Raw genomic sequence first — 56,895 nt, forward strand, 5'->3', positions numbered from 1 at the left:
GACTCGAACTTCCACGACCTTGCGGTCACCAGCACCTGAAGCTGGCGTGTCTACCAATTTCACCATCTGGGCAGTATCAGCAGCGTTGTACGCCGTTGATGGAGCGCACTATACGTAGAGCGTTTTGATCTGTAAACCCCTGTTTTGGTTTTAATAAATCAAACGCCTGAAATGCAAAAACCCGCTTTCGCGGGTTTTTGTGGGAGCCTGAAGATTGATGTAATCTCCAGCTCTAAATTGGTGCCCAGAAGAAGACTCGAACTTCCACGACCTTGCGGTCACCAGCACCTGAAGCTGGCGTGTCTACCAATTTCACCATCTGGGCAGTATCGACAACGTCTGCGTCGTCGATGGCGCGCACTATACGGACCACGTTTTTAACTGTAAACCCCTGTTATTAAAAATACTTGGAAAATTTCGCGAGCGGCACTCAGGTGAGCTTTCTATGCTTGGCAAAGAGCTTTTCAAGTGCTGTCGGAGCCTGAAATTTCCCGTTTCAATACGTGTATGCCAAACTAACCCGCATATAGACAAGGTGAAAACTCTCTAATGGCCGATTGGCAGTCCCTCGATCCCGAGGCCGCTCGTGAAGCGGAAAAATATGAAAACCCTATTCCTAGCCGCGAATTGATCCTTCAGCACCTTGCTGATCGAGGTTCGCCGGCTAACCGCGAGCAGTTGGTCGAAGAGTTTGGTCTGACCACAGAAGACCAGCTCGAAGCCCTGCGTCGCCGCCTGCGCGCCATGGAGCGCGATGCTCAGCTGATTTATACCCGCCGCGGCACTTACGCACCGGTGGACAAGCTCGACCTGATCCTCGGTCGCATCAGCGGTCACCGAGACGGTTTTGGCTTCCTGGTCCCGGACGACGGCAGTGACGATCTGTTCATGAGCCCGGCACAAATGCGTCTGGTGTTCGACGGTGACCGTGCGCTGGCCCGGGTTTCCGGTCTGGACCGTCGTGGTCGCCGTGAAGGCATGATCGTCGAAGTGGTTTCCCGTGCCCACGAAAGCATCGTTGGCCGGTACTTCGAAGAAGGCGGCATCGGCTTCGTTGTTGCCGACAACCCGAAGATTCAGCAAGAAGTGCTGGTCACGCCGGGTCGCAATGCCGGCGCCAAAGTCGGTCAGTTCGTCGAAGTGAAGGTCACTCACTGGCCAACGCCACGCTTCCAGCCGCAAGGCGACGTGATCGAGGTAGTGGGCAACTACATGGCGCCGGGCATGGAAATCGACGTCGCGCTGCGTACTTATGACATTCCTCACGTCTGGCCTGAAGCGGTGCTCAAAGAAGCCGCCAAGCTCAAGCCGCAAGTCGAAGAGAAAGACAAAGAGAAGCGCATCGATCTGCGCCATCTGCCGTTCGTCACCATCGACGGCGAAGATGCGCGCGACTTCGATGACGCGGTCTATTGCGAAACCAGGCCTGGCAAGCTGCGCCTGTTCTCCGGTGGCTGGAAGTTGTACGTGGCCATCGCCGACGTTTCCAGCTATGTGAAGATCGGTTCGGCGCTGGATGCCGAGTCGCAGGTACGCGGCAACTCGGTGTACTTCCCCGAGCGCGTTGTACCGATGCTGCCGGAGCAGTTGTCCAACGGCCTGTGCTCGCTGAACCCGAAAGTCGACCGTCTGGCCATGGTGTGCGAGATGACCATCTCGAAAACCGGCGAAATGACCGATTACCAGTTCTACGAAGCGGTGATCCACTCCCAGGCTCGTCTGACCTACAACAAGGTCAGCACGATCCTCGAGCAGCCGAAAACCAGCGAAGCCAAACAGCTGCGTAGCGAATACGCGGATGTCGTGCCGCACCTCAAGCAGTTGTATGCACTGTACAAAGTGTTGCTCGGCGCACGGCATGTCCGTGGAGCGATCGACTTTGAAACCCAGGAGACCCGAATCATCTTCGGCTCCGGGCGTAAAATCGCTGAAATCACTCCGACCACTCGTAACGATGCGCACAAGCTGATCGAGGAGTGCATGCTGGCGGCCAACGTGGCCACCGCTGAGTTCCTGAAAAAGCACGAAATTCCTGCACTGTACCGGGTCCACGATGGTCCGCCGCCGGAGCGTCTGGAAAAGCTTCGCGCGTTTCTGGGTGAGCTTGGCCTGTCGCTGCATAAAGGCAAAGACGGTCCGTCGCCGAAGGATTACCAGGCGTTGCTCGCCGGTATCAAGGATCGTCCGGATTTCCATCTGATCCAGACCGTCATGCTGCGTTCGTTGAGTCAGGCGGTTTATAGCGCCGATAACCAGGGCCACTTCGGTCTGAATTACGAAGCCTATACCCACTTCACTTCGCCGATTCGCCGTTACCCGGATTTGCTCACGCACCGGGCGATTCGCAGTGTCATCCATTCCAAGCAGAACACCCCGCACGTCAAGCGTGCCGGGGCGATGACCATTCCGAAAGCGCGCATCTATCCGTACGACGAAGCGGCGCTGGAGCAGCTCGGTGAGCAATGCTCCATGAGCGAGCGCCGTGCCGACGAAGCGACTCGTGACGTTGTGAACTGGCTCAAGTGCGAGTTCATGAAGGATCGCGTTGGTGAGTCGTTCCCGGGTGTGATTACTGCCGTGACAGGTTTTGGTCTGTTCGTTGAGCTGACCGATATTTATGTCGAGGGTCTGGTTCACGTCACCGCCTTGCCGGGCGATTACTACCACTTCGATCCTGTGCACCATCGCCTGGCCGGTGAGCGTACCGGTCGCAGCTTCCGCTTGGGCGATACCGTCGAAGTGCGGGTCATGCGGGTTGATCTGGACGAGCGCAAAATCGACTTCGAGATGGCCGAAAAAACCATCAGCGCGCCGATCGGTCGCAAGAAACGTACGGCGGGTGTTGATGTGCCTGCGGCGAAACCTGTTCCTGAGCCGGCAGCGGCCAAGACCGGGCGGCGTACCGCGGCGGACAAGAAATCCAGCGAAGCTTACCGTCCAAGCGATGCTGCGGCGAAAAACGCTGAGTTGCGCAAAAGTCGTGAAATGAAGCAGGCGTTGCTGAACGAAGCGAAAAGCGGCGGTAAAGCGGCGTCTGAGGGAAAGTCCGGAAGGTCGGGATCAACCAGCTCGACGGGCAAGCCAGCCAAACCGAGTAAACACCGTAAAGGCCCGCCGAAAGCGGGCTCGGCTCCAGCCAAAAGCGGCGGGGCGCGTAAACCTAAGGCCAAGTCATGAGTCAGTTGGAAAAAATCTACGGCGTGCATGCCGTAGAAGCGTTGCTGCGTCATCACCCTAAACGCGTCAAGCAGATCTGGTTGGCCGAAGGCCGCAGCGATCCGCGCGTTCAGACGCTGATCGAGCTGGCCAATGAAAACCGCGTTGCGGTCGGTCAGGCCGAGCGTCGTGAGCTGGACGCCTGGGTTGAAGGCGTGCACCAGGGCGTGGTGGCGGACGTCAGTCCAAGCCAGGTCTGGGGCGAGGCAATGCTCGACGAGCTGCTCGACCGTACCGAAGGTGCGCCGCTGCTGCTGGTGCTCGATGGCGTGACCGATCCGCACAACCTCGGTGCTTGCCTGCGTTCTGCTGATGCGGCCGGTGCGTTGGCAGTGATCGTTCCGAAGGACAAGTCAGCCACCCTGACCCCGACTGTACGAAAAGTCGCCTGTGGCGCCGCGGAAGTGATTCCGTTGGTGGCGGTGACCAACCTGGCGCGTACTCTGGAGAAACTCCAGCAGCGCGGCCTGTGGGTCGTCGGTACCGCGGGTGAGGCCGAGCAGGACCTGTATCAGCAAGACCTGACGGGCCCGACCATCCTCATCATGGGGGCGGAAGGCAAGGGCATGCGGCGCCTGACCCGTGAACATTGCGACTACCTGGTGCGCCTGCCAATGGCCGGTAGCGTCAGCAGTCTCAACGTTTCCGTGGCCACCGGCGTTTGCCTGTTCGAGGCTCAGCGCCAGCGCAGCGTCAAAGCCGCAGCGGCCGCCAAAAAGTCCTGATCCTGCTGTAGTTTCATTGTGGTTGGCCTGATTTCTATGCCCCACACCACACCCTGTGGGAGCGAGCTTGCTCGCGATAGCGGAGCGTCATTCAACATATTCATTGAATGTCGAGCCGTATTCGCGAGCAAGCTCGCTCCCACAATGGTTTGTGTCAGGGCAAAAATTGATGGTGTGAACGAACTGTTCAAATAATCACCAATTGCCTTGCGCCTCTTACGCCCCTTCTCTACAATTGCGCCCCTTGCTGTGACGGCAGGCACACATGTGTCGACCTCTGGCAAGACACACAAGTGTCATTCACTCCTTGTCTGACCGCTTTTGAGCGGCAGGCTACAACCCGTAAGGAGCATTCATGCGTCATTACGAAATCATCTTTTTGGTCCACCCGGATCAAAGCGAGCAAGTCGGCGGCATGGTTGAGCGTTACACCAAGCTGATCGAAGAAGACGGCGGCAAAATCCACCGTCTGGAAGATTGGGGCCGTCGTCAACTGGCCTACGCAATCAACAATGTTCACAAGGCTCACTACGTGATGCTGAACGTTGAGTGCACTGGCAAGGCCCTGGCCGAGCTGGAAGACAACTTCCGCTACAACGATGCAGTGATCCGTAACCTGGTCATCCGTCGCGAAGAAGCCGTTACCGGCCAATCCGAGATGCTCAAGGCTGAAGAAAACCGCAGTGAGCGCCGTGAGCGTCGCGACCGTCCTGAGCACTCCGACAGCGCCGATGGCGTTGATGGTGATGACAGCGACAACAGCGATAACGCTGACGAGTAATCCACGGACCTTTTGAGGAGCCAATTACATGGCACGTTTCTTCCGTCGTCGTAAATTCTGCCGCTTCACCGCTGAAGACGTGAAAGAGATCGATTACAAAGATCTCAACACTCTGAAAGCTTATGTATCCGAGACCGGCAAAATCGTTCCAAGCCGCATCACCGGTACCAAAGCTCGTTATCAGCGTCAGCTGGCCACCGCTATCAAGCGCGCCCGCTTCCTGGCCCTGCTGGCCTACACCGACAGCCACGGCCGCTGAGACCGGGCAGTCGACACGTAGTAAGGGATTGAATGCATGCGCGCCTTAGCTGAGTTCATCATGCGCGGTCGCATGCAGGCCACTCTGGTAGTGGCTGGATGTGCAGCATTGCCGTTGTTGTATTGGTTGGGTGCTGCCGCGGGAAGTCTTGTGCTCCTGCGGCGCGGAGTCAGGGATGCCGTTGGCGTCCTTGCTCTTGGACTGCTGCCAGCGTTGATCTGGTGGCTTTATTCTGATGATCCACGCGCACTTATGGTGTTGCTCGGGTCGTCGGGCCTTGCGTTGGTTTTGCGCGCAAGTGAGTCCTGGAACCGTGTGCTGCTGGTCAGCATAGCGATGGGACTGGTGTTTTCAGTGGTGTTGGGTGCGGCATTCCGCCCTCAGATCGAAAGCCTGGCGCAGGAGTTGGTAAAAATCCTGCCGCTGGCGCTTGGAGATCTCTACCAGAAGTTTTCGGTAGAAGAGCGAGCGCGTCTGGCATCACTGATTGCACCGGTCCTGACCGGCCTGATAGCAGCCTTGTTGCAAATCGTCAGTGTGCTGAGCCTGATTGTCGGGCGCTACTGGCAGGCGTTGTTGTACAACCCCGGTGGTTTTGGTCGCGAATTTCGCGCCATCCGTATCCCGCTGGGGCCGGCGATGTTGCTGCTGGCGTGCATGCTTCTGGGGCCGAACTTCGGTAACCAGATGGCCATGTTGACGCCGTTGTGCAGCGTACCGCTGGTGTTCGCCGGGCTGGCCCTGATTCATGGGCTGGTGACTAAAAAGCGACTGGCCAGGTTTTGGCTGGTGGGGTTGTACGTAACGCTGTTGCTGTTTATGCAGCTGATCTATCCGTTGCTCGTGGTGTTGGCCATTGTCGACAGCCTGATTGATTTTCGCGGTCGTTTGGCGCCGAAAGACGCCGATAGCGCGAACGGTGAAGGTTAAAAGTTAAGAGGATTTCCACATGCAACTGATCCTTCTGGAAAAAGTCGCCAACCTGGGCAACCTGGGCGACAAAGTGAACGTTAAGGCTGGTTACGGCCGTAACTACCTGCTGCCTTACGGCAAAGCTACCGCTGCGACCGCTGCCAACCTGGCTGCGTTCGAAGAGCGTCGTGCCGAGCTGGAAAAACTGGCTGCAGACAAGAAAGCTTCGGCTGAAAGCCGCGCTGCCCAACTGGCCGAGCTGGAAGTGACCATCACTGCCACCGCCGGTGACGAAGGCAAGCTGTTCGGTTCGATCGGCACCCACGACATCGCTGATGCACTGACCGCCTCTGGCGTTGAAGTTGCAAAAAGCGAAGTTCGTCTGCCGAACGGCACCATCCGCAACGTAGGCGAATTCGACGTAGCCGTGCACCTGCACGCTGAAGTTGAAGCCACCGTACGCGTTGTCGTGGTAGCAGCTTAAGCAGCACTTGATCGGCTGGTACCCTTGGGTGCTTGCCGGTAACATCGGGCACGATCCTGTTTACAGGTCGTGCCCTTTGTCTTTCTGCTGATCCTGATTGTCTCTGGTTATAAAACCTTTCCTGATTCCAAGTGGCCATGAACGATATCTCCTCTCCTGAGCAATACGATCTGCAAACCGCTGCCCTGAAGGTGCCGCCGCATTCCATCGAGGCCGAACAGGCTGTGCTCGGTGGTCTGATGCTGGACAACAACGCCTGGGAACGCGTGCTCGATCAAGTCTCCGACGGTGATTTCTATCGACATGACCACCGCCTGATCTTCCGGGCAATTGCCAAACTGGCGGATCAGAACTCACCAATCGACGTGGTGACCCTGTCCGAACAGCTGGACAAGGAAGGTCAAAGCTCCCAGGTCGGCGGCCTCGGCTACTTGGGCGAGTTGGCGAAGAACACGCCGTCGGTCGCTAACATCAAGGCCTATGCGCAGATCGTCCGGCAGCGGGCCACCTTGCGTCAGCTGATCGCCATCAGCACCGAAATCGCCGACAGCGCCTTCAACCCGGAAGGGCGTACCGCCGAAGAGATTCTTGACGAGGCCGAACGGCAGATCTTCCAGATCGCCGAAGCGCGGCCGAAAACCGGCGGCCCGGTCAGCGTCAACGACCTGTTGACCAAGGCCATCGATCGTATCGATACGCTGTTCAATACCGACAACGCCATCACTGGCCTGTCCACCGGTTATACCGATCTCGACGGGATGACCAGCGGCCTGCAGCCGGCCGACCTGATCATCGTCGCCGGCCGTCCATCCATGGGTAAGACCACCTTCGCCATGAACCTGGTGGAAAACGCCGTACTGCGCAGCGAGAAGGCTGTATTGGTCTACTCGCTGGAGATGCCAGGCGAATCGCTGATCATGCGTATGCTTTCGTCCCTGGGTCGGATTGACCAGACCAAGGTCCGTGCCGGTCGCCTGGAGGACGATGACTGGCCGCGCCTGACCTCGGCAGTCAACCTGCTCAACGATCGCAAGTTGTTCATCGATGACACCGCCGGTATCAGCCCCTCGGAGATGCGTGCGCGTACTCGGCGACTGGTGCGTGAGCATGGCGAGGTTGGCTTGATCATGATCGACTACCTGCAATTGATGCAGATTCCAGGCTCCGGCGGTGACAACCGGACCAACGAGATTTCCGAGATTTCCCGCTCGTTGAAAGCGTTGGCCAAGGAATTCAACTGCCCGGTAGTTGCGCTGTCTCAGCTCAACCGCTCCCTGGAGCAGCGTCCGAACAAGCGCCCGATCAACTCCGACTTGCGGGAATCCGGAGCGATCGAGCAGGATGCCGACGTCATCATGTTCGTCTACCGGGACGAGGTGTATCACCCGGAAACCGAGCACAAAGGCATTGCTGAAATCATCATCGGCAAACAGCGTAACGGCCCGATCGGCACCACTCGCCTGGCGTTCATCGGCAAATACACCCGTTTCGAAAACCTCGCGCCAGGCAGTTACAACTTCGAAGACGAATAATCCGTCGACGCTCGAGTGCCCGCGATAGAAGCACCACCAATTTCCGACCATGGCCGTCGGAATTGGTTAAATTTTGTGCTATATTCCGCGCCCGCGAAATTCTTTGGAAACAAAGAGTCCCATTGAAAGCCAACACCGGTCATCGACATGCAAGCAGCCAAGCCGTTATTTGACTATCCCAAGTACTGGGCCGAATGTTTCGGACCGGCGCCATTCCTGCCAATGAGCAGGGAGGAGATGGATCAGCTCGGCTGGGATTCCTGCGACATCATCATCGTCACCGGTGATGCCTACGTCGACCATCCGTCGTTTGGCATGGCAATCATCGGCCGGCTGCTGGAGTCCCAGGGCTTTCGCGTCGGGATCATTGCCCAGCCAAACTGGCAGTCCAAAGACGACTTCATGAAACTCGGCGAGCCGAACCTGTTCTTCGGTGTCGCGGCCGGCAACATGGACTCGATGATCAACCGCTACACCGCCGACAAGAAAATCCGTTCCGATGACGCCTACACCCCCGGTGGCATGGCTGGCAAACGTCCGGATCGCGCGAGCCTGGTTTACAGCCAGCGCTGCAAGGAAGCCTACAAGAATGTGCCGATCGTGCTCGGTGGCATCGAAGCTTCCCTGCGCCGCATCGCGCACTACGATTACTGGCAGGACCGGGTGCGCAACTCGATCCTGATCGATGCCTGCGCCGACATTCTGCTGTACGGCAACGCCGAGCGAGCGATCGTTGAAGTTGCCCAGCGTCTGTCCTATGGCCACAAGATCGAAGACATCACTGACGTGCGCGGCACCGCGTTCATTCGTCGTGACACGCCGCAAGGCTGGTACGAAGTCGACTCCACGCGCATCGACCGTCCGGGCAAGATCGACAAGATCATCAATCCGTACGTCAACACGCAAGACACCCAGGCCTGCGCCATCGAGCAGGAAAAGGGTCCGGTTGAAGATCCGGAAGAAGCCAAGGTCGTGCAGATCCTGGCGAGCCCGCGGATGACCCGCGACAAAACCGTGATTCGTCTGCCGTCGGTGGAAAAGGTCCGTGGCGATGCCGTTCTTTACGCCCACGCCAACCGCGTGCTGCACCTTGAAACCAACCCGGGCAACGCCCGCGCGCTGGTGCAGAAGCACGGCGAGGTGGACGTCTGGTTCAACCCGCCACCCATCCCGATGACCACCGAAGAAATGGACTACGTGTTCGGCATGCCCTATGCGCGTATTCCGCACCCGGCGTATGGCAAGGAGAAGATCCCGGCCTACGACATGATCCGTTTCTCGGTGAACATCATGCGCGGCTGCTTTGGCGGCTGTACCTTCTGCTCGATCACCGAGCACGAAGGCCGGATCATCCAGAACCGTTCCGAAGAGTCGATCATTCGCGAGATCGAAGAGATCCGCGACAAGGTCCCAGGCTTCACCGGCGTCATTTCCGACCTCGGCGGCCCGACCGCGAACATGTACCGCATCGCCTGCAAGACTCCGGAAATCGAATCCGCGTGCCGCAAGCCGTCGTGCGTGTTCCCCGGCATTTGCCCGAACCTGAACACCGACCACTCGTCGCTGATCCAGTTGTATCGCAGTGCCCGTGCCTTGCCGGGTGTGAAGAAGATCCTGATCGCCTCCGGCCTGCGTTACGACCTCGCGGTCGAGTCGCCGGAATACGTCAAAGAGCTGGTGACCCACCACGTCGGCGGTTACCTGAAGATCGCCCCGGAACACACCGAGGAAGGTCCGCTCAATCAGATGATGAAGCCGGGCATCGGCAGCTATGACAAGTTCAAGCGGATGTTCGAGAAGTACTCCAAGGAAGCCGGGAAAGAGCAGTACCTGATTCCGTATTTCATCGCCGCCCACCCGGGCACCACCGACGAAGACATGATGAACCTGGCCCTGTGGCTCAAGGGCAACGGTTTCCGTGCGGACCAGGTGCAGGCGTTCTACCCGTCGCCGATGGCCACCGCCACGGCCATGTACCATTCGGGCAAGAACCCGCTGCGCAAGGTCACTTACAAGAGCGACGCCGTGACCATCGTCAAGAGCGAAGAGCAGCGTCGCCTGCACAAGGCGTTCTTGCGTTATCACGATCCGAAAGGCTGGCCGATGCTGCGTGAAGCACTGACCCGCATGGGCCGCGCCGACCTGATCGGGCCGGGCAAGAATCAGCTGATTCCACTGCATCAGCCGGCGACCGACAGCTACCAGAGCGCCCGTCGCAAGAACTCGACACCGGCCGGTAGCCATAAAGTGGCCAAGGACACGACCACTAAAATCCTGACCCAGCACACCGGTTTGCCACCGCGTGCCAGTGACGGCGGCAACCCGTGGGACAAGCGTGAGCAGGCGAAGGCGGCGGCGTTTGCCCGCAACAAACAGGCAGCCAAGGAGCGTATGGACGCGGCCAAAGGCAAAGGCAAGAAGCCTGAGCGCAAGCCGGTCGTACCGCGTTAAGCGCAGCCAGCGGTAAAGAAAACGCCAGCCTTCGGGTTGGCGTTTTGCTGATCGTTCCACGCGCCGCAAAGGAATGCCTCTTGGGACGCTCCGCGTCCAGTGACGCGGAGCGTCACGGGCTGCATTCCCACGCAGAGCGTGGGAACGATCAACGCATGAGCGTGGGAATGATCATGGGAGCGCCACAATTATGTGCAAGCGCTCCAATGCAAAATCTCCCCTCGCCCGATTTTGGTGCTGTACTGCCCTGAGCAACCGATGAAAGCGCCCGACTTGTCTGAATGGCATAAGTCTTGCGCGCTTTCATTTATGTCCAGGCTCGCAGGAGGCACGCCGTGTCGATTCATGTCGCATTGCACCATGTCACGCATTACCGATACGACCGCGCGGTCGAACTCGGCCCGCAGATCGTTCGCCTGCGTCCGGCGGCCCACAGCCGCACGCGGATTCTGTCGTATGCGCTGAAGGTTCTACCGGAGCAGCACTTCATCAACTGGCAACAAGATCCCCAGGGTAATTACCTGGCGCGACTGGTGTTCCCGGAGAAAACCAATGAGCTGCGGATCGAGGTCGATCTGTTGGCCGAGATGGCGGTGTTTAATCCGTTCGATTTCTTCCTTGAGCCTTATGCGGAAAAGATTCCTTTTTCCTACGCTGCTGACGAACAGCGTGAGCTGGCACCGTACCTGGAAACGCTGCCGCTGACGCCGAAGTTCAAGGCATATCTGGGCGGCATCGACCGCACGCCGCTGCCCAGCGTCGACTTTCTGGTTGCGCTGAATCAGCGTTTGAGCGAAGACATCGGCTACCTGATTCGCATGGAGCCGGGTGTGCAGACGCCCGAGCAAACCCTTGAGAACGCTTCCGGCTCCTGCCGTGACTCCGCCTGGTTGCTGGTGCAATTGCTGCGCAACCTCGGTCTTGCAGCGCGGTTTGTCTCCGGTTACCTGATTCAACTGACCGCCGACGTCAAAGCCCTCGACGGGCCATCCGGCACTGAAGTGGATTTCACCGACCTGCATGCCTGGTGCGAGGTGTACTTGCCCGGTGCTGGCTGGATCGGCCTGGACGCGACGTCAGGGCTGTTTGCCGGTGAAGGGCATATCCCGTTGGCCTGTAGCCCCGATCCGTCCTCTGCCGCGCCGATCAGTGGCTTGGTCGAGCCGTGCGAGTGCGAATTTACCCACGAAATGTCAGTGGAAAGGATTTGGGAGGCCCCGCGGGTCACCAAGCCCTACACCGAAGACCAGTGGCTGGCGATCCAGGCATTGGGTCGGCAGATCGATGCTGACCTGCTCGAGGGCGATGTACGCCTGACCATGGGCGGCGAGCCGACCTTCGTTTCGATCGACGATCCGGATGGCGCTGAATGGAACACCGCGGCGCTGGGGCCGGATAAGCGCAGGTTGTCCGCCGAGCTGTTCCAGCGGATGCGCAAACACTACGCGCCCAAGGGGCTGGTGCATTTCGGGCAGGGCAAATGGTACCCCGGCGAACAACTGCCGCGCTGGTCGCTCAATTGCTATTGGCGCCGCGATGGCGTGCCGATCTGGCACAATAGCGCGCTGATTGCCGATGAACAGCAAGACTATGGTGCTGATGGTGAGCTGGCCGGGCGTTTCCTGGCGAGTGTGGCCGAGCGCTTGAAACTGCCGACACGCTTCGTGTTTCCGGCCTACGAAGACAATTTCTATTACCTCTGGCGTGAAGGCGCCTTGCCGCTGAATGTGAGCGCCGAAGACTCACGCCTGGGCGACGAGCTCGAACGTGCCCGCCTGCATAAAGTCTTCAGCCAGGGCCTGGATAAGGTTATCGGCCAGGTCCTGCCGCTGGCGCGCACTGCCAAGGGTGATCAATGGCAGAGCGGTCGTTGGTACTTGCGCGAAAACCATTGCCGACTGGTGCCGGGTGATTCGCCGCTGGGCTATCGCTTGCCACTGGCCTCGCAGCCTTGGGTGACGGCAGCGGAATATCCGTTTGTGCATCCCACCGATCCGAATCAGGACTTGCCCCGGCTGCCCGATACCGCGCAGCTGCAGGATCATGGCGATCCGGCGCTGAGCGATGAGCGCATACCAAAAATCGATGAGTCTGCTGACTGGCTGACCCGCACCGCGTTTTGCGCCCAGGCGCGGGAAGGGCGCCTGTATCTGTTCATGCCACCGCTGGAGCGGGTCGAAGACTATCTGGAGCTGGTCAGTGCCATCGAGGCGACCGCCGAGGAGCTGCATTGCCCGGTGTTGCTGGAAGGCTACGAGCCGCCGAGCGATCCGCGTCTGAGCAACTTCCGCATTACGCCGGACCCGGGTGTGATCGAGGTCAACGTGCAGCCCTCAGCCAGTTGGGACGAGTTGGTGGAGCGCACCGAGTTTCTCTATGAAGAGGCGCGGCAGACGCGACTGTCCACCGAGAAGTTCATGATCGACGGCCGCCACACTGGCACCGGCGGCGGTAACCATTTCGTACTCGGTGGCGCGACACCGGCCGACTCACCATTTCTACGTCGCCCGGACTTGCTGCGCAGCCTGATCAGCTACTGGCATAACCACCCGTCGCTGTCCTACCTGTTCTCCGGGTTGTTTATCGGCCCGACGTCCCAGGCGCCGCGTGTGGACGAAGCGCGTAACGATGCGTTGTATGAGCTGGAGATCGCCTTTGCGCAAATGCCCGAGCCGGGTGAAGAATGTCCGCCATGGCTGGTCGACCGCTTGCTACGCAACCTGCTGATCGACGTCACCGGTAACACCCACCGCGCCGAGTTCTGCATCGACAAACTGTATTCACCCGATGGTGCTACTGGCCGCCTTGGGCTACTGGAGTTGCGGGCGTTCGAAATGCCGCCCCATGCGCGCATGAGCCTGGCCCAGCAACTGCTGCTGCGAGCGCTGGTGGCGCGGTTCTGGCGTGAGCCTTATGCGCCTGGCAAGCTGGCCCGTTGGGGCACGGAACTGCATGACCGCTTCCTGTTGCCACACTTTATCGAACAGGATTTCGCCGACGTCATCGTTGATCTGAACGCCGCCGGCTATGCCGTGCGCGCCGAGTGGTTCGCCGCGCATCTGGAGTTTCGTTTTCCGAAGGTCGGCGATTACACCGTCAGCGGCATCCAGCTGGAACTGCGTCAAGCCCTCGAGCCATGGCATGTACTGGGTGAAGAGGGCGCGGCCGGAGGCACGGTGCGTTATGTCGATTCGTCGCTGGAGCGCTTGCAGGTCAAGCTCAACGGCTTGCCGCCGCAGCGCTATGTGCTGACCTGCAACGGCATCCCGGTGCCACTGCAACCGACCGGGCGGGTCGGCGAGTTCGTCGCTGGCGTGCGTTTCCGCGCCTGGCAGCCGGCCAACTGCCTGCAACCGACCATCCCGGTGCATGCGCCGCTGGTGTTCGACCTGCTCGATACCTGGATGCAACGCTCGCTGGGTGGCTGTCAGTACCACGTCGCCCATCCGGGCGGGCGCAACTACGACAGCTTGCCGGTAAACGCTAATGAGGCCGAGAGCCGACGGATGGCGCGTTTCTTCCGCCTTGGCCACAGCCCTGGCACCTTGCCGGTACCGACCCTGACGATCAACGATGAGCTGCCGATGACGCTCGATTTGCGACGTTTCTAAAGCAGACACGACGCCCGGATTTTTCGCATATCCGGGCGTCATCTGTCTGCGCTAATCTGACTTTTCCTTGCTGTCTGCCGAGCTTTCCATGCCTGACCTGCTTGACCGCTACCCGCTGACGGCGGGCACTTATCACGAAATGCTCGACGACAGTGGCGCCGTGCGTGCGCACTGGCGGCGGCTGTTCGACCAATTGCAGCGCAGTACACCTGCGCAACTGGTTCAGCGTCAGGCGCTGCTGGCCCGGCAGATCCAGGAAAATGGCGTCACCTACAACGTCTACGCCGACCCCAAGGGCGCTGATCGCCCGTGGGAGCTGGATTTGCTGCCCAATGTGATTGCCGCCGATGAGTGGCAGCAGCTCGCCGCCGGCATTGCTCAGCGGGCGCGCTTGCTCAATGCAGTGTTGGCGGATCTGTACGGCCCGCAACGATTGATCGCTGAAGGGCTGCTGCCGGCCGAGCTGGTCTTCGGTCACAACAATTTCCTCTGGCCTTGCCAAGGCATTCAACCGCCTGACGGGGCCTTTCTGCATCTGTACGCCGTGGACCTGGCGCGTACTCCCGATGGACGTTGGTGGGTGACGGCTGACCGGACTCAAGCACCGTCGGGTGCCGGTTATGCGCTGGAAAACCGCACCATCGTCTCGCGAGCCTTTCCAGAGCTGTACCGCGATTTGCAGGTGCAGCATCTGGCCGGGTTTTTCCGCACCTTGCAGGAAACCCTGGCTCGCCAGGCACCGAGTGACGATGAAGCGCCGTTGGTGGTGCTGCTGACGCCGGGGCGTTTCAACGAAAGTTATTTCGAGCATCTGTATCTGGCACGCCAGCTCGGTTACCCATTGGTCGAGGGCGGTGATTTGACCGTACGCAACGCCACGGTCTATCTGAAGACGCTGAGCGGTCTGCGTCGGGTGCACGCCATCATGCGTCGGCTCGACGATGACTTCTGCGACCCGCTGGAACTGCGCACCGACTCGGCCCTTGGTGTTCCGGGCCTGCTCGAGGCCGTGCGCCAAGGCCGGGTGCTGGTGGCCAATGCCTTGGGCAGCGGGGTGCTGGAATCGCCGGGATTGCTGGGGTTTCTGCCACGGATCAATCAATTCCTGTTCGGTGAAGAACTGATCCTGCCGTCCATCGCCACCTGGTGGTGCGGTGAGGCGCCCGTGTTGGCTGAGGCGCTGGAGAAGTTGCCGGAGCTGCTGATCAAACCGGCCTTTCCCTCACAAAGTTTTGCTCCGGTGTTCGGTCGCGACCTGAGCGATGAACAGCGCCAGGACTTGGCCGAACGCATGCAGGCTCGGCCGTACGCCTATGTCGCGCAGGAGTTGGCGCAGTTGTCCCAGGCGCCGATCTGGCAGGCCGAAGACGGCCAGTTGCAGCCGCGCGCCATTGGCATGCGGGTGTATGCGGTGGCCAGTGCCGGCGGCTATCGTGTGCTGCCCGGTGGTTTGACCCGGGTGGCGGCCGAGGCAGACGCGGAGGTGGTGTCAATGCAGCGCGGCGGTGCGAGCAAGGACACCTGGGTGTTGGGTGAGCGTGCGCCCAATGGCGAGCATTGGAAGACCCAGCGGACCATCGGCGTGCACGATCTGGTGCGCCGCGATCCGTACTTGCCTTCGCGAGTCGTGGAAAACCTGTTCTGGTTCGGCCGTTATTGCGAGCGTTGCGACGACAGTGCCCGTCTGCTGCGGATCATGCTGGCGCGGTATGTCGACGGTGATGACCCGCAGGCGTTGCAGGCCGCGGTCGATCTCGGCGAGAACCTGATGCTGTTGCCGGACGAAGGCGAGTTGCCTGAGCGGTTGTTGGCGGCGTTGCTCGGTGACGACTGGTCGTTCAGCCTGCGCTCCAACTTGCAGCGCTTACAGTGGGCGGCCTCGCAAGTGCGCGGCAAACTCTCGCGGGAAAACTGGCAAGCGCTGGTGGAACTGCAACGCGAAGCCATGGCGCTGGAAACCGACGAACCGGATTTTGGCGAGTTACTGGATTTTCTCAACCGCTTGGTGATGTCGCTGGCGGCGCTGTCCGGATTTGCCCTGGACGACATGACCCGCGACGAAGGCTGGCGCTTTTTGATGATTGGCCGTCGACTTGAACGACTGCAGTTCCTCAGCAGCAGCCTGGCGGCGTTCCTGCGCGGTACGGCGGCGTTTGATCAGGCCGGTCTGGAATGGCTGCTGGAGCTGGGCAACAGCAGCATCACCTATCGCTCGCGCTACCTGGCGGTGGCGCAGTTGATCCCCGTGCTCGATCTGTTGCTGCTTGATGAACAGAACCCCCACGCAGTGTTGTTCCAGTTGAAGCTGGTGATGCGAACCCTCAAGCGTTTGAACGACGACTTTGGCGTGCCGCGAGAAACCGGGCTCGTTGAACTGGTCGAGCGTTTGGCGCGCGTTGACCTGGGCTGCCTGGAAAACGCCCTGTTCGGCGAGGCCAGTGTGCGCGCCGCCCTTGATGGCCTGGCGGACCTGCTGCAAGAAGTCGCCGATGTCAGCGGGCAAGTGTCCGACCGCCTGGCGTTGCGGCATTTTGCCCACGTCGATGATGTCAGCCAGCAAACGGTGTCCGTCTGATGAGCGCCCATTACCAGATTCTCCACGACACTCACTACCACTACGACAGCCCGGTGTCGCTGGCCCAGCAGCTTGCTCACCTATGGCCGCGACCGTGTGCCTGGCAACGTTGCACCGAACAACAACTGCTGATCAGCCCGGAGCCGAGCTCGCGTCGCGACGAGCAGGATGTGTTCGGTAACCCGTTGACCCGGCTGGCCTTCGAACGGCCCCACGATGAGCTGCAGGTCAATGGCCGGCTCACGGTCGAGGTGCTGGCCAGGCCCGCGCTGGATTTCAACCAGTCACTGGCTTGGGATGCGACCCGTAGTGCGCTGACTTACAGCAGCCAGCCGATTTCCCCAGTGCTGCTGGAAGCCTGCCGTTATCGCTTCGAATCGCCTTACGTGCATTTGAAAAGCAGCTTCGTCGAGTTTTCCGAGAGCTGTTTCCCTCTCGGCCGGCCGTTGTTGCTGGGCGTTCAGGCGCTGATGGAGAAGATTTTCAGCGAGTTCACCTTCGACGCCGAGGCGACCCAGGTCGCAACGCCACTGGTGGAAGTGCTGGAGCGTCGGCGTGGGGTGTGTCAGGACTTTGCGCACTTGATGCTCGCGTGCCTGCGTTCCCGTGGGCTGGCGGCGCGTTATATCAGCGGCTACCTGCTGACCCAGCCACCGCCTGGCCAACCGCGCCTGATCGGGGCGGATGCGTCCCACGCCTGGGTTTCGGTGTTTTGTCCGGTGCTGGGCTGGGTCGACTTTGATCCGACCAACAACGTGCAGCCAGCGCTGGAGCACATCACTCTGGCCTGGGGTCGGGACTTTTCCGATGTATCGCCGCTGCGCGGGGTGATTCTGGGGGGCGGCAGCCATGATCCGGAAGTGCGGGTGACGGTGATGCCGTTGGAGTAACGAAGATCCAATGTGGGAGCGAGCCTGCTCGCGATTGCAGTCAGACAGTCACACAAATGTTGGATGTGCAGCCGCTATCGCGAGCAGGCTCGCTCCCACAAGGGGATAGGCTAGTCGTTTCTGGCTGGGGGATTCAGGATTGGACTGTGAGGGTCAGCAGCGTAACTGCTGACCCTGGACACAGATCCGGAGGGCCTGATCAGATCATCGGGCCTGGAGGGACTCAGGCGTCAGGAGCCTGATCTTTCGGTGCTTCAACATCATCGGCAACCACTTCACCTTCTGCATCCGGGTTCAGGGCGGCTGCTTCTTCTTCAGCTGTAGCTTTCTTGCGTTGAAGCTTTTCCTCTTTCTTCTGCTCTTTGGCCAAGTCTCTCTGACGTTTGGCGAACGAGTAATTAGGTTTAGCCATGGGCGATCCTCTGGGGTCGAAGGTGAGGTTGAGCGGCGCGTATTCTGCCTTTAAACAGGGCTCAAGGGTTAGCTGGGTTTTTGCCCGACCCATTTTGGCGGCACCAAAGGTTTCCACGCATCCAGTACATCCAGCAACTCTTGCGGCGATTCGCTCACTTGCAGCATGGCACGGTGATGGTCGCGAACGAAGCCTTCGCCGACGACATGATCAAGAAAACCGGTGAGTTTCTCGTAAAAACCGTTCACTTCCAGCAGGCCCAGCGGCTTGCCGTGGTAACCCAGTTGGCCCCAGGTCCAGACTTCAAACATTTCTTCCAGGGTGCCCAAGCCGCCGGGCAGCGCGATAAAGGCGTCGCTCAACTCAGCCATACGGGCTTTGCGCGCATGCATGCCGTCGACCACTTCCAGGCGGCTCAGGCCTTCGTGACCGATTTCCGAGTTCTTGAGGCTTTGTGGAATGATCCCTATCACTTCACCGCCGGCTGCCATTGCAGCATCGGCGACGATGCCCATCAAGCCAACGGCACCGCCGCCATAGACCAGGGTCAGCTTGCGTTTGGCCAACTCGCGACCCAAGGCCACGGCTGCTTCACGGTAGGCCGGATTGTTGCCGGTACTGGCACCACAAAATACACAAACAGACACTAAAGACATGCCTTACTCCAAGGTCAGTGACGACCTCAGAGTAATGGCTGGCTGGTGGCTCTCCAAGCTTTAAACCTCGCGTTGCGGCTTTTCATAGGTGCCGCTGGCACCGCAGGCGTAAGCGGCAAGCAAAATGCGAAAAAGGCTACTAAGGTGCATGACAGGCGCTCCGGATGGGGATGACGACCTGATCATAGGGTGCTGCCTGGCGTCTGGCCGGTTGATTGTTTCAATGAGTGTAATAGCCCGAAAGTTGTATACAATTTCTTGATTCAGGTCATAGGAACTTGCGCCAATTTCAGGCAATCTTCACTCCATGCGTCTTTTTTCCTAACCCTGCCTTGGAGATTCACCATGTTTGCCAAACTCGTTGCGGTTTCCCTGCTGACACTGGCTAGCAGCCAATTGATGGCTGCAGAGTGCAAGGTCGATGTCGACTCCACCGATCAGATGTCCTACAACACCAAGGAAATCACCATCGACAAGAGCTGCAAGACCTTCACCGTCAACCTGGCGCATTCCGGCAGCCTGCCGAAGAACGTCATGGGTCATAACTGGGTACTGAGCAAAACTGCAGACATGGCCGGCATCGCCACCGACGGCATGGCCGCCGGTATCGACAAGAACTACCTGAAGGAAGGTGACGAGCGCATCATCGCCCACACCAAAATCATTGGCGCTGGCGAGAAAGATTCGGCGACTTTCGACGTCTCGAAACTGACCGCGGGCGAAAGCTACCAGTTCTTCTGCTCGTTCCCGGGTCATAACTCGATGATGAAAGGCGCTGTTGTCCTGAAGTGATCACATCGCGAGCATAAAAAAGCGTCCCTGAGGGACGTTTTTTTTTGTGCTTGGCAATTGAGGAATCAATGATCGTTCCCACGCTCTGCGTGGGAATGCCTCACTGGACGTTCTGCGTCCGCTTCTGTGACGCGGAGCGTCACGGGCTGCATTCCCACGCAGGAGCGTGGGAACGATCTTGCGGTTTGCGGTTTACGGCGCGAACGGCATCACACGCTTGTGATGGGTTTTGTTGTACGTATCGTAGATGATCTTGAACGCCTCTTCACGCACCGGCTGGCCATGCAGGAAGGCATCGATCTCGGCATAGGTCACGCCGTGGGAGGCCTCGTCCGGTTTGCCGGGCGATAGGTCTTCCAGGTCGGCGGTCGGGATTTTCTCCACCAGTGACTCCGGCGCGCCGAAGTATCGAGCGATGGCCCGAACCTGATTTTTCACCAGCCCGCTCAGTGGTGCGAGATCGCAGGCACCGTCGCCGAACTTGGTGAAGAAGCCCATCACTGCTTCCGCCGCGTGGTCAGTCCCGATTACCAGACCCTGAGCCGCACCGGCGATGGTGTACTGCGCGACCATGCGCATCCGCGCCTTGGTATTGCCCAGGACGAAATCCACCGAGACCGCGTGCTTGCCTTCAAAGGCCGCGACTTCGCTGGCCAGGGCCTTGACTGCCGGGCCGATATTGACCGTGTGGCGCTCGTCCGGTGCGATGAAGTCCACCGACGCCTGGGCGTCGTGCTCGTCGAACTGGATGCCATAGGGCAGGCGCACCGCGATGAAACGGTAGTTATTGTCACCTGTACGTTCGCGCAGCTCGCGCGCCGCGCGCTGGGCCAAAAGACCGGCGGTCAGGGAATCGACGCCGCCACTGATGCCCAGCACCAGGGTCTTGAGCCCGGAATTGAGCAGGCAGTCCTGGATAAAGGTGATCCGCCGGGCGATTTCCGCCTCGAGGGCAGCGTGATCGGTAAAGGGCGGTTGGACCTTGAGCTGTTCAGCAATCTCACGCTGTACGGCTTGCATGATTCACTCCTTGCTTGATTTGCCAAATGGGGCGGCAGGTACTTTGAAAACGTGGCGCAAATAGGCGACAAAATTCGGGTCTTTGCAATGGCTCTTGGCCGCTTCATCGGAGATTTTCGCGACGGGCTCACCATTGCAGGCGGTCATTTTAAGCACGATGCTCATCGGTTCGACACCGGGAATATCGCACGTCAGGTTGGTGCCGATACCGAAGCTGACATTGATCCGGCCACGCAGCGCGCGAAATATCTCCAGGCACCTGGGCAGTGTCAGGCTGTCGGAGAACACCAATGTCTTGCTCATCGGCTCGATACCCAGCTTGTGGTAGTGAGCGATGGCCTTTTCGGCCCAGAGGATCGGGTCGCCGGAATCGTGGCGCAGGCCGTCGAACAGCTTGGCGAAGTACAGATCGAAGTCGCTCAGGAAGGCATCGGTGGTGATGCAATCGGTCAGAGCGATCCCCAGCAGGCCTCGATATTCGCGAACCCAGCAATCGAGCGCAGCGATCTGGCTGTCGATCAGCCGTGGGCCGAGTTGCTGGTGGGCCATGATCCATTCGTGGGCCATGGTGCCCAGCGGCTTCATGTCCAGTTCGCGAGACAGGTGCACGTTACTGGTACCGACGAATCGCCCAGGGAAGTCGTGCTTGAGCACGTTGACCACTTCTTCCTGGACCCGATACGAGAAGCGCCGACGGGTGCCGAAGTCGGCGACTTGCAGGTGTGCCAGTTCATCGGCGCTGGCATTGGCTGTCAGCCAGTCGAACTTGCGGTACAGTTGCTCGCGGGCCTGTTCCAGGACAATTTCGCGGTAGCGATAACGGTTACGTACTTCGCTGACAATCGCCAGCAGTGGCACTTCCAGGAGGATGACATGCAGCCACGGACCGCGCAGGCGGATGAATAACTCACCATTTTCGATGCCGGTGTGGACGTAGCGCAGATTGACGCGGAACAAGCCGAGAAAACGCAGAAAGTCCGGCTTCAGGAAACTGATGTGTTCCAGAAAACTCAATTGATCGGCGCTCAGGCTCAATTCGGTGAGACGCTCGATCTGAAATCGAATCTCCGCCAGATAGGGGCGCAGATCCTCGCTGTTACGGCAGCGAAACTCCCATTCGACTTCAACATTGGGGTAGTTGTGCAGCACCGCCTGCATCATGGTCAGCTTGTAGAAGTCGGTGTCGAGCAGGTTCTGCACGATGCGATCGGCAAACACACTCTCGCTCATAACGGGAATCTCCAGACTGGTCGCCGCTTGCGCCGCGGTATTTCAGCTATTTCAATGAATAGGGCTAGTGGCGCATATCAGCGGCCCGCTTTGCCAGTGTTTTTTAAGACGCCTGCGGACTTTCGATTTGCTCCAGCATCCAGCGCACAAAATCCCGGACCTTGGGCACTTCCGCCGAATGCTCCGGGTAGGCCAGGTAATAGGCGTCCTTGCTGGGCATTGCGTGTTGCCACGGGATGACCAGTTTGCCGTCGGCCAGCTCTTCTTCCACCAGAAACCGCGGCAACAGCGCCACACCGCAGCCGACCTGGGCGGCGCGGATGCACATATAAAAGGTTTCGAAACGCGGGCCGTGATAGCTGTGTTCGGTCTGGTAACCCTGGCTATCGAACCAGTCATGCCAGGCCTGGGGCCGGGAGGCATTTTGCAGTAGCACCAGTTCGCTGAGTTGCGTCGGGTCTGTAAACGGTTTGTCCGGCAGGCTGCCCGGCGCGCACACTGGCACAAGCTCTTCGCCGAACAGCTTCAGGCATTCGGTGCCGGGTCGCGAGCCCTGGCCAAAGTAGAAGGCCAGATCGCTGCGGCCTTGCAGCAGGTCGTCGGCTTCCTGCTCGTTGCACAGGTCCAGATGGATATGCGGATGACGCAGGCGCCAGCCCTTGAGCCGCGGCACCAGCCAGCGTGCGCCGAAGGTCGATGGCGTCGAGACCCGCAGGACTTCGGTTTCACCGCCGTAGGAGCGCAGGTAATGGGTCGACATCTCGACTTGGGTGAGGATTTTGCGTACTTCAACCAGATACAGATCACCGGCCGGCGTCATTTGCAGGCGTCGACGGACGCGCCGAAACAGCAGGTGCTGGAGCAGCTCCTCGAGCTGCGCGACCTGTTTGCTGACCGCACTCTGGGTCAGGTTCAACTCTTCGGCGGCGCGGGTGAAGCTCAGGTGACGGGTGACTGCTTCGAAGCACTGCAATGCGGTGATCGATGGCAGATAGCGTTTATTCAGCATGGGATGGTCCCTTGTTCTTGTCTCAGCGCTGCTATGCCGATGCAGCATGAATAAACGGAATGATATCTCGCCTAAAGGTCGTTTGTTGGCAAGTCTCGGGCCAGCTACAAATACAGGCCTGAGTAGTCGCCTTTACGGGCTACGAAAATTCTGTTTTTCATGTTTAAGGAGTAACCCATGGTTGCCGCATTGCTTGATCGTCTAGGTGTAAACCCGGCCTTGTATCAAACCGGTAAACAGCCCGTTCATACGCCGATCGACGGCAGCCTGATTGCCTCCGTGAACTGGGAAGGCGCCGCCGAAGTCGAGCAGCAGGTCAGTCGCGCAGAGCATGCGTTCGAGCTCTGGCGCAAGGTGCCGGCGCCGCGTCGTGGCGAGCTGGTGCGCCAGTTGGGCGATATTTTGCGTGAGTACAAGGCCGATCTCGGTGAGCTGGTGTCCTGGGAGGCCGGCAAGATCACTCAGGAAGGCCTGGGTGAAGTGCAGGAAATGATCGACATCTGCGACTTCGCCGTAGGTCTGTCTCGCCAACTGTATGGTTTGACCATCGCTTCCGAGCGCCCGGGCCACCACATGCGCGAAACCTGGCATCCGCTGGGGGTGATCGGGGTGATCAGCGCGTTCAACTTTCCGGTCGCGGTCTGGGCCTGGAACACCACGCTGGCGCTGGTCTGCGGCAACGCGGTGATCTGGAAACCGTCGGAGAAGACCCCGCTGACCGCACTGGCTTGTCAGGCTTTGTTCGAGCGCGTGCTGAAGAACTTCAGTGATGCACCGGAGTACCTCAGCCAAGTGATCATCGGCGGTCGCGATGCCGGTGAAGCGTTGGTCGATGATCCGCGTGTGGCCTTGATCAGTGCCACCGGCAGCACCCGTATGGGCCGCGAAGTGGCACCGAAAGTCGCGGCCCGTTTCGCCCGCAGCATTCTTGAGCTGGGCGGTAACAACGCGATGATCCTGGGCCCAAGCGCCGACCTCGACATGGCCGTGCGGGCGATTCTGTTCAGCGCGGTCGGTACTGCCGGTCAGCGTTGCACCACCCTGCGTCGCTTGATCGCACATGAGTCGGTCAAGGACGAGATCGTTACCCGCCTGAAAGCCGCTTACTCCAAAGTGCGCATCGGTCATCCGCTGGAAGGCAACCTGGTCGGTCCGTTGATCGACAAACACAGTTTCGAGAACATGCAGGACGCGCTGGAGCAGGCGTTGAGTGAAGGCGGCCGGGTATTCGGTGGCAAGCGCCAACTGGAAGACAAATTCCCCAACGCCTACTACGTGTCTCCGGCCATCGTCGAAATGCCGGAGCAGAGCGATGTAGTCTGCACTGAAACCTTTGCGCCGATTCTGTACGTGGTGGGTTACAAGGAATTCGCCGATGCGCTGCGCTTGAACAACGCCGTGCCGCAAGGCCTGTCGTCGTGCATCTTCACCACGGACGTGCGTGAGGCCGAGCAGTTCATGTCTGCGGTGGGCAGCGACTGTGGTATCGCCAACGTCAACATCGGCCCGAGCGGCGCGGAAATCGGCGGCGCCTTTGGCGGTGAGAAAGAAACCGGTGGCGGCCGTGAGTCCGGCTCCGATGCATGGCGCGGTTACATGCGCCGCCAGACCAATACCGTCAACTACTCTCTGGAATTGCCGTTGGCCCAAGGCATTACTTTCGACTGAGTCGATTGTTTGATGATGATCGTTTCCACGCTCCCGCGTGGGAATGCAGCCAGTGACGCAGAGCGTGGGAACGATCAACGAGGGTTGGTTAGGTTTCATTTTCGGAGTCTGGCAATGCCGTTACGCGAAGAATGTCTGTGGGAAATACTGACGCCGCAAAGGCCTGACAACGCCGCGCTCAAAGGCGAGGTGACGGTGGATGTCTGTGTGATCGGCGCCGGTTTCACCGGTTTGTCGGCAGCGGTGCATTTGCTTGAACAGGGCAAAAGCGTCTGTGTGCTGGAGGCCCATCGCGCCGGCCATGGCGGCTCGGGACGTAACGTTGGGCTGGTGAATGCCGGGATGTGGATTCCCCCGGACGAGATTGAAGCCGGTTTCGGTGAAGCGATCGGCAGTCAGCTCAACCGTATGCTCGGCGCGGCGCCATCACTGGTGTTCAGCCTGATCGACAAATACAACATCGATTGCCAGTTGCGCCGCGAGGGCACGCTGCACATGGCCCACAACGCCCGCGGCGAAGCGGATCTGCGCAGTCGTGAAGAACAATGGAAGCGTCGCGGTGCCCCGGTGGAGTTGTTGACGGGGGCTGCCTGCGAAGCTGCCACCGGCACAAAGAAAATCGCCGCCGCCTTGCTTGACCGGCGTGCTGGCACGCTCAATCCAATGGCCTATACCAGCGGTCTGGCCAAGGCTGCGGTCGGTCTGGGTGGGCAGCTGTTCGACCATTCGCCGGTCACTCGGCTTGAGCGTCAGGGCCAGCGCTGGTCGGTGCAGACTGCACAGGGTTCGGTGCTGGCCGAGAAAGTCGTCATTGCCTCCAACGCCTACACCGAAGGCGACTGGACCGAGCTGCGGCGTAACTTCTTCCCCGGGTATTACTATCAAGTGGCCTCAAAACCGCTGACCGAGGACGCGGCGCAACAGATTCTGCCCGGCGGCCAGGGCTCCTGGGATACCCGGCAGGTACTGAGCAGCATTCGTCGGGATGCCGACGGGCGCCTGTTGCTGGGCAGTCTGGGGAATGGCAATCAGAAACCGGCCTGGTTCTTGAAATCCTGGGCCGATCGGGTTCAGCAGCATTACTTCCCTTACCTCAAACCGGTGGAATGGGAATACACCTGGACCGGTTGCATCGCCTTTACGCCCGATCATTTGATGCGCTTGTTCGAACCGGCGCCCGGTTTAGTGGCAGTCACCGGCTATAACGGTCGCGGCGTAACCACCGGCAGCGTGGTTGGCAAAGCCTTCGCCGATTACCTGTGTAACGGAAATCCTCAAGCCTTGCCGATTCCCTTCGCGCCCATGCAGCCACTGGCAGGGGTTGGGCTGCGCAGCTGTTTGTACGAGGCGGGCTTCTCCCTGTATCACGCGGGCCAGTGCTTGCGGATCGTTATCTGATTGTCGAAATCCGGTGCTGGATGCGGCGCTTTTCAGCGAAGCGGCTAGCCTGTAGTGGTGCGGGTTGTAGCAGTCTCGCACCGACAGTGTGCACTTCGGTGACGCAGGTTGTTACAGGGTGGTTGCACGTCATTAAGTGTCTTGGTTGCAATGATGGCACTTGTTGGTTGCGCCTTTTAAAAATAAAGGTTTCACCTCTCGCGGTTTAGACGGTTGCACGCCCAATAAAAAAGGGCTCGAAACAGTCGAAATAACAATATAAGAGCGACTTTTTTCAGAATAAAAAACCTATGGCACGGCCCTTGCTCTGCGCTTGTAGCTGAATCAAAGCTTCCGCTGAAGTTGCTGTGCTAACTAAAAAACCTCAGGAGCACCATCACATGTCGCAGACGTTTTACAGGAAAGGTTTTCTGGCACTCGCAGTCGCTACTGCATTGGGTGTTTCTTCGTTTGTTCAGGCGGATGTCAAAATTGGTGTGGCAGGTCCGATGACCGGTGCTAACGCTTCCTTCGGCTTGCAATACATGAAAGGCGCGCAAGCTGCGGCGGATGCAATCAACGCCCAGGGCGGCATCAACGGCGAAAAAATTGTGCTGGTCCAGGGCGATGACGCCTGCGAACCGAAACAGGCCGTAGCTGTCGCGAACAAGATGGTGCAGGACAAGGTTATCGGCGTTGTCGGGCACTTCTGCTCGTCGTCGACCATCCCTGCTTCCGAGGTCTATTCCGACGCAGGCATCATCGCAATCACTCCAGGTTCTACCAACCCGGCGGTCACCGAGCGCGGCCTGCCTGCCATGTTGCGTTTGTGCGGGCGTGATGACCAGCAAGGTATCGTCGCGGGTAACTACATCGTCGACGTCCTGAAAGGCAAGAAAGTTGCCGTCATCAACGACAAGGACACCTACGGTAAAGGCCTTGCGGACGCGACTGCCAAGCAGTTGACCGCGCGTGGCGTGAAACCGGTTCTTGAAGAAGGCTTGACCCGTGGCGAGAAAGACTTCAGCGCCCTGATCACCAAAGTCCGTTCGGTAGGCGCTGATGTCCTTTACTTCGGCGGCCTGCACCCGGAAGCCGGCCCACTGGTTCACCAACTGCGCGAGCAAGGTCTGAAAGACGTCAAGTTCATGTCCGATGACGGCATCGTGACTGACGAAATGGTCACCACTGCCGGTGGTGCTCCGTTCGTCGATGGCGTGTACATGACCTTTGGCGCTGACCCGCGTCTGATTCCAGACAGCAAGGCTGTCGTGGATACCTTCCGCAAGTCCGGTTACGAGCCTGAAGGCTACACCCTGTACGCCTACGCCACGGTGCAAGCCCTGGCTGCCGGCTTCAACGGCGCCAAGTCGAACAAAGGTGAAGAAGCCAGCAAATGGCTGAAAGCGCACCCGGTGGAGACCGTGATGGGCAAGAAGGAATGGGATAGCAAGGGCGACCTGAAAGTCTCCGACTACGTGGTTTACAAGTGGGACGCTGCGGGCAAATACCACCAGCTGGAAACACAGAAGTGAGATAAGCGCATTGCCAGGCCTGGGTCTCTCGATATCAGTCGTGGGGCGCAGGCCCGGCTTTGGTAATGGGTTCTGCAATCGTGCCGACCCGGTATTTTTCTTCTGAGCCACATGAACCCGGCCAGGTGCGCCTCACAAGGGCTCATCGACACCGGGTTCGCGGTGGCCTCTCAAGTTAGTGAGAGTGCATGATGGACGGTATTTTCCTGCAACAAGTTATCAACGGTCTGACTCTCGGGTCGGTCTACGGCCTGATCGCCATCGGCTACACAATGGTCTACGGCATCATCGGTATGATCAACTTCGCCCACGGCGAGGTTTATATGATTTCCGCGTACCTCGCGGCGATCAGCCTGGCTCTACTGTCCTACTTTGGTGTCGAATCCTTTCCGTTGTTGATCCTGGGCACCTTGCTGTTCACTGTCTTTGTGACCGGTGTGTATGGCTGGGTCATCGAACGCATCGCTTACAAACCGCTGCGCAACTCCACCCGACTGGCACCGCTGATCAGTGCTATCGGCGTTTCTCTGATCCTGCAGAACTACGCACAGATCGCTCAGGGCTCACGGCAACAGGGTATTCCTACGCTGTTGAGCGGTGGACTGAGATTCGATATCGGTACTGGTTTTGTGCAGATCACCTACACCAAGATCTTTATTCTGGTTGCAGCGTTTGTCGGGATGGCCCTGCTGACCTACATCATCAAGTACACCAAGTTGGGGCGCATGTGTCGTGCGACTCAACAAGACCGCAAGATGGCCTCGATCCTCGGGATAAACACTGATCGGGTGATCTCCTACGTGTTCATCATCGGTGCCGCCATGGCTGCGCTGGCCGGTGTCCTGATCACGGTGAACTACGGCACCTTCGATTTCTACGCAGGCTTCGTGATCGGCATCAAGGCCTTCACCGCTGCGGTGCTCGGGGGGATTGGTTCGCTGCCTGGCGCCATGCTTGGCGGGATCATTCTCGGCATCTCCGAGTCGCTGTTTTCCGGCGTGATCAACTCTGACTACAAGGACGTCTTCAGCTTCTCGCTGCTGGTACTGATCCTGATTTTCCGTCCTCAAGGCCTGTTGGGTCGCCCACTCGTGGCGAAGGTATAAGTATGTCCGACGCTAATAACAAACCTATCGATATCAAAAAAAGCCTGATCGACACCGTCCTGGCCGGGTTGATTGCCCTGATTGTCTTCGGCCCGATCGTGGGCGTAGTGCTTGAAGGTTATAGCTACAACCTGCAGCCGACGCGTGTGGCCTGGATGGTCGGGGCGGTGATGATCGGGCGTCTTGTCTTGAGCCTGTTCCTGCAGACCGCCAAGGGCGTGAAGGTACAGCAAAGCTTCGAAGTCATCGGCTCAGGCGTGCATGTGCTGCCGCCTGATTACAAGTCGCGGCTGCGTTTGATCATCCCGGGTTTGATCGTGATCGCTATCGTGTTTCCGATCTTTGCCGACAAGTACCTGCTGACGGTGGTGATCCTGGGACTGATCTACGTGTTGCTGGGCCTTGGCCTGAACATCGTGGTCGGTCTGGCAGGCCTGCTCGACTTGGGTTATGTGGCGTTCTATGCCATCGGCGCCTATGGCCTGGCACTGGGTTATCACTACCTTGGCCTGGGCTTCTGGACCATGTTGCCGCTGTCGGCACTTATGGCGGCGCTGGCCGGATGCATACTCGGCTTCCCGGTCTTGCGCATGCACGGCGACTACCTGGCCATCGTGACCCTGGGCTTCGGTGAAATCATTCGCCTGATACTGACCAACTGGCTGTCCTTCACGGGCGGGCCGAACGGTATGCCGGTGCCATCACCGTCGGTTTTCGGTATTGAGTTCGGGCGCGTGGCGAAGGATGGCGGGATACCCTTCCATGAATTCTTCGGGACTGAATACAATCCGAACGTAAAGTTTATGCTCATCTATGGCGTGCTGTTTCTCGTCGTGATGCTGGTGCTGTACATCAAGCATCGCCTGACCCGCATGCCGGTCGGGCGTGCCTGGGAGGCCTTGCGCGAAGATGAAATCGCTTGCCGCGCCATGGGTCTCAACCACGTACTGGTCAAGCTGTCGGCCTTTACCCTGGGGGCTTCCACTGCCGGTCTGGCCGGTGTGTTTTTCGCCAGCTATCAAGGTTTCGTCAACCCGACCTCGTTCTCGTTCTTCGAATCGGCCTTGATCCTCGCCATCGTCGTGCTCGGCGGCATGGGTTCGACCGTCGGTGTGGTGATCGCCGCGTTCGTGCTGACTGTCGCCCCGGAACTGCTGCGCGGCTTCGCGGAGTACCGAGTGTTGCTGTTCGGCATCCTTATGGTGCTGATGATGATCTGGAAACCGCGTGGCCTGATTCGTATCAGCCGTACCGGTGTGACCCCACGTAAAGGAGTGGCGCCATGAACGATGAAGTCATTCTCTCGGTAGACAACCTGATGATGCACTTTGGCGGGATCAAAGCCCTGAGTGATGTCAGCCTGAAGATCAAACGCAACTCGATCTCTGCTCTGATCGGCCCCAACGGCGCGGGCAAGACCACGGTGTTCAACTGCCTGACCGGGTTTTACAAGGCCACGGGCGGGCACATCCAGCTCAACAGCCGGGGCACCAGCACCAATGTGATCAAGCTGCTGGGTGAACCGTTCAAGGCGACCGATTTCGTCTCGCCAAAAACCTTTGGCAGTCGTCTGTTCTACAAAATGTTCGGTGGCACACACCTGATCAATCGCGCGGGTTTGGCGCGCACCTTCCAGAACATTCGTCTGTTCCGGGAAATGTCGGTATTGGAAAACCTGTTGGTGGCCCAGCATATGTGGGTCAATCGCAACCTGGTGGCGGGGATTCTCAATACCAAGGGTTACCGCAAAGCTGAAAGCGACGCGCTGGACCATGCATTCTATTGGCTGGAAGTGGTGGACCTGGTGGATTGTGCCAACCGTTTGGCCGGGGAACTGTCCTACGGCCAACAACGGCGTCTGGAAATCGCCCGGGCCATGTGCACGCGGCCGCAGATCATTTGCCTGGACGAACCGGCTGCCGGTCTCAACCCGCAGGAAACCGAAGCCCTGAGCAAGATGATTCGGTTACTGCGCGACGAACACGACCTGACCGTGGTGCTGATCGAACACGACATGGGCATGGTCATGAGTATTTCCGATTACATCGTGGTACTTGATCACGGCAACGTGATTGCCGAAGGTGGTCCGGACCAGATCCGCAACGATCCGAAAGTGATTGCTGCGTACCTGGGTGCTGATGAAGAGGAGTTGGTATGAACGAACCGATCCTCGAACTGAAAGAGATCGAAGTGTTTTACGGGCCTATCCAGGCCCTGAAAAAAGTATCGTTGCACATTAACGAAGGTGAAACCGTCAGCCTGATCGGCTCCAACGGTGCCGGCAAGTCGACGCTGCTGATGTCGATCTTCGGTCAGCCGCGGGCCAGCAGCGGGCACATCATCTATCGCGGCGTCGACATCACGCACAAGTCATCGCACTACATCGCCTCCAACGGCATTGCGCAGTCGCCGGAAGGGCGGCGGGTGTTCCCCGACATGACCGTCGAGGAAAACCTGTTGATGGGCACCATCCCCATCGGCGACAAGTTCGCAACCGAAGACATGCAGCGCATGTTCGAGATGTTTCCGCGACTCAAGGAGCGTCGCAATCAGCGCGCCATGACCATGTCCGGCGGCGAACAGCAAATGCTGGCTATCGCTCGGGCACTCATGAGTCGACCCAAGTTGCTGCTGCTCGATGAACCGTCGCTGGGGCTGGCGCCAATCATCGTAAAGCAGATCTTCCATACCCTGCGTGAACTGGCGGCCTCCGGGATGACTATCTTCCTGGTGGAACAGAACGCCAACCATGCGCTGAAGTTGTCGGATCGGGCGTACGTGATGGTCAACGGTAAAATTCGCTTGACCGGCACCGGCGAGGAACTGTTGGTCAACGAAGAGGTGCGCAACGCTTATCTAGGCGGTCACTGAGTTCTCCGTTGCAGGACCCAGCCCCGGCGAGCAATCGCCGGGGCTTTTTTCGGTCTGCAAAACGACACCAATCCCTTGTGGGAGCGGGCTTGCTCGCGATAGCGATCTGTCAGTCACCTCAATGCTGAACATGCCGCCGTCATCGCGAGCAAGCCCGCTCCCACAAGGATCGCGGTGCTCTATCGAGAAATTGTGGAAAACAATATTTATAACCTGCTAAAGCGCGACATAAAGCCGCTGCAAATAGTTGTTTTGTCACGGTTTTGACTTGTCCCCGATTGCTGTGGAACTGGCTGTGGGTAACGTGGGAGTAGCTGGCTGTAAGCCTTGATTGGCGTGGCTTGTAGTGATGCGGTTATTTTTTGATCAATGGTTTTTACGTAGCTTTGAATGGGGGATGTCAACCTTTTTATTGTCACAGAAGAGGGCCGAAAAAGCGTGTTGCAGCCTGTGGATAAGTCTGTGGTTAAACTCTGGAAAGACTCGGCAAGGCGGCGTAGTTACTGGCCTGGCACCATCCTTGATGGTTACACCTGGTGCCACGTTTTTGGCGTGCTACATAGGCAGGGGGCACAGGTCAAGCAAAAAACTTCCATATTGGCGCTCAAAGCCTTGTGGATAGAGGCCTGGCGGCTTTTCGACTTGCCCCCAAAGACTGTGGATCGGCCTGTGGATAAGGTGCGTGTATATGGCTGCGAGGCAGAGCTGACAAGGCCTGGAAATAAGTGAGTGTTTTTTGTACAGGGGCTCTGGCCGAACCCTCATGACGACGGTTATCGGTTCAGGTATTCTGCGCGCCTTGGCGCCCCTGCGAATGGGCGCGTGTCGCTTGACGACCTGGAGCAACTGCATGACCGATAGTCCCGCTTCTGTTCCGGTCGAGCCCGCCAGCCCGATGGCCAGGCTACGCGAGCGAATCACCTATAACGTGGCTCTGCTGGACCTCGGCGGGCGCGGGCTGGTGCTGATCGGCGGGCTGATTTTGCTGGCCTGGATCACCTCCGGTATCTACAAGGTTCAGCCGGACGAGCAAGGTATCGTGCTGCGGTTCGGTCGCTGGCAGCAGACCACCGAATCAGGGCTGCATTATCACTTGCCCTATCCCGTTGAAACGGTACTGCTGCCCAAAATTACCCAGGTCAATCAGCTGCAGTTAGGCAGCGGTGGCAGCGCACAGACCTCCGCCAATACTGGCTCGCGCGACAAGCAGATGCTGACTGGCGACGAGAACATCGTCGAGGCTGATTGCACGGTGTTCTGGCGGATCAAGGACGCGCGATTCTATCTGTTCAAAATCAGTGACCCGGAGCGGTCGGTGAAGGTCGCAGCCGAAAGTGCCCTGCGCGAAGTCATCGGGCGTACGCCGATTCAGTCGGTGATGTCCGACAAGCGCGCACAGATTGCCGATGAAACCCGCGAGCTGCTGCAACAGTTGCTGGACCGCGAGCAGGCCGGGATCCTTATCACTCAGGTGCAGTTGCAACGGGTCGACCCGCCGCCGCAGGTGATCGATGCCTTCAACGACGTGCAGCGTGCCCGCGCCGACCAGGAGCGCGCGCGCAACGAAGCCGAAGCCTATGCCAACGACGTGATTCCCCGTGCTCGCGGCGATGCGGCGCGCATCACCCAGGATGCCGAGGCCTACAAGGCCCAGGTCGGCAACCTGGCCGAGGGGGAGGCAAAGCGTTTTCTCTCGGTCTACAACAGCTATGTGCAATCCAAAGATGTCACCGCCTGGCGTCTTTACATGGAGAGCATGGATGAAGTCCTGAAAAAAGCCTCCAGGGTCGTCATCGACTCCTCTGGAAAGGGCATGTCTGGTGTGGTGCCCTACATGCCGCTCAGCGATCAGGGAAAACCTGTGCACAAGGACGCCCGACCATGAACCTCAAGCTCAAATGGCTGGCCGTGGCAATGGGCGCTGCCGTGCTCTGGGCCTTGGCCGCGTCAGTGTATGTGGTCGACGAGTCGCAACAGGCACTGATCATTCGTTTTGGCGCCCCCATGGGGGTGGCCGGGGAGCCGGGGCTGAAGTTCAAAGTGCCGTTCAGCGATTCGCTGGTGTTCTACGACAGCCGCCTGCAAACCCTCGCTTCCCCTGCCGAGCAGGTCATTCTGGGCGATCAGAAGCGCATTGAGGTCGAGACCTACACCCGCTTTCGCATCAACGATCCGCTCAGGTTTTATCAGACAGTGGGGACGCTGGATCAAGCCAATGCACAACTGACGCAAATGGTCAGCTCTTCGCTACGGCGTAAGCTGGGCGAGATATCGCTGCGCTCGTTGTTGTCGCCGGCCCGTCAGCAGGAAGTTGCGACCATCGAAAAGGACGTTGCGGACAAGGCCCGGGCGCTCGGCATCGAGGTGACTGAAGTGCGCCTGCACCGTGCCGACCTGCCACTGGAGGCCAGCCAGGCGATCTACGACCGGATGAAATCCGAGCGTCAACGCGAAGCCAAGGAGCTACGCGCGCAAGGTTTTGAATGGGCGCAGCAGATCCAGGCCAAAGCCGACCGTGATCGCACGGTGCTGTTGTCCGAGGTCCAGCGCCAGTCGGCGATCACCCATGGAGAGGCGGATGCCGATGCCAACCAGATCCTCTCCGCGGCCTTCAGCAAGGACCCTGAATTCTACAAGTTGTACCGCTCGCTGCAGACCTACCGTCAGTCAATGGCCGACAGCCAGCCGATGCTGGTGTTGACGCCGGACGCCGAATTTCTCAAGCAATTTCGCAGCGGGCCGGCAGCGACCAGTGCCAGGTAGCAATAGCCATGAGCGACCTTGCGGCAGATCGCAGATTCCATTCATGTTGCTGTTGTTGTTCTTGCTGGCGCTCGGGCTGTATGCCGGGTGCGCGGTTCGCTGGGACGATGTTCCCATGACGCATTCTCTTGTCGGGAAACCGCTCCATGTTATTTGAAGGTGCGCTGCACGCGCTGGGTATGACTTTTCAGGTGTTCCTGCTGGACCTGATACTGTCCGGCGACAATGCATTGGTGATTGCGCTGGCCTGTCGCGGGCTACCGCCGCATCAGGTGAGACGGGCAGTGATGATCGGCACCAGTGGCGCTATTGTCCTGCGGGTGCTGCTGACCACGCTGGCCGGCTGGTTGCTGTTGGTACCCTGGCTCAAGCTGGTCGGCGCGGTGCTGTTGCTGGTGATTGCGATTCGGCTATTGACCGGAGAGGAGCCGGACGAGGAGGGCAATCTGGCGGATAGCTCTCTGTCGACGCTGAGTGGCGCGGTGGTGACCGTGTTGACTGCGGATCTGGTCATGAGCATGGACAATGTGGTCGGGCTGGCAGCCGTTGCTCAGGGCAGTGTCTTCTATCTGGTGCTGGGATTGCTGTTGAGCGTACCGCTGTTGATGTTCGGCAGCCTGCAGATCACCCGGCTGCTTGAGCGCCAGCCGTTGCTGGTCTCGATCGGCGGTGCATTGCTGGGTTATGTCGCGGGGGATATCGCGGTCTCCGATCCGGTGGTCGTCGGCTGGGTCAATAGCCAATCGCCTGCGCTCAATCAGGTGGTGCCGCTGCTGTGTGCGATCTTCGTCCTGGTCCAGGCGCGCATTATCCGCCGCCAGCGCGCCCGGCTGCCCAAGCCGGCACCCAGGCTGCGGGCCATGCCCTCGCCAGTGCGGCAGGTGGAGTCTGACAGCCCGCTCAGCGAGCCGGTTGCGCTGCCGGAAGTCGCGTGCGAGGTTGCCGTTACTGACGCCCAATCGCAACCCGTCGCACCTGTGCTGGAGGTCTGCACCAACGAGGCAGCCGATCTGGCGCCGCGGCTGCCTGGTCGATTATTCGGCGCCTATAGTGGGGCAGTGACGGTGCTGGCGGGGTTCGGTGGGATTTTCCTGCTCAGCGGACTGCTGTACAGCCTGATTGGTGGTGTGTCCGCGGGGCTGATACCTACGCCGCAAAAGGACAATGTCTACGTCTGCACGGGGGCGAGTACTACTCTTTATTACCGCCCCGGCGGCAGCTCGGTTCGGATGGTCACGGGCGGCGGCGAAGCCACGGGTTACGTGAGTTACAAGAAGATTCTCTGGGAGAACCAGCAAAACGCAATCAAGGAACTGCACCTGACACCGCCCAGCGAGATCGAAAAGACCAGCGCCACTGTCGTCACCCTCAGTGGTGGCAGTTTCTCGCAGATCCAGTGCGCGCGAGCCCAGTGATGCGATCGGATAAGACCCGGTTGCCGCTACGACGCCAGCCGGGCATGCTGCAAGGTGAATTTCTATTCCAATGGCTGCTTGAAGCCAAACAAGGAGAACACGATGACATCCACCCTGTTTATTACCGGCGCGACTTCCGGTTTTGGTGAAGCCTGTGCCCGTCGGTTTGCCGAGGCCGGTTGGTCACTGGTGCTGACAGGTCGTCGTGAGGAGCGTCTGAATGCCTTGTGCGCCGAGCTCTCCAGGCAGACTGAAGTGCATGGCGTGGTGCTCGATGTGCGCGATCGCAAGGCCATGGAGGAGGCGATTGCCAATCTGCCGCCGTCCTTCAGCAAGCTGCGCGGGCTGATCAACAACGCTGGCCTGGCCCTGGGCGTCGACCCGGCACCCAAGTGTGATCTGGACGACTGGGACACCATGGTCGATACCAACATCAAAGGCCTGATGTACAGCACTCGCCTGTTGCTGCCGCGCTTGATCGCCCACGGTCGCGGCGCCGGGATCATCAACCTTGGCTCCATCGCCGGTAACTATCCGTACCCGGGCAGCCACGTCTACGGCGCGAGCAAAGCTTTCGTCAAACAGTTCTCCTTGAACCTGCGCTGCGACCTGCAAGGCACCGGTGTACGGGTGACCAACATTGAGCCTGGCCTGTGCGAGAGCGAGTTCTCACTGGTGCGCTTTGCCGGTGATCAGGCTCGTTATGACGCTACTTACGCCGGCGCCGAAGCGATCCAGCCGCAGGACATCGCCGAAACGATTTTCTGGGTCCTCAACACCCCGGCCCATATCAACATCAACAGCCTTGAGCTGATGCCGGTGAGCCAGACCTGGAGTGGTTTCGCCATTGAGCGCGGGGCAAAGGGGTAACAACGAGTCAGATCATTCCCACGCTCTGCGTGGGAATGCCTCACTGGATGCTCCGCGTCCACTCCAGATTGTGACGCAGAGCGTCACGGGCTGCATTCCCACGCGGGAGCGTGGCAACGATCATGCGTCAGCCAGTCCGCGATAGCAGGTCGCCAGATGATAAGGCGTGGTCGACGGCATATCCCTGCGGCTGACGGTGCCTGTTGCATCCAGGCACTCATACCAGCCATTGGCATGCAGAAAACGCTGTTGCAGCACGACCAGTTGGCGCTGCAGCAGTGCCTGGCTTTCAGGTCGCAACGTCAGCGCCCGCAAGTATTCAGCTTGTGCCCAGATGCGTTGGGTGCCGTCGCGAACGGTCCCGTCGATCTCCAGCATGCCGCTGACGGTGCCGGTTTGCGGGTCGACACCGACCTGTTCGGCGTAGGTGAAAGCGCGCTCCAGCGAGGCGTGCAGCGGCGTGCCTTTGAGCAATGGGGAAGATTCGAGCAGGAAGAACCATTCAAACTGATGTCCCGGTTCGAACCAGTTATCCACAGCCCCCAGCGGTTTCTCCATCATCACCCCGTGCTGACGGTCGATGAAGCGTCTTTGCATGGCATCGCACAGCGTGCCGAGGGCCGCTTGCACAGTGGCGTCCTCGCGAACCGACAGCGTGGCGAGGAAGGCTTCAGCCAGGTGCATCAACGGGTTCTGCAACGGCCCTGACTTGAGCGATGACCAGTCTCGATCGAGACTGGCCTCATACAACCCCTCGTGCGTGGCGAAGCGCTCGGCAACTACTTCCAGAGCAGCGTTGAGCACCGACTCCACCAGCGGCTCGCGAACCCTGGCCCAGTAATGGGCGCAGGCGAAGATGATGAATGCGTGGGTGTAGAGGTCTTTGCGCTTGTCCAGCGGCGCGCCATGGGCGTCGATACTGTAGAACCAGCCACCGTGCTCGGCATCATGGAAATGCCGCTGCAATGAGCGAAACAATGCCGCAGCACGGTCCTGGGCGGCGGGTACGCGGGGCTCGCCGATCAGGCTTGAGAATAGATACAACTGACGCGCGCAAGCCATGGCCCGGTAGCGTTGTGGCGGCAATGGATGATGTTCGGCGTCCAGCGCCTCGTAAGGCAGCGCCAGTTCTGCATTCCAGCCGGGACCTTGCCAGAGCGGCACGATTAGCTCATGGAAGTGCTGCTGCACGGCAGCGAACAGGGCGGTCAATTCAGGCTGGGAGGCGGAGCTGGAAACATCGGGCATCGGCTGGCGTCGTCACGGCAGGGGTGTTTGCGCGACATGGTAGCAGGCGGTTGGGCGAGAGGCACTGATCGTTCCCACGCTCGCGCGTGGGAACGCCTCAATAGACGCTCTGCGTCTGCTTTTGAAGTGACGCAGAGCGTCACGGGCTGCATTCCCACGCAGAGCGTGGGAACGATCGTCACAGGTGATTTGTCGTCCGACGCAAATCCTGTAGGAGCAGCCGGTCGACGCTCGATTGCTCGCGATGAGGCCCGCCCAGACGATAGAACAATCAGCCTGCCAGCAACCAGACCCCAGTCGCCGCCGACGCTGCCCCGGCCAGGCGAACCAATGGCGCAGCCGCTTGCGGCAACGCGCGCACCAGGGCGTAACCGGCGGCATGCAGCGCCGCGGTGGCGGCAACAAACCCAGCGGCATAGGTCCAGGGGCTGGACATGTCCGGCAGCTCCAGGCCATGGGCCACGCCGTGAAACAGTGCAAACAGTGCCGTTGCGCCAATCGCCAGGCTCAACGGGGGCCGTACCGCCAGTGCCACGGCCAGACCCAACGCCAGCACGGAAGCCGCGATCCCGCTTTCCAGCGCCGGCAGGTGCAGCCCCTCAAAGCCGAGCATGCCGCCGATCAGCAGGGTGCCGACAAAAGTGCATGGCAGTGCCCAGCGTGCGGCGCCTAGCTGTTGTGCGGCCCATAGGCCGACGGCGAGCATCGCCAGCAGGTGATCGAGGCCGCCAATCGGGTGGCTGATACCCGCGATCAAGCCGTTGTCGCCATGGCCGGGGTGGGCGAAGGCCAGGGCCGGGGTGAGTAACAGCGCGAGGGCACCGAGAATACGTTTGAGTGTCATGAATTACACTTTCCTTGTTGGTGTTCTTTTTTAATAAGGGCATCAGGCCGCGGTCAGCAGCCCCTGGCGTTCGATAAAGGCAATGATCGCCTCCAGTCCGAGGCCGGTTTTCTGGTTGCTGAAGACGAACGGCTTATCGCCACGCATGCGTTTGGTGTCGCTGTCCATCATCTCCAGCGAAGCGCCCACCAGCGGTGCCAGGTCGATCTTGTTGATTACCAGCAGGTCGGATTTGCAGATCCCCGGACCGCCCTTGCGTGGCAGCTTGTCGCCGGCCGAGACATCGATCACATAGATGGTCAGGTCGGACAGTTCCGGGCTGAAGGTTGCCGACAGGTTGTCGCCACCGGACTCCACCAGAATCAGGTCCAGGCCCGGGAAGCGCCGGTTGAGTTGATCGACCGCCTCCAGGTTGATCGAGGCATCCTCACGAATCGCCGTGTGCGGGCAGCCGCCGGTTTCCACGCCGATGATCCGCTCCGGGGCCAGTGCCTCGTTACGCACCAGAAAGTCAGCATCTTCGCGGGTGTAGATATCGTTGGTAACCACTGCCAGGTTGTAGCGCTCGCGCAGGGCCAGACACAGGGCCAGAGTCAGGGCGGTCTTGCCGGAACCGACCGGGCCACCGATACCAACGCGCAACGGTTGTGCGTTCATGTGTTTCTCCTAGGAACGGAATAGACGGCTGTACTGGCGCTCATGGGCCATGCATGCCAGGGACAGGCCGAAAGCGGCGCTGCCGTATTGATGAGGAGCGATGTTCGACGCGTTTTGCTGGGCCTGTTGCAGCAGCGGCAGCAGTTCGCTGGTCAGGCGTTGGGCGGCTTGCTGGCCGAGCGGCATGGTCTTCATCAGCACTGCCAATTGGTTTTCCAGCCAGCTCCAGAGCCAGGCGGCCAGCGCGTCCTGCGGGCTGATCTGCCAGGCTCTGGCGGCCAGTGCCCAGCCGAGGGCCAGGTGGGGCTCGGGGCGTTGTGCGAGAAAATCCCGGGCAGGGCCGTCCAGTTCCGGCAAGCCATTAAGCAGTTGTTGCAGGGAATAGCCCATCTGCCGACTTTCCTGGTGCAACTCACGGGTCTCGCGACTGGCACGGTGTTGTTCGCACAGTTGCAGCAGTTCTGCCCAGTCTTCATTCGCCGCGGCGTTGCAATGGGCGAGCAGTAGCGGTGCTTCAAAACGCGCCAGATTGAGCAGCAATTGGTCACTGATCCAGCGTCGGGCACTTTGCGGGTCGATCACTCGCGCTTGCTCCACGGCCATTTCCAGGCCTTGGGAGTAGCTGTAGCCGCCAATCGGCAGTTGCGGACTGGCCAGGCGCAGCAAGGCCCAGGCAGGGTTCATGTACGCACGCCGAACTGGTGCAGGCGCGGCGGGTAGTTGAAATCCTCGTCGCCGTGCCGGGAGTGGTGATGGCCGCCGCCATAGGCACCGTGTTCCGGCTGGAAAGGCGCTTCGAGGGTTTCGGTATGGGCGCCAAGCTGTTCGAGCATGACTTTGAGCACGTAGTCGTCGAGCAGGCGCAACCAGCCATCGCCGACTTGCAGGGCGACGTGCCGATTACCCAGGTGATAGGCGGCGCGGGTCAGTTCGAAGGCATTGGCGCAGGTGACATGCAGCAGTTGCTCGGGGCGAGCGCAGACGCGAACGATACGACCGTCCTCGGATTGGAGGAACTCGCCGTCATGCAACGGTGGCTGACCGCGCTCCAAAAACAGCCCGACGTCTTCACCTTCGGCACTGAAACAGCGCAGACGGCTTTTGCTGCGGGCCTCGAAATTCAGGTGCAGTTCGGCGGCCCAGAGGGGTTGAGGGTCGATTCTGCGATGAATCACCAGCATCGGAAGGCTTCCAGCAATGGACAATGCTCAGGTCAGAGCAAGGGGCTTGCCAATCGGGCGAGATGTGGGAAATGTCTGTCGCAGTGTAGTTTGCGCTAGAAAAAGGTGCGCAGGATTTGGGAGGGTGTGGATAACTTTGGTGCGGTCAGGGAGTTTTTGCACCATCTTGAAGCGATGTGATGATCGTTCCCACGCTCCCGCGTGGGAATGCAGCCCGTGACGCTCTGCGTCACATCCAGAGCGGACGCTGAGCGTCCAGTGAGGCATTCCCACGCGGAGCGTGGGAACGATCTAAAAGGATCAACCTACTCTGTACTCCCCAATCCCTGCCAATGCTTGAGGCCAATAAAGATAAAGCGCAGTTGCTGGGTAATCTTGGCCTGTGGCGTGAGGTGTTCGGGCAGGGCTTCGGCGGGTGGGTCGATGATGTCCGGCAGGGTGGCGAACACGCTTTTGACGATCAAATCGGCCATGACCGTCAGGCCGGCGACATCGAGGTGCTGCAATTTGGGCATCAAGCTCAGGTCTGCGGCCAGGTCCGAGCTGATGTTTTCCCGCAGGGCGGCGATCGCTTGGCGCACTGGCAGCGAGCCACCATATTGTTCGCGGGCGAGAAACAGGAATTGCGAGCGATTGGCCGCGACGACATCGAGAAAAATCCGTACCGAAGCATCGATGATGCCACCCATGACGAACTCATTGTGTCGCACCAGGCGGATGGTGGCGCGGAAGGTCTGACCGACTTCGCTTACCAGCACCAGACCCAGCTGATCCATATCGGCAAAGTGTCGGTAGAAACCTGTTGGTACAATCCCGGCGGTTTTTGCCACTTCGCGCAGGCTCAGGCTGCCGAATCCTCGGCCGCACTCCATCAGGTGGCGAGCAGCGTCCATCAGGGCGTTGCGGGTCTGTTGTTTCTGTTCGGCGCGGGGCAGCATCGGGCGGCGGATTTCCGGTCAAGGACAGCGGCGCACTCTAGCAAATCAACTTTGCCGGCGTCGAACTTGAGTCGAAGTAGAGAAGGGGCGAGGCGTGGGAGGTGCTACTTATACACAGTCAAAGCCCGATCCAGGGATCGGGCTTTTTTCCAGGGCAAGCACAGGCTTAGCTCACGGCTTGATGACGTTCGGCCAGGCGATCAGCGCCGCCTTCGGCTACGGTTTGACCTTGATGAGTGCGGTTGTAGCCATCTTCAGCCAGACCTTTTTGCTCCAGACGGTCACGGCCACCTTCAGCAACGGTTTGGCCTTGTGGAGTACGCTCAAAGCCATCGGCGGCGACTTTGTTACGTTCGATCAAACGGTCCGAACCACCTTCAGCGACGGTCTGAGTGAAAACCGAGTGACCGTGACTGTCTTTCACCTGAGGCGTGGCTTGCTCGGCGGCTGGCAGGGCGAACGCATTGGCGGCCAGGACCGAGAGGGTCAGACTAAGCAGTAATTGGCGTTTCATGATGGGTTGCTCCTCGGGAGGGCGATAAAGTGGGTACGGAGGCAATGCTACTCTTGCTAAATCGATATAAAAGTTCATAACGGCAATGGTAATAATCAACAGAATTGATTGTTTAGAGAAAAGGCTCTAGACCGGGCGCCTCAGGCGGAAGCTTTTGCACTGGAGTGGGTATTTTCGACCCGCTTTCGCCTTGCAAAAGTGCAGGTTCAGTAATGAAAAACTGTCTTGATGGTCAGAAATATGCCGATGTTTGCGCTTGAAAAATTGACCTTAGGGTTAAACCTGCGCACCGTTTGCCAGTCGTAGTTTCCACTGCGGGTCGATTCCAGATCTGCCGCTTCACACGTGCGTCGCAATTGGGGCGCTCAGCCGTAATCAGGAGCCCTGTGCAATGACGCGCACTCGTAAAATTCTCGTTTGGACGGTCGCCAGTCTCATTGTTCTGCTGACCATACTGGTTCTGATCATCGGCCTCTTTGACTGGAACCGGATCAAGCCGCCACTCAACAGCAAAGTCTCTGAAGAGCTGCACCGCGCCTTCGCCATCAACGGCAATCTATCGGTGATCTGGCAGCGCGAGCTCGACGAGGGCGGCTGGCGGGCTCTGGTTCCGTGGCCGCATGTGGTGGCTGAAGACCTGACCCTGGGCAACCCGGACTGGTCGAAGACTGCGCAGATGATCAACCTCAAGCGTGTCGAACTGCGTATCTCGCCGCTGGGGTTGCTGACCCGGCGGGTGGTGATCCCGCGCATTGATCTCACGGAGCCCAATGCCACTCTGGAACGCCTGGCCGATGGCCGTGCCAACTGGACCTTCCGGTTCGCCCCGAAAGACCCGAGCGCCGAACCCTCCCGCTGGGTGGTGGAGATTGGCGCCATCGGTTTCGACAAGGGCCACATCACCTTCGACGATCAAAGCCTGAAAACCCGGCTCGACCTGCTGATCGATCCGCTGGGCAAGCCGATCCCGTTCAGTGACATCGTCGGCGATACGGCGGCAAAAAAGGCACTTGAGAAGGGTTCTGCGCCACAGGATTACGCGTTTGCCTTGAAGGTCGAAGGCCAATACCACGACCAAAAACTTGCAGGTACCGGCAAGATCGGTGGTCTGCTGGCGTTGCAGGACGCTGCCAAGCCATTCCCGCTGCAAGCCCGGGTCAGGATCGCAGACACCAGCGTCGAGCTGGCCGGCACCCTGACTGACCCGCTCAATCTCGGCGCGCTGGATTTGCGTCTGAAGCTGGCCGGCAGCAGCCTGGCTAACCTCTATCCCCTGACCGGCGTGACATTGCCGGATTCGTCGGCCTATGCAACCGATGGTCACCTGATCGCCAACCTGCGTGAGGCGGATGGCGCTTCGTTTCGTTATGAGGAATTCAACGGCAAGATCGGCAGCAGCGACATTCACGGCAATCTGGCCTATATCGCCAGTAAACCGCGGCCCAGACTCAGCGGTGCGCTGATCTCCGATCAACTGCGGTTTGCTGACCTCGCACCGCTGATTGGCGCCGATTCGAACGCCAGGCAAAAAACCCGTGGTGGCGAAGGCAAGCAGTCGGCGACCAAGGTGCTGCCGGTCGAAGAATTTCGTACCGAACGCTGGCGCGATATGGATGCGAATGTCGAGTTTACTGGCAAACGCATTGTCCACAGCGCCGGGCTGCCCTTCACTGATCTCTACACTCACCTGATTCTCAATGACGGTCAGCTGAGCCTTGAGCCTCTGCGTTTTGGCGTGGCCGGCGGCAAGCTGGATGCGCAGATTCGTCTTGATGGCCGCACGGAACCGCTGCAAGGGCGGGCGAAACTGACGGCACGTAATTTCAAACTCAAGCAACTGTTCCCGACCTTCGAACCGATGAAAACCAGTTTTGGCGAGCTCAACGGTGATGCTGACATCGCGGGTCGCGGCAACTCGGTGGCGGCGTTGCTGGGGACCGCCAATGGTGATCTGAAAATGCTGATCAACGATGGCGCCATTAGCCGCAGCCTGATGGAAATTGCCGGGCTCAATGTCGGCAATTACGTGGTCGGGAAGATGTTTGGCGACAAGGAAGTGAAGATCAACTGTGCGGCGGCTGACTTCGACATCAAGACCGGGTTGGCCACGACCCGCCTGTTTGTGTTCGATACCGAGAACGCGATCATCTACATCAACGGCACAGCCAACATGGCCAGCGAGCAGCTGGACTTGACGATCACCCCGGATTCCAAGGGCATGCGCCTGTTCTCGCTACGTTCGCCGCTGTATGTGCGCGGTCCCTTCATCAAACCGGATGCCGGTGTGAAAGCGGTGCCCTTGATGTTGCGCGGTGCCGGGATGGTGGCGTTGGGGGTGATTGCCGGGCCTGCTGCGGGGCTGCTGGCCCTGGTGGCGCCAAGCGGTGGAGAGCCGAATCAATGTGCGCCGCTGCTGGCACAGATGAAGGCAGGTACGGCACCGGTGATGGTCAAGTCGAGCAAGTGATTTTCATGGCATCTGCCATGACGCCATCGCAAGTTGCCCGTGAGCATCGCTGACCCGACCTGGACCGCTATCGGGGTGGCCGGGTTGAAATAGCGTCATGGGCTTGTCATCGAGGCTGCCGATGCTGGCTCATTCCCCAGCCATTACGTCTAGGATGGGAGGCTCAGGTCAGGTCAGGAACGTTCGTCCATGCCGCAAGAATCCGCCACGCGTTATCCCTTGGTGTTGGTCCCGGGGATGTTGGGGTTTATCCGCTTGTTGCTCTACCCATACTGGTACGGAATTATTTCGGCCCTGCGCCGTGGCGGGGCGACGGTGATCGCAGTGCAAGTCTCGCCGCTCAACTCCAGTGAGGTGCGCGGTGAGCAGCTGTTGATGCGCATCGAAGCGATTTTGCGCGAGACCGGTGCCGCCAAAGTCAATTTGATCGGCCACAGCCAAGGTTCGTTGACGGCGCGTTACGCCGCAGCCAAACGCCCGGACTGGGTGGCCTCGGTGACCTCGGTGGCGGGTCCGAATCATGGATCAGAGTTGGCGGATTACCTGCACATCCATTACCCCTCGGACAGTCCTCGCGGGCGCCTGCTGAGCTTTGCGCTGTGGCTGATCGCGGCGTTGATGAGCCTGCTGGAAACCGGCTATCGCGGGCCGAAATTGCCGGTGGATATCCAGGCCTCCCACCAATCGCTGACCACCGAGGGCGTGGCGTTGTTCAACCGCCAATACCCCCAGGGTTTGCCCGACACGTGGGGCGGGCACGGTGCTGAAGTGGTCAACGGTGTGCGCTATTACTCCTGGTCCGGGACCTTGCAGCCGGGCAAGACTGATCGGGGCTGTAACCTGTTTGATGGCACTAACCGCAGCTGCCGGTTATTTGCCAAAACCTTCGTCCGCGAAGCCGGGCACTGCGATGGCATGGTCGGGCGCTACAGCTCCCACCTGGGCACGGTGATTGGCGATGAGTATCCGCTGGATCACTTCGACATCGTCAACCAGTCACTGGGACTGGTGGGCAAAGGCGCCGAGCCGATTCGGTTGTTTGTCGAGCATGCACAGAGGTTGAAGATGGCGGGTGTGTAGTCGCGTTTCTTGATACTGACCGCGTTATCGTTCATCGCGATGTTCCAGCGCCAGGCCGGCTGTCCTCTGGAGCATAATCGTCGGACTCACCTACAGATTCAGTGAAGGCGTAACAGCGGTTGTCTACACTGCGAAAGAAGCCGTGCCCCTCGGTGCGGTAACAAGGAGAAAACTCCATGAAGATGCTGCGTATCCCTTTGTTGATGGTGGGTTTGCTGATCTGTTCCCAAGGCTTTGCCGCCACTGCCCAACAGAACAAGATGGCCACTTGTAACGCCGATGCCACCGCGAAAACCCTCAAAGGCGACGAGCGCAAAGCCTTTATGAGCACGTGCCTGAAAGCCGCGCCAGCGGCACAAGCAGCCAAACCAATGACGCCTCAACAAGAGAAGATGAAAACCTGCAACGCCACGGCCGCTACTCAGGCGCTTAAAGGGGATGCACGCAAAACCTTCATGAGTGATTGCCTGAAGAAAAAATAACCCGGGCTCTCGTCGTAGGAGCAGGGGGGGGGCCAGGCGTCCCCGCTGCTACTACAGATATCCTTGCGCTCGCTTCAGCGTCTGAACGCTGGCAGACTGCCAATCCTTTAACGCCGTTCGTTTTGAGGCTGTATGCCAACGTTTTCTCAGCGTCATCTATTGTTCTTCAGTTGGGTGATCATTTTTGGCGGCTTGTTGTTGATCTTGCCGCTGCGCTTGTTGCCGAGTCTGCTCGCCGGTTTGCTGGTGTTCGAACTGGTCAACATGCTTACCCCGCAACTGCAACGGTTGATCGAAGGGCGACGGGCGCGCTGGTTGGCGGTGGCGTTGCTCGGCACCCTGGTGGTCAGCGTACTGACGCTGATTTTTGCCGGGGCCATTAGCTTCCTGCTGCATGAAGCGGAGAATCCCGGGGCTTCCCTGGACAAATTCATGGGCGTGGTGGACAAGGCTCGCGGGCAACTGCCGCCGTTTATCGACGCCTATTTACCGGCCAGCGCGGCCGAGTTCCGGGTGGCCATCGGCGACTGGGTGACCAAGCACCTGAGCGATCTGCAATTGGTTGGCAAGGACGCGGCGCACATGTTCGTGACACTGCTGATCGGCATGGTGCTCGGTGCAATCATCGCCTTGCAGCGGGCGCCGGACCTCACCAACCGCAAACCGCTGGCGGCGGCGTTGTTCGATCGGCTGCACCTTTTGGTACAGGCGTTTCGCAATATCGTCTTCGCGCAGATCAAGATTTCCCTGCTCAACACGACGTTCACTGCAGTCTTCCTTGCACTGATCCTGCCGATGTTCGGGATCAAATTGCCGCTGACCAAAACCCTGATCGTGCTGACTTTCCTGCTCGGCCTGCTACCGGTCATCGGTAATCTGATGTCGAATACGTTGATCACTATCGTCGGATTGTCGCTGTCGATTTGGGTGGCAGTGGCAGCGCTGGGTTATCTGATTTTTATCCACAAGCTGGAATACTTCCTCAACGCGCGGATCGTCGGCGGGCAGATCAGTGCCAAGTCCTGGGAGTTACTGCTGGCAATGCTGGTGTTCGAAGCCGCGTTCGGCCTGCCGGGAGTGGTGGCAGGGCCGATTTATTACGCGTATTTGAAGAGTGAGTTGAAACAGGTGGGGTTGGTTTAGGCTGCAGGTTGTTGTTGATCGTTCCCACGCTCTGCGTGGGAATGCATCCGGTGACGCTCCGCGTCACATCCAAAGTGGACGCAGAGCGTCCATGGCGGCATTCCCACTCGGAGCGTGGGACCGATCTGCAGGCAGGACTCAGCAGCCGTACCGCTTCATGGCTTCGATCGCCAGACCGCTGCCGATGCTGCCGAAGATATTCCCTTCAACATGCCGCGCGTTCGGCAGCATCGCCGAGACGCTCTGGCGCAGGGCCGGGATGCCACTCGAACCGCCGGTGAAGAACACCGTGTCGACCTGATCGACGCGCACATCGGCATCGCTCAGCAAGCTGGTAACGCTGTTGCGGATGCGTTCGAGCTGATTGTCGATGGCCGACTCGAACAGCACCCGGCTCAATTCCACGCTCAAACCAGGCTCGATGCGATCAAGCGGCACATGGCGGCTTTCGGCGTGGGTCAGCTGGATCTTGGTTTCTTCCACTTCCATCGCCAGCCAGTGCCCGGCGCGCTGTTCTATCAGCTTGAACAGACGGTCGATGCCACCGGTGTCTTCGATGTCGTAGCGCATGCTGCCCAAGGCGAGCTGGGATTTCTGCGAATACACCGAGTTGATCGTGTGCCAGGTCGCCAGGTTCATGTGGTGGCTGGTGGGCATGTAGGCCTGGCTCTTCATCCGGCTGCCGTAACCGAACAGTGGCATTACGCCTTGCAGGCTCAACTGCTTGTCGAAGTCAGTCCCGCCCACATGCACACCGCCGGTGGCGAGGATGTCATCGTGGCGCTGGTCCATAGCGCGGCGCTCCGGGGACAAACGCACCAGCGAGAAGTCCGAAGTACCACCGCCGATGTCGACGATCAGCACCAGCTCTTCGCGCTCAATGGTCGACTCATAGTCGAAGGCCGCGGCAATCGGTTCGTACTGAAAGGACACGTCCTTGAAGCCGATAGCACGTGCCACGTCCACCAGCGTGTTTTCAGCCTCTTGGTCGGCCATCGGATCATCGTCGACAAAAAACACCGGCCGGCCGAGCACGACTTCTTCGAACTCATGACCGGCGGTCGCCTCGGCGCGTTTCTTCAACTGACCGATGAACAGCCCGAGCAGATCCTTGAATGGCATGGCCGTGCCAAGCACGCTGGTGTCGTGCTTGATCAGCTTGGAGCCCAGCAGGCTCTTGAGCGAGCGCATCAACCGGCCTTCGTAGCCTTCCAGGTATTCGTGCAACGCCAGCCGACCGTAGACCGGGCGGCGTTCCTCGATGTTGAAGAAGACCACCGATGGAAGGGTGATCTTGTCGTCCTCCAGCGCGATAAGCGTTTCCATGCCGGGACGCAGCCAGCCGACAGTGGAGTTGGACGTGCCGAAGTCGATGCCGCAGGCACGGGCTGGAGATGCGTTTTTCATGTCTTTCGAGTTCCGGTTAAAAAACGGCCGCGCAGTGTATGTCAGCGCGGTGAAGAATCGTAGGCCGACTATCCGCTAAATCACGCGATTAAGCAGACTTGAAAGACTATCCTTCACCCCCAAACTTGCAGGCATGGGCCTGGTAGCCTCAGAACGCTCAAAATAGGTGCGCCGGCTGCCGATAAACTTCTGATGCACCGCTCGGTCACAAGATCGAGATCGGTCAATCCAAACGCTGCCAAAGAGAGCATGCTGTGCCTGGCTGCGTGATATCGATAACGGATGGTGATTGCCTCGATGGACTTCAAAGACTATTACAAGATTCTCGGTGTGGAGCCGACTGCGGACGACAAGGCGATCAAGGCCGCGTACCGCAAACTGGCACGTAAATACCACCCCGACGTCAGCAAGGAAAGGGACGCCGAGAGCAAGTTCAAGGACGCGTCCGAGGCGTATGAGGCGCTGAAAAGTGCCGACAAGCGCGCCGAATACGATGATCTGCGCAAATATGGCCAGCATGGCCAGCCGTTCCAGGGCCCGCCGGGTTGGCAGAGACGTGGTGGCGCTGGTGCAGGTGCAGGTGGTTACGGGCAGGACACCGGCGATTTTTCGGACTTTTTCAGTTCGATCTTCGGCTCGCGTGGCAGTGGTTTTGGTGGTGGACAATCAGGTCGTAGCACCGGTCGTAGAGGGCAGGATGTGGAAATGGAGTTGCCGATTTTTCTGGAAGAGACCCTGTCGACCGAGTCGAAGAAGGTCAGCTTTCAGGTGCCGCAGTACAACGCCGCCGGTCAGCACGTCAGCAACACCAGCAAAAGCCTGAACGTGAAGATCCCGGCCGGCGTGACCGACGGCGAGCGCATCCGCCTCAAAGGCCAGGGGGCACCGGGTGTAGGCGGGGGGACCAATGGCGACTTGTACCTGACCATCCGTTTCGCGCCACATCCCAAATTCGATGTCGAAGGTGAAAACCTGATCATCACCCTGCCGCTGGCCCCTTGGGAGCTGGCGCTGGGCACTGAAGTCGCGGTGCCGACCCTGACCGGCAAGATCCATCTGAAGGTTCCGGCCGGCAGCCAGAACGGCCAACGCATGCGAGCCAAAGGCCATGGTCTGCTGAACAAGGCTGGCCACCGTGGTTATCTGTTCGTGCAATTGAAAGCGGTCATGCCCAAACACAGCAACGACGCGATCAAGGCGTTGTGGCAGGAACTGGCGCAAAAAGCCGCTTTTGACCCGAGAGAACACTGGAGTAACTGATCATGCGCAGTACCCTGATCGTTCAACTGGACATGGAAGAATTCTGTGAGGTGACTGACTTGTCGGCTGCTTACGTGATCGAAATCGTCGAACACGGCATCCTCGAACCTCAGGGTAACGGGCCCGGGAATTGGCGTTTTACCGACTACGAAGTGGCTGTGGCCAAACGTGCGATCAAGCTGCGTCGGGATCTTGAACTCGAATGGGAAGGGGTCGCCCTGGCCCTGGACCTGCTTGAGGAGGTCCAGCAACTGCGGGCAGAGAATCAGATGCTCAAACAGCGGTTGGGGCGACTGGTGGTGGAATAAACGGGGGTGTCGTTCACCACCAAAAAATCTTTGCCTTTACATCTTCTTGGGCAATACCACCGTAAACGTCGTGCCATCCGCTTCGCTCGAGCTGACTTCGATCGTGCCCTGATGGGCGAAGACCACTTCCTTGACGATGAACAGGCCCAGGCCAAGGCTGGTCGACGGGCCTGCCAGTTCCTCGCTGGCGCTGCGCACCAGCGGGTCGAAGATGGTGGCGATGGCGTCCTCGGGTATCGGCGCGCCATAGTTGTGCATGGTCAGTGTCACGCTGTCTTCGTGACCGCTGATGGTCAAGGTCACAACGTGGCTGTTGGCGCCGTGCTGCAGGGCATTGCCGATCAGGTTTTGCAGCATTTGATCGATCCGCCCGCGGTCCCATACGCCTTGGGTATCGCCCTCAATGGTCAGGACCGGCGTGCAGGCCGGCTGGCCGGCACAGGCTTCGTCCATGGCGGCCCTGGCGGCGCTGGCCAGGTCCATGGCTGCGGGTTCGACCGGCAGGCTACTGCCTAGACGGCTGCGCACCAGTTCCAGCAGATCGCTGACCATCGCCCCCATGTGCCGCGCGCCGCTTTTGATGTTTGAGACATAACCGAGCGCATCGGTATCCAGTCGGGCTTTACGCACCAGCATTTCGGCGGACATGCTGACCGCCTGCAATGGGGCACGCAGGTCATGGCCGAGGATGGCCAGGAAGATATCCCGTGAACGATTGACCTGCTCGGCGTAAGCGGCGGTGGATTCGGCCAGTGCTTCGTCGATGGCTTCGTTGAAGCGGATCATGTCCTGAAAGTAGGCCAGTTCCGGCGAGTTCAGGCCGCCTACCCACAGACGAATCACGCAGGCGCGCAAATGCCGGAACTCCGAGGTCATCTGCACCAGATCAAACCCCACGTTGTGCCTGAGCTCGCCGTGGCTGGCCGCGGCTTTATTCAGGCTCGGGGTTTTCTGCGGACCTTCGCCCATGGCCTTGGCGGCTTGTTCGCTGGCGGTCTGTGCGGTCTGCATGTCGCGTGACGCGGCCAGCAGGATCGACTTTGCGTGATCGCGCAGGACCGTCCGATCCATTGGGTCAGCGTCAGGTGCGATGGCGTTGGCAAATTGCTCCCATTCATCGACGATACGATCCATGTGTTGCACGATGAATTCGGAGAGACGCATGGTCGATGGCCCCGGGCAGTGAGCGCTGGAAGGTCTTGCATCATAGCGCCTTTGCGTTCGAGTAAAAAAGATCGGTTCGAACCCTCGGGCCTGCAAGGCCCGAGGGGGCCGAATCGATCCGACCACCGGGTTCTTCTGCCATACAACCGAGGATCAAAACAGAAAGTAGCGCTGCGCCATTGGCAACACATCTGCTGGCTCACACCAGAGCAAAATGCCATCAGCCTTGACCTGATAAGTCTGCGGATCGACGTCGATGTTCGGTAGGTAATCGTTATGGATCAGGTCGGTTTTCTGCACCTCGCGGCAACCTTTGACCACAGCGATTTTCTTCTTCAGACCCAATGATTCCGGGATGCCAGCCTCCTGTGCCGCCTGGCTGATAAAGGTCAGGCTGGTGGCATGCAGTGAGCCACCATAACTGGCAAACATCGGGCGGTAATGCACCGGTTGAGGGGTGGGGATCGAGGCATTGGCGTCGCCCATCAGGCTGGCGGCAATCGCCCCGCCCTTGAGGATCAAGGTCGGTTTGACGCCAAAGAATGCCGGGCGCCAGAGCACCAGGTCCGCCCATTTACCCACTTCGATTGAACCCACTTCGTGGCTGATGCCATGGGTGATCGCCGGGTTGATGGTGTATTTGGCGATGTAGCGTTTGACGCGGAAATTGTCGTTGCCCTCAACGTCACCCGGCAGTGGGCCGCGCTGCTTTTTCATTTTGTCGGCGGTCTGCCAGGTGCGGGTGATGACTTCACCGACACGGCCCATGGCCTGGCTGTCGGAGCTGATCATCGAGAATGCACCGAGGTCGTGCAGGATGTCTTCAGCTGCAATCGTCTCGCGGCGGATACGGCTTTCGGCGAAGGCCACGTCCTCGGCGATACTTGGGTCCAGGTGATGGCAAACCATCAGCATGTCCAGGTGTTCGTCGATGGTGTTGCGGGTGAACGGTCGGGTCGGGTTGGTCGAGCTTGGCAGCACGTTTGGAAAACCGCAGGCCTTGATGATGTCCGGAGCGTGGCCGCCGCCCGCACCTTCAGTGTGGTAGGTGTGGATGGTCCGGCCCTTGAACGCGGCGAGGGTGGTTTCGACGAAGCCGGATTCGTTCAGGGTGTCGGTGTGGATCGCCACCTGCACGTCATACTGGTCGGCGACACTCAGGCAGTTGTCGATGGCTGCCGGTGTCGTACCCCAGTCTTCATGCAGCTTGAGGCCGATGGCCCCGGCCTTGACCTGTTCGATCAGCGGCTCCGGCAGGCTGGCGTTGCCTTTGCCGGTGAACCCGATGTTCATCGGGAAGGCGTCGGCGGCCTGCAGCATGCGCGCCAGGTGCCAAGGGCCGGAGGTGCAGGTGGTGGCATTGGTGCCGGTGGCAGGGCCGGTGCCGCCACCGATCATGGTGGTGACGCCGCTCATCAGCGCTTCTTCGATCTGCTGTGGGCAGATGAAGTGGATGTGGGTGTCGATACCGCCGGCGGTGAGGATCATGCCTTCACCGGCGATCACTTCGGTGCTGGCGCCGATCGCGATGGTCACATTGGGCTGGATGTCCGGGTTGCCGGCCTTGCCGATGGCGGCGATGCGCCCGTCCTTGAGGCCGACGTCGGCTTTGACGATGCCCCAGTGGTCGATGATCAACGCGTTGGTGATCAGCGTGTCGACCACGTCGCGAGCCAGCAGTTGACCCTGGCCCATACCGTCGCGGATCACCTTGCCACCACCGAACTTCACTTCGTCACCGTAGGTGGTGAAGTCTTTTTCCACCTCGATCCACAGCTCGGTGTCGGCCAGACGGACCTTGTCACCGACGGTGGGGCCGAACATGTCGGCGTAGGCTTGTTTAGAAATTTTCATGTGCTTGCCTTGGAATTCAATGATCGTTCCCACGCTCTGCGTGGGAATGCCGCCATGGACGCTCTGCGTCCGCCGTTATGTGACGCGGAGCGTCACGGGATGCATTCCCACGCGGGAGCGTGGGAACGATCATTTTAAAAAGTCAATCCAGATCACCCATTATCCGTCCGGCAAACCCGAACACCCGGCGATGCCCGGCCAGGTCCACGAGTTCGATGTCTCGGCTCTGCCCCGGCTCGAAGCGCACGGCGGTGCCGGCCGGGATATTCAGGCGCATGCCGCGGCTGGCGGCGCGGTCGAAGGTCAGGGCGTCATTGGTTTCGAAAAAATGATAGTGCGAACCGACCTGGATCGGCCGGTCACCGCTGTTGGCAACGCTCAGGCTCAAGGTGCGGCGCCCGGCATTGAGTTCGATGTCGCCGGGCTGGATCTGATATTCGCCAGGGATCATGGGTTCACTCCACGGAGGATTTTGTAATAGATGGCGGTGGGGTGGTATTGACCGTTCGGACGGCAGGCGTAGTCCGGTATTTCGCCGACGCGGACGTAACCCAGGGATTGGTATAGGGCTTCGGCCGCTGATCCGGCCTCAGTGTCCAGATACAGCATGCCGCGCTTGTACTGCACCGCTGTCTGCTCCAGCACCTGCATCAACTGCTGACCAAGGCCGCGGCGACGGGTGTGACTGCGCACCTGCAGTTTTTGTACTTCGGCGCGGTTCAGGCCATTGGCCTTTTGGCACAGGCTCAGTTGCACAGTGGCCAGCACCTGCTCTTCATGGACCACCACCCAGAGCAGGCGGCTGCCTTGTTCGAGCTCTGCCTGGACCTCGTCGTAGTAGGCCCGTGCCTGGCTGGCATCCAGATCCGCCATGAAGCCGATCGATGCGCCGTTACCCACGCAATCGAGCAACAGTTCAATCAAACCCTGGCGGTAGTGCGCAAAGCTTTCGGCATGGACTCGACGCAGTTGGGCAGCGTTCATCGGGTATCACTCCTTGTTGGCGACTGGCGGCTCCGCGCCTGGGTTGAGGGTCAATTGCATGAAGGTCAGGTCGAGCCAGCGACCGAACTTGGTGCCCACTTGTGGCATCTGCCCGGTGGTGATGAAACCGACTCGTTCGTGCAGTCGGATCGAGGCGGCGTTGCCACTCTCGATAGCGGCGACCATCACGTGTTTGTTGCAGTCTTTGGCACGCTCGATCAATGCCGCCATCAGCCGTGGGCCGAGGCCGTTGCCGCGCTGGTCGCTGCGTACGTAAACCGAGTGTTCAACGGTGTGCCGGAAGCCATCGAAGGGCCGCCAGTCACCAAACGAAGCGTAGCCGAGTACGCTGTTGTCACCGTCGACAATCACCAGAATCGGATAACCCTGAGACTGCCGGGCACTGAACCAGGCCTGGCGGTTACCGAGGTCGACGGCCTGTTCGTTCCAGATCGCCGTGGTGTTGAGCACGGCGTCGTTATAGATGTCACGGATCGCCGGCAGATCGGCATGCTGCGCGTCACGAATGCTGTAAGTCATGGCACAGCCTCAGGCGATGGGTTGGTGGACGGTGACCAGTTTGGTGCCGTCGGGGAAGGTCGCTTCGACCTGGATTTCCGGGATCATTTCCGCGATGCCCTCCATTACCTGTTCACGGCTGAGCAGGGTGGTGCCGTAGTGCATCAACTCGGCCACAGTCCGACCGTCACGGGCGCCTTCGAGCAGCGCCGCGGAGATATAGGCCATGGCTTCCGGATAGTTTAGCTTCACGCCGCGGGCCAGCCGTCGCTCGGCCACAAGGCCGGCGGTGAAGATCAGCAGCTTGTCTTTTTCGCGTGGGGTCAGGTCCATCGTTCGAAGTCCGTTATCAGGCAGTTTAAAAGGTATGCGTGACCCCTGTAGGAGCGAGCTTGCTCGCGAAAAACGCCAAGGTACCGCAGTCATTCAAGTTGACCGCGTTATTGTTAACGCTTATCGCGAGCAAGCTCGCTCCTACAGGGGATGAAGTGTTTATGTGCTCCAGATCCTCGGTGACACAGCTTCACGGCCGAGCAGTGCGGGCCTGAGCAACCGCCACAAATCAATCAACCAGCCTCGCGCCTGCAGGGCTTCACTGGCCAGACAACGGGCTACCAGCAGCCCGGGCAATTGCGTCAGGTCACCCCTGACCGGGTTGGGCAACGAGCGGCAGGCCGCCAGCAGCTCGCTGTCGATTTCACCAGTCACGAGCAACGTTGCAAACACCGGTTGCCCGTCGAGCCCGATCGGCGAATCGAGTAAGCCGTCATCACCGACAACGCGCTGGCGTTCATGCCAGAGCAACTGACCGTCGCGGCGGATATCCAGTTGCGATTGAAAATGCCCGGCATCGAAGCGTTCGCCACTGGCCGGACGACCCAGCGCCACCACATCCCAGTAGAACAACCGGGCATCACCTTCAAGCTCGATAGAGGTGCTGAGTTCGGCCTGGGCGGCGCTGAAGATAATGGTTTCCTGTGGCAGCCATTCCAGTGTTGCGCCCGCTTCGACGTGAAAGTCCAGCTTCTGGTAAGCCGGCCCTGCGGCGCGATACCACTTGGCCGCACCGGGGCTGGTCAACTGGGACCAGGCATCGGCGCCAACATGAACGTTGATGTCCAGCCGGTCACCGCCGGCAATCCCGCCCGGCGGGTGGACGATAATGTGCTGGCAGACTTGCGGGCCTTCGGCATACAGATGCTTTTGCACCCGCAGCGGGCCTTTGTGCCGGCGCTGGACGGGGCGCGTACTGTCGCCGGATCGGGCATAGCCGAGCTCCAGCTCGGCGTGCCAGCTGGGGGTGAACAGAGCGGTGTGGGCAGGAAGGTTCATGATCAGTGCTTATCGTCAGGACGCTACAGGTTAGATCGTAACCAGGCCGCGCACACCTTCGGTTTCCATATTTTCTCCACGGCCTTGCTGGACGATCTCTCCCCGGGACATCACCAGGTATTGATCGGCCAGTTCGGCTGCGAAATCGTAGAACTGCTCCACCAGCAAAATTGCCATGTCGCCGCGTGCCGCGAGTTTTTTGATCACCGCACCGATCTCCTTGATCACCGACGGCTGAATGCCTTCGGTGGGTTCATCGAGAATCAGCAGTCGCGGACGACTGGCCAGGGCGCGGCCGATGGCCAGCTGTTGTTGCTGACCACCGGACAAGTCGCCGCCGCGACGTTGCTTCATCTGCAGCAGCACCGGGAACAGCTCATAGATAAACGCCGGGACTTCCCTGGCTTCGGAACCCGGGAAACGGGACAGGCCCATCAGCAGGTTTTCTTCCACTGTCAGTCGGCCGAAAATCTCCCGGCCTTGCGGCACGTAGGCGATTCCTGCATGCACCCGCTGGTGCGGCTTGTAACCGGTGATGGCTTTGCCTTCCCAGTTCACCGCGCCTTCTTTTGCCGGCAGCAGCCCCATCAGGCATTTGAGTAGCGTGGTCTTGCCGACGCCGTTACGCCCCAGCAGGCAGGTGACCTCGCCGACTTTCACGTCAAACGACAGACCCCGCAGGATGTGGCTACCGCCGTAATACTGGTGCAGCTTGTCGACTTGTAGCATGTTCTCATCCTTTCGAAGTTCTGCTCTTCGTAGCAGCTGGCGCAGCCTGCGTTCGGCCGCGTAGCGGTCGTAGAGCCTGCAATCGCGTTTTGTCAGGTGTATCGCCGTTGCCGAATTGCGAGTGCTTCGCCCTCGAACGCAACCTTCGGCAGCTGCTACGGTTGGGGCGCGTGCTTCAACGCCCGAGATAAACCTCAATCACCCGTTCATTGTCCTGCACCTGCTCCAGCGACCCTTCGGCCAGCACACTCCCCTGGTGCAACACGGTGACGTGGTCGGCAATCGAGCCGACGAAGCCCATGTCGTGCTCCACCACCATCAGCGAATGCTTGCCGGCCAGACTCTTGAACAGCTCGGCGGTGAATTCGGTTTCGGCGTCGGTCATTCCCGCCACCGGCTCGTCGAGCAGTAGCAGTTGCGGGTCTTGCATCAGCAGCATGCCGATTTCCAGAAACTGCTTTTGCCCGTGGGACAGCAAACCCGCCGGGCGACTGACCGACGCCGTCAGGCGAATGGTTTCCAGTACTTCGGCAATACGGTCTTGCTGCTCGCCATTGAGTTTGGCCCGCAGGCTGGCCCATACCGATTTGTCGGTTTTCTGCGCCAGCTCAAGGTTCTCGAACA

Annotated in this window: 51 protein-coding genes and 2 tRNA genes (2 of these 53 only partly in view); 29 read left to right on the forward strand and 24 right to left on the reverse strand. The window is 59.5% G+C overall.

Going from position 1 to position 56,895, the window contains the following annotated elements; all coding sequences use genetic code 11:
• Both AC07UI_RS16200 and AC07UI_RS16205 read right to left on the reverse strand, forming a co-directional pair.
• Positions 1–72 (reverse strand) — tRNA-Leu (locus AC07UI_RS16200); it reaches 115 nt to the left of the window's first position.
• A 166-nt stretch (positions 73–238) separates the two neighbouring features.
• Positions 239–325 (reverse strand) — tRNA-Leu (locus tag AC07UI_RS16205).
• Between the two features lie 224 nt (positions 326–549).
• Here AC07UI_RS16205 and rnr point away from each other — a divergent pair.
• The 11 genes from rnr (at position 550) to AC07UI_RS16260 (ending at position 17,436) form a co-directional block, all read left to right on the forward strand.
• Entirely contained in the window at positions 550–3,177 is a 2,628-nt protein-coding gene (gene rnr / locus AC07UI_RS16210; protein ID WP_494993443.1) for a ribonuclease R, read from the forward strand.
• A complete protein-coding gene (rlmB, locus tag AC07UI_RS16215; RefSeq protein WP_494993444.1) occupies positions 3,174–3,941 on the forward strand; it encodes a 23S rRNA (guanosine(2251)-2'-O)-methyltransferase RlmB in 768 nt (255 codons plus the stop codon). Before rnr ends, rlmB begins: the two co-directional genes overlap by 4 nt.
• A 355-nt stretch (positions 3,942–4,296) precedes the next feature.
• Entirely contained in the window at positions 4,297–4,722 is a 426-nt protein-coding gene (gene rpsF / locus AC07UI_RS16220; RefSeq protein ID WP_150743927.1) for a 30S ribosomal protein S6, read from the forward strand.
• A 28-nt stretch (positions 4,723–4,750) separates the two neighbouring features.
• Positions 4,751–4,981 (forward strand): 30S ribosomal protein S18, encoded by a 231-nt coding sequence (gene rpsR / locus AC07UI_RS16225; RefSeq protein ID WP_002551829.1) that lies wholly within the window; start codon positions 4,751–4,753, stop codon positions 4,979–4,981.
• A 36-nt stretch (positions 4,982–5,017) separates the two neighbouring features.
• On the forward strand, positions 5,018–5,911 hold the full coding sequence (locus tag AC07UI_RS16230) for a hypothetical protein (protein WP_494993445.1): 894 nt from the start codon (positions 5,018–5,020) through the stop codon (positions 5,909–5,911).
• Positions 5,912–5,930: 19 nt separating this feature from the next.
• Positions 5,931–6,377 carry a 50S ribosomal protein L9 gene (gene rplI / locus AC07UI_RS16235; RefSeq protein ID WP_095169562.1) on the forward strand — a complete coding sequence of 149 codons (447 nt, stop codon included), beginning with the start codon at positions 5,931–5,933 and terminating at the stop codon, positions 6,375–6,377.
• A 137-nt stretch (positions 6,378–6,514) separates the two neighbouring features.
• The gene (gene dnaB, locus AC07UI_RS16240) at positions 6,515–7,909 is read left to right on the forward strand and encodes a replicative DNA helicase (RefSeq protein WP_494993446.1); all 1,395 of its coding nucleotides are present in this window, start codon (positions 6,515–6,517) and stop codon (positions 7,907–7,909) included.
• Positions 7,910–8,056: 147 nt separating this feature from the next.
• The gene (locus AC07UI_RS16245; RefSeq protein ID WP_494993447.1) at positions 8,057–10,360 is read left to right on the forward strand and encodes a YgiQ family radical SAM protein; all 2,304 of its coding nucleotides are present in this window, start codon (positions 8,057–8,059) and stop codon (positions 10,358–10,360) included.
• Between the two features lie 335 nt (positions 10,361–10,695).
• Positions 10,696–13,971 (forward strand): transglutaminase family protein, encoded by a 3,276-nt coding sequence (locus tag AC07UI_RS16250; RefSeq protein ID WP_494993448.1) that lies wholly within the window; start codon positions 10,696–10,698, stop codon positions 13,969–13,971.
• Positions 13,972–14,059: 88 nt separating this feature from the next.
• Positions 14,060–16,546 (forward strand): circularly permuted type 2 ATP-grasp protein, encoded by a 2,487-nt coding sequence (locus tag AC07UI_RS16255; RefSeq protein ID WP_494993449.1) that lies wholly within the window; start codon positions 14,060–14,062, stop codon positions 16,544–16,546.
• A complete protein-coding gene (locus AC07UI_RS16260) occupies positions 16,546–17,436 on the forward strand; it encodes a transglutaminase family protein (RefSeq protein WP_494993450.1) in 891 nt (296 codons plus the stop codon). Before AC07UI_RS16255 ends, AC07UI_RS16260 begins: the two co-directional genes overlap by 1 nt.
• Before the next feature lie 223 nt (positions 17,437–17,659).
• Here AC07UI_RS16260 and AC07UI_RS16265 read toward each other — a convergent pair whose 3' ends face one another.
• Both AC07UI_RS16265 and AC07UI_RS16270 read right to left on the reverse strand, forming a co-directional pair.
• The gene (locus AC07UI_RS16265; protein ID WP_150640425.1) at positions 17,660–17,848 is read right to left on the reverse strand and encodes a hypothetical protein; all 189 of its coding nucleotides are present in this window, start codon (positions 17,846–17,848) and stop codon (positions 17,660–17,662) included.
• A 68-nt stretch (positions 17,849–17,916) separates the two neighbouring features.
• Complete coding sequence (locus tag AC07UI_RS16270; RefSeq protein WP_494993451.1) at positions 17,917–18,504, reverse strand: cytokinin riboside 5'-monophosphate phosphoribohydrolase; 588 nt, start codon at positions 18,502–18,504, stop codon at positions 17,917–17,919.
• Between the two features lie 345 nt (positions 18,505–18,849).
• Here AC07UI_RS16270 and azu point away from each other — a divergent pair, with 345 nt between their 5' ends.
• The gene (gene azu / locus AC07UI_RS16275) at positions 18,850–19,296 is read left to right on the forward strand and encodes an azurin (RefSeq protein WP_494993452.1); all 447 of its coding nucleotides are present in this window, start codon (positions 18,850–18,852) and stop codon (positions 19,294–19,296) included.
• A 192-nt stretch (positions 19,297–19,488) separates the two neighbouring features.
• On the opposite strand, the gene nadE is transcribed toward azu, so the two are convergent.
• From nadE to AC07UI_RS16290, 3 genes are all read right to left on the reverse strand, one after another.
• Positions 19,489–20,316 carry an NAD(+) synthase gene (gene nadE, locus AC07UI_RS16280; protein WP_494993453.1) on the reverse strand — a complete coding sequence of 276 codons (828 nt, stop codon included), beginning with the start codon at positions 20,314–20,316 and terminating at the stop codon, positions 19,489–19,491.
• A 3-nt stretch (positions 20,317–20,319) separates the two neighbouring features.
• The gene (gene pncB, locus AC07UI_RS16285; protein WP_494993454.1) at positions 20,320–21,546 is read right to left on the reverse strand and encodes a nicotinate phosphoribosyltransferase; all 1,227 of its coding nucleotides are present in this window, start codon (positions 21,544–21,546) and stop codon (positions 20,320–20,322) included.
• A 103-nt stretch (positions 21,547–21,649) separates the two neighbouring features.
• The gene (locus AC07UI_RS16290) at positions 21,650–22,555 is read right to left on the reverse strand and encodes a LysR family transcriptional regulator (RefSeq protein WP_494993455.1); all 906 of its coding nucleotides are present in this window, start codon (positions 22,553–22,555) and stop codon (positions 21,650–21,652) included.
• A gap of 177 nt (positions 22,556–22,732) precedes the next feature.
• On the opposite strand from AC07UI_RS16290, the gene amaB reads away from it, so the two are divergent.
• The 11 genes from amaB to AC07UI_RS16345 all read left to right on the forward strand — a co-directional run bounded on the left by amaB (position 22,733) and on the right by AC07UI_RS16345 (position 36,160).
• On the forward strand, positions 22,733–24,223 hold the full coding sequence (amaB, locus tag AC07UI_RS16295) for an L-piperidine-6-carboxylate dehydrogenase (RefSeq protein WP_494993456.1): 1,491 nt from the start codon (positions 22,733–22,735) through the stop codon (positions 24,221–24,223).
• A gap of 114 nt (positions 24,224–24,337) precedes the next feature.
• Positions 24,338–25,621, forward strand: coding sequence for an L-pipecolate oxidase (gene amaA, locus AC07UI_RS16300; protein ID WP_494993457.1), 1,284 nt, complete (start codon positions 24,338–24,340; stop codon positions 25,619–25,621).
• 380 nt (positions 25,622–26,001) lie between these two features.
• Positions 26,002–27,135, forward strand: coding sequence for an ABC transporter substrate-binding protein (locus AC07UI_RS16305; protein WP_494993458.1), 1,134 nt, complete (start codon positions 26,002–26,004; stop codon positions 27,133–27,135).
• 191 nt (positions 27,136–27,326) lie between these two features.
• The gene (locus AC07UI_RS16310; protein ID WP_494993626.1) at positions 27,327–28,241 is read left to right on the forward strand and encodes an ABC transporter permease subunit; all 915 of its coding nucleotides are present in this window, start codon (positions 27,327–27,329) and stop codon (positions 28,239–28,241) included.
• Between the two features lie 2 nt (positions 28,242–28,243).
• Positions 28,244–29,527 (forward strand): high-affinity branched-chain amino acid ABC transporter permease LivM, encoded by a 1,284-nt coding sequence (gene livM, locus AC07UI_RS16315; protein ID WP_494993459.1) that lies wholly within the window; start codon positions 28,244–28,246, stop codon positions 29,525–29,527.
• Positions 29,524–30,399: an ABC transporter ATP-binding protein gene (locus AC07UI_RS16320; protein ID WP_494993460.1), complete on the forward strand. Its 876-nt coding sequence runs from the start codon at positions 29,524–29,526 to the stop codon at positions 30,397–30,399. Before livM ends, AC07UI_RS16320 begins: the two co-directional genes overlap by 4 nt.
• The gene (locus tag AC07UI_RS16325; protein WP_494993461.1) at positions 30,396–31,112 is read left to right on the forward strand and encodes an ABC transporter ATP-binding protein; all 717 of its coding nucleotides are present in this window, start codon (positions 30,396–30,398) and stop codon (positions 31,110–31,112) included. Before AC07UI_RS16320 ends, AC07UI_RS16325 begins: the two co-directional genes overlap by 4 nt.
• Positions 31,113–31,962: 850 nt before the next feature.
• Complete coding sequence (gene hflK, locus AC07UI_RS16330) at positions 31,963–32,997, forward strand: FtsH protease activity modulator HflK (RefSeq protein ID WP_494993462.1); 1,035 nt, start codon at positions 31,963–31,965, stop codon at positions 32,995–32,997.
• Positions 32,994–33,875: a protease modulator HflC gene (gene hflC, locus AC07UI_RS16335; protein WP_494993463.1), complete on the forward strand. Its 882-nt coding sequence runs from the start codon at positions 32,994–32,996 to the stop codon at positions 33,873–33,875. Before hflK ends, hflC begins: the two co-directional genes overlap by 4 nt.
• A 146-nt stretch (positions 33,876–34,021) precedes the next feature.
• A complete protein-coding gene (locus AC07UI_RS16340; RefSeq protein WP_494993464.1) occupies positions 34,022–35,290 on the forward strand; it encodes a TerC family protein in 1,269 nt (422 codons plus the stop codon).
• Positions 35,291–35,392: 102 nt separating this feature from the next.
• Positions 35,393–36,160, forward strand: coding sequence for an SDR family oxidoreductase (locus tag AC07UI_RS16345; protein ID WP_494993465.1), 768 nt, complete (start codon positions 35,393–35,395; stop codon positions 36,158–36,160).
• Positions 36,161–36,280: 120 nt separating this feature from the next.
• Here the strand turns inward: AC07UI_RS16345 and AC07UI_RS16350 are convergent, their stop codons facing one another.
• The 7 genes from AC07UI_RS16350 to AC07UI_RS16380 all read right to left on the reverse strand — a co-directional run bounded on the left by AC07UI_RS16350 (position 36,281) and on the right by AC07UI_RS16380 (position 41,542).
• Complete coding sequence (locus AC07UI_RS16350) at positions 36,281–37,408, reverse strand: AGE family epimerase/isomerase (RefSeq protein ID WP_494993466.1); 1,128 nt, start codon at positions 37,406–37,408, stop codon at positions 36,281–36,283.
• Between the two features lie 271 nt (positions 37,409–37,679).
• Positions 37,680–38,252, reverse strand: a complete 573-nt coding sequence (locus AC07UI_RS16355; protein WP_494993467.1) for a HupE/UreJ family protein — start codon at positions 38,250–38,252, stop codon at positions 37,680–37,682.
• Positions 38,253–38,294: 42 nt separating this feature from the next.
• Entirely contained in the window at positions 38,295–38,909 is a 615-nt protein-coding gene (gene ureG / locus AC07UI_RS16360; protein ID WP_494993468.1) for an urease accessory protein UreG, read from the reverse strand.
• 9 nt (positions 38,910–38,918) lie between these two features.
• Positions 38,919–39,593, reverse strand: coding sequence for an urease accessory protein UreF (locus AC07UI_RS16365; RefSeq protein WP_494993469.1), 675 nt, complete (start codon positions 39,591–39,593; stop codon positions 38,919–38,921).
• Entirely contained in the window at positions 39,590–40,090 is a 501-nt protein-coding gene (gene ureE, locus AC07UI_RS16370; RefSeq protein ID WP_494993470.1) for an urease accessory protein UreE, read from the reverse strand. The genes AC07UI_RS16365 and ureE overlap by 4 nt, the downstream gene beginning before the upstream one ends.
• Before the next feature lie 305 nt (positions 40,091–40,395).
• Positions 40,396–41,028: a TetR family transcriptional regulator gene (locus tag AC07UI_RS16375; protein WP_494993471.1), complete on the reverse strand. Its 633-nt coding sequence runs from the start codon at positions 41,026–41,028 to the stop codon at positions 40,396–40,398.
• 166 nt (positions 41,029–41,194) lie between these two features.
• The gene (locus tag AC07UI_RS16380) at positions 41,195–41,542 is read right to left on the reverse strand and encodes a hypothetical protein (protein ID WP_494993472.1); all 348 of its coding nucleotides are present in this window, start codon (positions 41,540–41,542) and stop codon (positions 41,195–41,197) included.
• Positions 41,543–41,933: 391 nt separating this feature from the next.
• Here AC07UI_RS16380 and AC07UI_RS16385 point away from each other — a divergent pair, with 391 nt between their 5' ends.
• From AC07UI_RS16385 to AC07UI_RS16400, 4 genes are all read left to right on the forward strand, one after another.
• On the forward strand, positions 41,934–44,009 hold the full coding sequence (locus AC07UI_RS16385; protein WP_494993473.1) for an AsmA family protein: 2,076 nt from the start codon (positions 41,934–41,936) through the stop codon (positions 44,007–44,009).
• A 189-nt stretch (positions 44,010–44,198) separates the two neighbouring features.
• Positions 44,199–45,089, forward strand: coding sequence for an esterase/lipase family protein (locus tag AC07UI_RS16390; protein ID WP_494993474.1), 891 nt, complete (start codon positions 44,199–44,201; stop codon positions 45,087–45,089).
• 176 nt (positions 45,090–45,265) lie between these two features.
• Complete coding sequence (locus AC07UI_RS16395) at positions 45,266–45,571, forward strand: PsiF family protein (protein WP_494993475.1); 306 nt, start codon at positions 45,266–45,268, stop codon at positions 45,569–45,571.
• A 132-nt stretch (positions 45,572–45,703) separates the two neighbouring features.
• On the forward strand, positions 45,704–46,714 hold the full coding sequence (locus AC07UI_RS16400; protein WP_494993476.1) for an AI-2E family transporter: 1,011 nt from the start codon (positions 45,704–45,706) through the stop codon (positions 46,712–46,714).
• A gap of 138 nt (positions 46,715–46,852) precedes the next feature.
• Here the strand turns inward: AC07UI_RS16400 and AC07UI_RS16405 are convergent, their stop codons facing one another.
• Positions 46,853–48,121, reverse strand: a complete 1,269-nt coding sequence (locus AC07UI_RS16405; RefSeq protein WP_494993477.1) for an Hsp70 family protein — start codon at positions 48,119–48,121, stop codon at positions 46,853–46,855.
• A 297-nt stretch (positions 48,122–48,418) separates the two neighbouring features.
• Here AC07UI_RS16405 and AC07UI_RS16410 point away from each other — a divergent pair, with 297 nt between their 5' ends.
• Together AC07UI_RS16410 and AC07UI_RS16415 are read left to right on the forward strand one after the other, a co-directional pair.
• Entirely contained in the window at positions 48,419–49,381 is a 963-nt protein-coding gene (locus AC07UI_RS16410) for a DnaJ C-terminal domain-containing protein (RefSeq protein ID WP_494993478.1), read from the forward strand.
• Between the two features lie 2 nt (positions 49,382–49,383).
• Positions 49,384–49,689, forward strand: a complete 306-nt coding sequence (locus AC07UI_RS16415; RefSeq protein WP_494993479.1) for a chaperone modulator CbpM — start codon at positions 49,384–49,386, stop codon at positions 49,687–49,689.
• Between the two features lie 36 nt (positions 49,690–49,725).
• Here the strand turns inward: AC07UI_RS16415 and AC07UI_RS16420 are convergent, their stop codons facing one another.
• The 9 genes from AC07UI_RS16420 to urtD all read right to left on the reverse strand — a co-directional run.
• Complete coding sequence (locus AC07UI_RS16420) at positions 49,726–50,853, reverse strand: sensor histidine kinase (protein WP_494993480.1); 1,128 nt, start codon at positions 50,851–50,853, stop codon at positions 49,726–49,728.
• A 153-nt stretch (positions 50,854–51,006) separates the two neighbouring features.
• The gene (gene ureC / locus AC07UI_RS16425; RefSeq protein ID WP_494993481.1) at positions 51,007–52,707 is read right to left on the reverse strand and encodes an urease subunit alpha; all 1,701 of its coding nucleotides are present in this window, start codon (positions 52,705–52,707) and stop codon (positions 51,007–51,009) included.
• Between the two features lie 142 nt (positions 52,708–52,849).
• Positions 52,850–53,158, reverse strand: a complete 309-nt coding sequence (locus tag AC07UI_RS16430) for an urease subunit beta (protein ID WP_494993482.1) — start codon at positions 53,156–53,158, stop codon at positions 52,850–52,852.
• On the reverse strand, positions 53,155–53,691 hold the full coding sequence (locus AC07UI_RS16435) for a GNAT family N-acetyltransferase (protein ID WP_494993483.1): 537 nt from the start codon (positions 53,689–53,691) through the stop codon (positions 53,155–53,157). The genes AC07UI_RS16430 and AC07UI_RS16435 overlap by 4 nt, the downstream gene beginning before the upstream one ends.
• Positions 53,692–53,697: 6 nt before the next feature.
• Positions 53,698–54,231, reverse strand: coding sequence for a GNAT family N-acetyltransferase (locus tag AC07UI_RS16440; protein WP_494993484.1), 534 nt, complete (start codon positions 54,229–54,231; stop codon positions 53,698–53,700).
• Between the two features lie 9 nt (positions 54,232–54,240).
• Positions 54,241–54,543 carry an urease subunit gamma gene (ureA, locus tag AC07UI_RS16445; protein WP_494993485.1) on the reverse strand — a complete coding sequence of 101 codons (303 nt, stop codon included), beginning with the start codon at positions 54,541–54,543 and terminating at the stop codon, positions 54,241–54,243.
• 159 nt (positions 54,544–54,702) lie between these two features.
• A complete protein-coding gene (locus AC07UI_RS16450) occupies positions 54,703–55,542 on the reverse strand; it encodes an urease accessory protein UreD (protein ID WP_494993486.1) in 840 nt (279 codons plus the stop codon).
• 30 nt (positions 55,543–55,572) lie between these two features.
• A complete protein-coding gene (gene urtE / locus AC07UI_RS16455) occupies positions 55,573–56,271 on the reverse strand; it encodes an urea ABC transporter ATP-binding subunit UrtE (RefSeq protein ID WP_494993487.1) in 699 nt (232 codons plus the stop codon).
• A gap of 175 nt (positions 56,272–56,446) precedes the next feature.
• Positions 56,447–56,895 carry the 3' portion of an urea ABC transporter ATP-binding protein UrtD gene (urtD, locus tag AC07UI_RS16460; RefSeq protein ID WP_494993488.1) on the reverse strand. It continues 421 nt past the right edge of the window, so 449 of the gene's 870 nt are visible here — the last part of the coding sequence; its start codon lies off the right edge, out of view; it ends in the stop codon at positions 56,447–56,449.

This window comes from Pseudomonas sp. GW821-FHT04C07 (assembly GCF_059420325.1).

Excerpts from the sequence above, each read along its gene's own strand:
- AC07UI_RS16245 (WP_494993447.1), top strand. The coding sequence starts at position 8,057 with ATGCAAGCAGCCAAGCCGTTATTTGACTATCCCAAGTACTGGGCCGAA.
- AC07UI_RS16365 (WP_494993469.1), bottom strand. The coding sequence starts at position 39,593 with ATGAACCCTGCCTGGGCCTTGCTGCGCCTGGCCAGTCCGCAACTGCCG.
- AC07UI_RS16355 (WP_494993467.1), bottom strand. The coding sequence starts at position 38,252 with ATGACACTCAAACGTATTCTCGGTGCCCTCGCGCTGTTACTCACCCCG.
- AC07UI_RS16375 (WP_494993471.1), bottom strand. The coding sequence starts at position 41,028 with ATGCTGCCCCGCGCCGAACAGAAACAACAGACCCGCAACGCCCTGATG.
- AC07UI_RS16440 (WP_494993484.1), bottom strand. The coding sequence starts at position 54,231 with ATGACTTACAGCATTCGTGACGCGCAGCATGCCGATCTGCCGGCGATC.
- AC07UI_RS16385 (WP_494993473.1), top strand. The coding sequence starts at position 41,934 with ATGACGCGCACTCGTAAAATTCTCGTTTGGACGGTCGCCAGTCTCATT.
- AC07UI_RS16340 (WP_494993464.1), top strand. The coding sequence starts at position 34,022 with ATGTTATTTGAAGGTGCGCTGCACGCGCTGGGTATGACTTTTCAGGTG.
- rlmB (WP_494993444.1), top strand. The coding sequence starts at position 3,174 with ATGAGTCAGTTGGAAAAAATCTACGGCGTGCATGCCGTAGAAGCGTTG.
- AC07UI_RS16230 (WP_494993445.1), top strand. The coding sequence starts at position 5,018 with ATGCGCGCCTTAGCTGAGTTCATCATGCGCGGTCGCATGCAGGCCACT.
- AC07UI_RS16435 (WP_494993483.1), bottom strand. The coding sequence starts at position 53,691 with ATGAACGCTGCCCAACTGCGTCGAGTCCATGCCGAAAGCTTTGCGCAC.
- pncB (WP_494993454.1), bottom strand. The coding sequence starts at position 21,546 with ATGAGCGAGAGTGTGTTTGCCGATCGCATCGTGCAGAACCTGCTCGAC.
- hflC (WP_494993463.1), top strand. The coding sequence starts at position 32,994 with ATGAACCTCAAGCTCAAATGGCTGGCCGTGGCAATGGGCGCTGCCGTG.
- AC07UI_RS16450 (WP_494993486.1), bottom strand. The coding sequence starts at position 55,542 with ATGAACCTTCCTGCCCACACCGCTCTGTTCACCCCCAGCTGGCACGCC.
- hflK (WP_494993462.1), top strand. The coding sequence starts at position 31,963 with ATGACCGATAGTCCCGCTTCTGTTCCGGTCGAGCCCGCCAGCCCGATG.
- AC07UI_RS16290 (WP_494993455.1), bottom strand. The coding sequence starts at position 22,555 with ATGCTGAATAAACGCTATCTGCCATCGATCACCGCATTGCAGTGCTTC.
- AC07UI_RS16395 (WP_494993475.1), top strand. The coding sequence starts at position 45,266 with ATGAAGATGCTGCGTATCCCTTTGTTGATGGTGGGTTTGCTGATCTGT.
- AC07UI_RS16325 (WP_494993461.1), top strand. The coding sequence starts at position 30,396 with ATGAACGAACCGATCCTCGAACTGAAAGAGATCGAAGTGTTTTACGGG.
- AC07UI_RS16415 (WP_494993479.1), top strand. The coding sequence starts at position 49,384 with ATGCGCAGTACCCTGATCGTTCAACTGGACATGGAAGAATTCTGTGAG.
- AC07UI_RS16320 (WP_494993460.1), top strand. The coding sequence starts at position 29,524 with ATGAACGATGAAGTCATTCTCTCGGTAGACAACCTGATGATGCACTTT.
- AC07UI_RS16430 (WP_494993482.1), bottom strand. The coding sequence starts at position 53,158 with ATGATCCCTGGCGAATATCAGATCCAGCCCGGCGACATCGAACTCAAT.
- ureG (WP_494993468.1), bottom strand. The coding sequence starts at position 38,909 with ATGAACGCACAACCGTTGCGCGTTGGTATCGGTGGCCCGGTCGGTTCC.
- azu (WP_494993452.1), top strand. The coding sequence starts at position 18,850 with ATGTTTGCCAAACTCGTTGCGGTTTCCCTGCTGACACTGGCTAGCAGC.
- rplI (WP_095169562.1), top strand. The coding sequence starts at position 5,931 with ATGCAACTGATCCTTCTGGAAAAAGTCGCCAACCTGGGCAACCTGGGC.
- livM (WP_494993459.1), top strand. The coding sequence starts at position 28,244 with ATGTCCGACGCTAATAACAAACCTATCGATATCAAAAAAAGCCTGATC.
- rnr (WP_494993443.1), top strand. The coding sequence starts at position 550 with ATGGCCGATTGGCAGTCCCTCGATCCCGAGGCCGCTCGTGAAGCGGAA.
- nadE (WP_494993453.1), bottom strand. The coding sequence starts at position 20,316 with ATGCAAGCCGTACAGCGTGAGATTGCTGAACAGCTCAAGGTCCAACCG.
- AC07UI_RS16400 (WP_494993476.1), top strand. The coding sequence starts at position 45,704 with ATGCCAACGTTTTCTCAGCGTCATCTATTGTTCTTCAGTTGGGTGATC.
- urtE (WP_494993487.1), bottom strand. The coding sequence starts at position 56,271 with ATGCTACAAGTCGACAAGCTGCACCAGTATTACGGCGGTAGCCACATC.
- rpsR (WP_002551829.1), top strand. The coding sequence starts at position 4,751 with ATGGCACGTTTCTTCCGTCGTCGTAAATTCTGCCGCTTCACCGCTGAA.
- AC07UI_RS16405 (WP_494993477.1), bottom strand. The coding sequence starts at position 48,121 with ATGAAAAACGCATCTCCAGCCCGTGCCTGCGGCATCGACTTCGGCACG.
- AC07UI_RS16270 (WP_494993451.1), bottom strand. The coding sequence starts at position 18,504 with ATGTCTTTAGTGTCTGTTTGTGTATTTTGTGGTGCCAGTACCGGCAAC.
- AC07UI_RS16345 (WP_494993465.1), top strand. The coding sequence starts at position 35,393 with ATGACATCCACCCTGTTTATTACCGGCGCGACTTCCGGTTTTGGTGAA.
- AC07UI_RS16255 (WP_494993449.1), top strand. The coding sequence starts at position 14,060 with ATGCCTGACCTGCTTGACCGCTACCCGCTGACGGCGGGCACTTATCAC.
- AC07UI_RS16265 (WP_150640425.1), bottom strand. The coding sequence starts at position 17,848 with ATGGCTAAACCTAATTACTCGTTCGCCAAACGTCAGAGAGACTTGGCC.
- AC07UI_RS16350 (WP_494993466.1), bottom strand. The coding sequence starts at position 37,408 with ATGCCCGATGTTTCCAGCTCCGCCTCCCAGCCTGAATTGACCGCCCTG.
- AC07UI_RS16310 (WP_494993626.1), top strand. The coding sequence starts at position 27,327 with ATGGACGGTATTTTCCTGCAACAAGTTATCAACGGTCTGACTCTCGGG.
- amaB (WP_494993456.1), top strand. The coding sequence starts at position 22,733 with ATGGTTGCCGCATTGCTTGATCGTCTAGGTGTAAACCCGGCCTTGTAT.
- AC07UI_RS16410 (WP_494993478.1), top strand. The coding sequence starts at position 48,419 with ATGGACTTCAAAGACTATTACAAGATTCTCGGTGTGGAGCCGACTGCG.
- dnaB (WP_494993446.1), top strand. The coding sequence starts at position 6,515 with ATGAACGATATCTCCTCTCCTGAGCAATACGATCTGCAAACCGCTGCC.
- amaA (WP_494993457.1), top strand. The coding sequence starts at position 24,338 with ATGCCGTTACGCGAAGAATGTCTGTGGGAAATACTGACGCCGCAAAGG.
- ureC (WP_494993481.1), bottom strand. The coding sequence starts at position 52,707 with ATGAAAATTTCTAAACAAGCCTACGCCGACATGTTCGGCCCCACCGTC.
- AC07UI_RS16380 (WP_494993472.1), bottom strand. The coding sequence starts at position 41,542 with ATGAAACGCCAATTACTGCTTAGTCTGACCCTCTCGGTCCTGGCCGCC.
- ureA (WP_494993485.1), bottom strand. The coding sequence starts at position 54,543 with ATGGACCTGACCCCACGCGAAAAAGACAAGCTGCTGATCTTCACCGCC.
- AC07UI_RS16420 (WP_494993480.1), bottom strand. The coding sequence starts at position 50,853 with ATGCGTCTCTCCGAATTCATCGTGCAACACATGGATCGTATCGTCGAT.
- AC07UI_RS16260 (WP_494993450.1), top strand. The coding sequence starts at position 16,546 with ATGAGCGCCCATTACCAGATTCTCCACGACACTCACTACCACTACGAC.
- rpsF (WP_150743927.1), top strand. The coding sequence starts at position 4,297 with ATGCGTCATTACGAAATCATCTTTTTGGTCCACCCGGATCAAAGCGAG.
- AC07UI_RS16390 (WP_494993474.1), top strand. The coding sequence starts at position 44,199 with ATGCCGCAAGAATCCGCCACGCGTTATCCCTTGGTGTTGGTCCCGGGG.
- AC07UI_RS16305 (WP_494993458.1), top strand. The coding sequence starts at position 26,002 with ATGTCGCAGACGTTTTACAGGAAAGGTTTTCTGGCACTCGCAGTCGCT.
- ureE (WP_494993470.1), bottom strand. The coding sequence starts at position 40,090 with ATGCTGGTGATTCATCGCAGAATCGACCCTCAACCCCTCTGGGCCGCC.